Genomic DNA, 57,671 nt, shown 5'->3' with positions numbered 1-57,671 from the left:
AAGGGATTATTTCTTCGATATGATGCGTCACGTAGACGACCGTAATGTTTTGCTTGCTAAGGTCATTGACATCTGTTAGAAAACGTTCTCTCTCGTATAAATCTAGACCAGCCGCTGGTTCGTCCATAATGAGAATGGAAGGCTTCATCATGAGCGATCTGGCAAGCATGACTTTTTTACGTTCTCCTTGCGAAAGACTTCCTAAAGGCTGATGTGCCAAATGAGGAATGCGAACACGCTCCAACATGACTAGAGCACGATCTTTCACCTCTTGCGGTATTTCCTGATAAAACCGTAAATAGGCATATTCACCCGTAGCGACAACCTCGAGGACAGGGTCACTCAGGTTCAATTTTTCGAATAAAGACTGTGAAATATAGCCGATTTTTTTGCGAACTTCCCTCACATCACATTGACCATATCGATTGCCCAGCACGTCTACCGTTCCCCGACTCGGGAACTCGTATCCATTCATCATTTCAAGCAATGTTGTCTTACCTGAACCATTACGGCCTAACAATACCCAGTGTTCACCTGGCTGAATGTGTACATTCACATCCTGTAAAATATGACGTTCTTCTCTAATAAAATGAATACCGGATAAATGGATCATTTGCGGTCGATTCCTTTCTGACTACGGCTCACTCTTATAAGTCCCTTGTGCAATCTGCATGAGCAAATCGTCAGGAATTCGGTGAGGGTATAGACTCATTCCTTCGGGTTTGGCCGTGTAAAGCGTTTGATACATGGCCGTGCAAGCCGAGGGACTGGAAGTATGAATATAAATTGTTTTGGGAAATTTACGCTGTTGCGTCAACCAAATGACGACGTCCATGCCAGTCTCCATCGTAGACCAACCCAAATCATGATCTAACGACAAAATATCAACATCAAATTCCTGGAGAAGTAAAATGCATTCTTTGACATCTTTGGCTAAAGTAAATCCTTGGGGACAAGGGCGCAAGTCATCTAAGTATACATGAATCATGATCGGATTTCCTTTCCTATTCATGATGGAATGAATGATGGACTAGTAAACCAAAGATTTCACCAGTGCAATTTCCTGAGCATGTGTACCATCACTACCTGAACCTGTTTCAAGAACGATAGGAATTTGCTTCAAAAAGGAAGAGCTTAGCATCTGCTGTAAATTCTCTCGGCCAATATAACCAGCCCCAATATTTGCATGGCGGTCTCGGCGGGAACCACATGGATGGACAGAGTCATTCAAATGAACGGCCTTCAGATGCGGAAAATAGTCAAGCTGTCTCCCCTTGGTCTCAAGCTCTAACCAATTATGCCCCTGCCATAAACCACTTGCAAATGCATGACACGTATCCAAGCAAAATCCAATCTTCTCTGGAGCTTCACTCAGTTTGCGCACTTGAACCATTTCTTCCAAAGTTAGCCCCAGCTGAGCACCTTCTCCAGCTTGATTCTCAAGCAAAATCAAAGAAGAACCCTCATATCCTTGAGCAGCACTATTCAAACATTGTATTATATTTTTATAGCCTTGTAACGGGTCTTTTCCAATATATTTTCCAAAGTGCACCACTAATCCTACCGAACCGCAGGCATCCGTAATTTCCAAACCATTCCTCAAAAGCTTTATCATATTCTCGCGTTCAGCCTCATCAGCCGCAGGGTTCAGTGGATACGGAGCGTGCCCAATTGACAAAATGCCGTGTTCCAGGCAAAATTGCGCACATGCGCTTGTATCTCTTTGATTAACCAACTTGGTAGAAAGACTGCGCGGATTCATGGGAAAGTATTGAAACGCATTTGCTCCTATAGACAGTGCGGTTTTGGCCGCACCTAAATAGCCTCCACGCGTACTAACATGAGCGCCAATAAACATCATGAATCAGCCCTTTCACGCTTGACAATTAGCACAATAGAAGCATTTGCGACTCGAAACTTCTGTCTTGATTAGTTGATGTCCACAGCGCAAACAAGGCTCCCCTTCTCGATCATATACACGACACATAGCATCGAACTGCCCCGTCAAACGGTCACCAACAAACAGAGGCTCGTCTATATATCCCCCGAATTGAATAGCTTCGAGAAGAACCGAGCGCATGGCTTGAAATAAGCGATTCTGCTCTTCTTCTGTCAGTGAGGAAAGTTTACGAAGAGGGAGAATGCCCGCATAAAAACATATCTCATCAGAGTAACAGTTCCCAATCCCTGAGAGAAATGATTGATCGACAAATGCTGCTTTCAAGTTGCTATTCTTACTTTTCAACACCCGTTGGAATTGTGTAAAAGTAAAACTGGATTCCAGTGGCTCAGGCCCAAGCTTGCCTAATAGCAGATCAACCTCAGGCAGTTTATGCATGTGCAAATATCCTAACCGCAATCCGATGAAATATAAGTGCTTCGTGCCAAAATGGATCATAACTTGCGTTGTCCGATCCGGCTTCTCTTCCTCCGTGCCATAGAACATCCAACCACCAAGCATTAAATGCAATAATAAAACTTCACCTGATACCAAATGAAACAGCAAATGCTTAGCTCTGCGATCTATCCGTACAATACGGTTCCCGGTTAGCGTACGAATGAAACTATCCGGCTCCACATTCAATGATTTCGGACGAGTAACTTCCGCCCCTGTGATTGGCGAACCTTGGATCAACCGCGTCAACTGCTGGCGATAGGTTTCCATCTCTGGAAGTTCGGGCATGGCACACTCTCCTTGCCTTTTTCTTCCTTGTATATCCAAATGACTGGGAAAGTAAACGGAACTACCTAATACAACTTCTGGATGGTTCTGGAGAGTCTTATTTTAATCATAATGTTATTAAAATGACTAATAGCAGTCTTTAGGGACTTCTGTTACTATGGAATGCTAACAAAAATGGTGAAAATGCTTAAATTAGCCCTTCACTGACGTAAATCGGCTTTATTTTGCGAGTTTTGTTTTTCTCTTTCGATGTATTTTTCCCCTTCGCAACAGGAGATGTCATTTCAAACGAATGACTTTCGGTTTTCCTCAACTTTCCTTTCAATCGATGGATACGTTTCTCCAGTGCTTCCTCGACCTCGTTTTGCCTTTTATCTCCACGATGAAGCGAACGGCGGCGCCAGAGCTTCGCCCAAGCCTCCTCAGCGTAAAATATCGCCTGAGCAAAGTTCTTCTCTCGATGTTCGTAATACATCGCTAGCTCCAAATAAGGCTCCAAATGAAGCGCAATGCTCGCTTTTTTGATGGCAATCCAGCGCTTCCATAGTTCAACTGCTCGAAGATTTTCACCATTCTTCTTGTAAAAGGCAGCTAATAGAAGAATGGCAGATTCTTGATCAGCTGGATCAGCTGATCTTGGATCATTCATTAACCTATCAAATAATTCATCGAAATAATTCTCAGCTAATACAGTACGGCCCATTTTGTCTAGCCATACACCTGTTCGGAACAATTCTTCGAGTTCGAGCTCGGGATCAGTTTCAATCTCTTGCTCTCCATTCGACGGCAATCCCTTCATTTGCTCCAGTTCAAAACGGTATGAACCCGGTATTCTTCCTGTAACTTCACTACCCCCGCTCAACAGTTTGCCGAAATGTATGGCAAGTGCAGCTAAAGTAACGATATCGTGCTCATTATGAACGAACACACCTTCAAGTACGGATGGATTTTTCTCCGCCAGATATTGAAAATATAAAGCGGGTGCCATAGACCCCGGCACATCATCTACACGCTCAAAGCCAAGGCGGCTCTCTTCAACTTTGCTAAGACGGCAAGAAGGAAGCGTGTTTCGCCATAAGCTTCGCGAGGGATAAAGAAGATCAAGTTGAAGGAGCTTCCCATCGTCCAATTGGAGTCGATTAAGAACATAGCGATTCTTTAGAATCGGCCAATCGAACGTTCGGCCATTGTAGGAAATAATATGCGTGAAGCGGTCGAGCAGTTCTTGCAAATAAACAAGCATAGCATGCTCTTCCGCTGGGTTGCGAATCAACAGCTGTTCTACCGTGAACAGCTCACCGGTATAAAAGCCGATGCCGACCATGAACGGCACGTTACCTGCACCGACGCCGAGTCCGGTCGTTTCGGTGTCGAAGAAGAGCAACTCTTCGAGCCGGACGACGGCGTCACGGTCGTGAAAGCAGGACAGCTGCTGCGCAACATCGGCCAGCTCACGCAGCCGATACTTGCCGTGCACGCTGTCCGCGCCGTATACACGGCGCCGCATCACGAACGAGCCAGCTGGACTCGTTTCTACATGGGCGCCTAGCTGCGTCCACTCGCCGTCTGCCACAGGCAGCGTCGGCGCTGCCGTCTGAGCCGCTGAAGGTCCCCGCAGACGGCCCAGCCTCTCACGGAGCCCGCTCATCGGGCACCGCCTTCGAGCTGCGCAAGCAGCTCCAGCGCATGCTGCATATCATTGGCCGAACGCCCCGCCGACATCTCCTCGTCGAAGGTAAACCAATAAAAGCTCGTATGCAGCTCTTCTTCAGCTAACCGTATAGGACCGGAGCGTTTGTTCTCATTCGTTTTTTTTATGTAGTAGGGTACTGAACCTCGCATTTATAATCCCTCCATTAATAAAAGGGATTTTTTCTTTGCATCCATCCCTTCTATTTCAGTTCCAATACATGAAGGGCAGCCATCTTCACAGGGGCATTTTCGAATTAAGTTTCTGGCTGCTTCTTTTATTTCGTCGAATCGTTTATATACGTCTTCCGCTAATCCGATACCACCGGGGTAATGGTCGTATATAAAGATCGTAGGCAGCTGAGAATGTTCTGCCCTTATTTGTGAAACTACGTGAATGTCGCTACGGTCGCACATTACAAGAATAGGTACAATATGCCTTATTACATTGGATATTCCCATTAATAGCTGCTCTAGTGTTTTTATTTCTAAAGCCGGGTCAACCTCATTTATTTCTACCCAGGTCGCGCTGGTATGCAGTTCTTCTTCGGGAAGCTTAATCGGGCCGTATCCAATATTTTCGAAACTGGTCAAACGGATTTTTTTAAACATGGTTGCCATAACATTTACTGCAGCATCGCCGTAATGAATTGACGTTGTACGCCTTTTTCCCGTTCGGTCTATAGATAAGACTTTTAGCTTTACTGCCAGGTTCGCGTCGGTGTAATACTCTACATCGACTTCCCGTACGTATGCCTTCTTATGTTCCCAGTCTAATTTTTCTACTTGAAACTGTACTCCCTCATGAAGATATATTGCTTCGTCGTGCAAAAGGGTCATGGCGCTAAATCTGTCCATCTCGCCAATAATTTTTACGTTCGCTACGTCTGACTGGTCGATAATTACTACATTTTCCTGCGCTGCGGATCGAAGACTTACTTCATGGGCAGGAAATGACTGGCTTGCCCAGTAAAACGAATCCCCAGCATGAGTAAGTACCCTTTCTTCTACAAGGTATTCCAATATATCGGTTATCTCCAATGGGCCGAATTCTTCCCCAATTTTTACGGGAAGTTCATACGCTGCACAACGCAAATGATCTACCAGGATTAATAAATTCTCTGGGTTAATTCTTGCCGATTCCGGGGAACGTTCGAAAAAGTATTCTGGATTTAAGACGAGATACTGGTCTATAGGGGTATTACTGGCTACCATAACCACCAGGGCTTCTCCATGCCGTCTTCCAGCCCGACCTGCTTGCTGCCATGTGCTCGCAACGCTACCCGGATACCCCGACATAATACAGACTTGAAGCTGCCCAATGTCTACCCCAAGTTCTAAAGCATTCGTACTTACTACGCCTAAAATTTCCCCGTTCCTTAATCCTCTTTCAATTTCCCGGCGCTGATTCGGTAAGTAGCCACCCCGGTATCCCCTTATGGATTTGGCCCCTAGTTCATTTTTTACGAGTTCCTGCAGATGACTTAATATTAACTCTACTCTTACCCGACTGCGGGCAAAAACAATAGTCTGTACTTTATTTGATAAAAATTCTTTGGCTAACTGGTTTACTTCTACTGTTGCACTTTTCCGAATGTTTAACGACTTATTTACAATTGGCGGGTTATAGAAAACAAAATGCTTCCTTCCCTTTGGTGCGCCGTTATCGTCAATTAGCCGCATAGGCTTTCCTGTAAGCTGTTCAGCTAGTTCCTTCGGATTCGCTATAGTTGCAGAAGTGCAAATGAAAAGTGGATTACTGCCGTAAAATTTGCAGATTCGTTGTAATCTACGTATAACATTTGCTACATGGCTGCCGAAAACGCCCCTGTACGTATGTAGTTCATCAATGACAATGTATTTAAGATTACTAAATAAACTTACCCATTTCGTATGATGGGGAAGGATTGCGGCATGTAACATATCTGGGTTAGTAATTACAATATGCCCTACTGTTCTTACAAGCTGCCTAATGGCTGGGGCAGTATCGCCGTCATATGTAAAGCTTTTTATATCAATGCCCATTTCAGTAATGATTTCGTTTAATTCGCTTTTTTGGTCTTGCGCCAAGGCTTTCGTTGGGAATAAGTAAAGCGCACGGCTTCCGTCGTCTTCGGCTACTGCCTGTAATACAGGAAGGTTATAACAAAGTGTTTTACCCGAAGCAGTTGGAGTGACAGCAACAATATTTTCACCTTTACGTACAGTTTCATAAGCTGTGTGCTGGTGAGTGTACAACTGTTCTATTCCTCTTTGAGCTAATGCAGCCTTTATTCTTAGGTCTACACTTTCAGGCATTGAACGGGTCTTTGCTTCTTGCGGTTCAACTTCATGCCAATTAACTATATTTTCATTGCTTTTTAATCCTTGTATTAGATCCGATAGGGATTTTTTTCTTATCATATTTTCACCACTCCGCATAGAACGACTGTTCCCCTATTATAAACGTCTCACACAAAATAAAAAAGCCCCATTTATTTACTGGGACCTTTTCTTATGTAACCTACTATTCATTTTTTTGCTTCAATTTCCCGACAGCTGCGGCAGTACCCAGAAGCGAACGCCAGGTAATATAAGTATGTCTACATGAGATCGGATGAATCATCATAATCATACCGAATTCCTTCATGTTCTATAGTTGCCAGCTGAGCATTGACAGTGAGCGCCTGCTCCACATTCTCTTGCATTTTGAGCAAAACCTCATGATAATCTCTTGAACGATGCTCTTCCCTATCATGTTTCATCGCTGTTCTTAGCGCTCTTTCAATTATAATAACATCATGACTAGTAAAATTCACGGTTTCTCGCACCTCTTCTTGGTCCTTCATTTCATAACAACTAGTTTTTCCATAATCATGAAAAACCATACAGTTCAAGGGAATTTTCAGAAACTCGTAATTCACATTGAAATCAGGTAATATTAGGAAGATTACAAAATAAGGAGGAATTCATAGTGACAACTTCTTTACCTGCTGAAGTCGAATCCAATCGTCAACCTGACCACGAAATCAATCCTCAATTCCTAACACGTTGGTCGCCACGTTCCTTTACCGATCAAGAAGTGACTGAAGATGTTCTCCTTAGTCTTTTTGAAGCCGCTAGGTGGGCACCATCAGGAAGCAACCTGCAGCCATGGCGCTTCATTATTGCCCGTACACCCGAGCAAAGAGCCAAATTTCACAACTTCATTATGCCGGGTAACCGAGAATGGTGCGAAAAAGCTCCCGTCCTCACCCTCGTCATTTCACATACCAAAACGCCAAAAGGCGGCGATAACCCAAGTCACGCGTTCGATGCTGGTACTGCTTGGGGCTACCTCGCTTTAGAAGCCAATAATCAAGGTCTAGTCACTCACGCTATGGGCGGATTCGACCGGAATCAAGCCCGTGAAGCCCTTCAAATCCCTGAAGAGTACGATATACATGCCGTGATCGCTATTGGTTACCGTGGCCCGGTCAGCGCTCTCGATGAGAAGTTCCAAGAACGTGAAATCCCATCAGGCAGACGTGAGTTAAGCGAGCTTTTATATGATGGAGAATTTGGTCAGACACTTTAATTTTTTGATATAAGAACACCTCACGACATGATTGAAATCATGTCATGAGGTGTTCTCTCTTTTTATATGGGAGACCAGATGTTACAACCTGCTTCAAATCTACCAAAAGAAGCCTCACTCCTTGAAGGAGCAAGGCTTCACATTCAAACATACGGCGGATCCCAAGCCTTCTTATCCCAACCGAGCGTATCACTGACCACGTTCATGTCCCGGTCCAGCAGCACATTGACACCGAAAGGCAGCTTGCGTTTGTGCCAGAAGCGCACATCACGCCACTGCACTTCATAACCGTCGTTCTTCTCTTTCCAACACACATGAATCCGTTGCGCGAAGTGCAAGAATGCGCGAACGCCATCCGTAGCCAAAGTAGCCTTAACAATAGGATGCGATTCGTTCTGATTGTAATCCGATTTGCTGTACTCCTCTTGAATCAAAACGCGGCCATGTTGGATCTCTCCTAGATAGAAGCATTTGTCACCCTCAAGAACAAACTGCCATTGAAACCAGCTTAGACTCGGAATGAGATGACAGATGCCATCTGCGATGTTCAATTCACTTTTTACTAGCTTAACGAATCGATTGCGCTGCGAGGCTCTAATAGCAATATAGAGGAAGGTTGCCGCATATATCAAAGCGAACATCTCTCCGATATGACTGCCGCCATTTCCTTGCCAAATGAACAACCATAGTAGGACACCAAGACCATGAAGACCAAATAAAAATGGTTCATAGAGACAGAGGGTATCGAGATGGAACCATTTCTGGGAAAATGGACGGAAGCACTGGACGCCATACACATTGAATAAATCTAGAAATACGTGGAACACAACAGCTGCAAATGTCCATAGATATAAGCTAATTAGATGCTCCCATACACCAAACATGGCAGCGAGGGGCAGACTTATAAGGATGGGCCAAATGAACAAAGCCGGCAGCGAATGAGTGATCCCTCGATGAACGCGAACATAGTTCGCATATCCTCTCAGACGCGCAAAGGTATCAAAATCAGGGGCATGCGAACCAATGAGTGTTCCTGCAAGTATGGCATGAGCCAGCTCAGGCTCTTGTGCAACGGCCGGTTCCAAACATGCCAATCCCGCTAACGTGACGCCGAACAATAAGTGGCTTCCTGTGTCCATGTGCCGATCACCAATCCTTTTGGTCGTTGTGTGAGTCATCCTGCTGCTTCCGTGGTTAAATCTATACTTCCGATCACATCGTCCCTTGTAGTAACGGCTGTTGCTGATGGGCCCCTCTCCCACCGTTCATGAACATTAAACCAATAAAACCACGCCGAAGGCTGCTCACGGATAACCCGCTCCATGAACGCATTCAAAAGTAAGTTTGCCTCAGCACGTTCTGAACGTCCTGAACGCTCAAATTGTTCGTGTATGTGAATTGGAGATCCAAAAACTAACCGATGCTTAAACCCTTTAAGACGAAACCCATAGAACGGCACAACTGGCACATGATGCTCAAGCGCTAACATGGCAGCACCTTCAGGTGTACGAGTTAGTCGGCCAAATAACCTGGATAAAGGAAATGTCGGTCTCCAGAAGTCGCCGAGGATGAAAATGACCCCGCCGCTCTGCACATGCTTTTTCAATGTACGATACAGCGCAAGAGGGGGGACACTATCGTAATCTAAGCCGTTACAGCCCATAGCGCCAAACTTCATATATAGAGGTTTAAGTTCGGGACTCCCCGCTGAAGCCACCGTTAAGCAATCGAATTTCTGAGTCAAATACCAATAATAATTGAAGAAATTGCCAACATGCGGTGCATAGACAATGAATCCCTTACCCTTCGCTTGACGCTGTGCTTCTTGTAGGTGTTCCTCACCTTGCACGTCAAAATGACTTGCATGAAGCTTTTTCAACCGAACAGAAAGGAAGAGAATTTCATAAAGCGTATATACGATATTTTGAACATAATGCTTGGAGATAGCCTTTAATGAACTCTTAGGCATTGCACCTAGCAAGTCTATTAAATTGTTTTCCACTCGCTTTAGAAACCCTTTTCGGAATACCCGATAAAGCGCAAACGCCAACATAGTACAAGCAGCTGACATCATCCACATGGGAAAAACGCGGAGCACTCTCTCGATGTGCTGCAGCCTACATTCATTCAATGTCAGCTTGGCAATCCATTCATACAAGGTAAGTCCTCCTTACCTACTTAAGTAGTCAGAAAATGGCGTTTATAACGACGTGTAACCCGATCTTTTTGTAAAATAATAAAGAAATCAATGGTCTCAAATAGTTCATCATATGCCGGGTCTCCGCCAATCTCTGCCCCGAGCCATTGATAGCCTTTCATCAGAGGCGGCAGTTTACGGAATAGCTCTTTCTCATTGCTATCGACTTCTATTTGAGCAAGGCCAGGGATTCGATGCGTGGCAAGCGGTTCAATGCCGAATCGGTCCGTTATCACCTGCTTTTGGCGCAGCATCGAGTAGATCAAATTTAGTTCCTCCAAATTGCCCACATGCACACTCGCACAACCAATTAAATGCGTATAATTTCGCTCGCTAATATAACCAGCAATTCCTTCCCAAAGGAGTTGAATCGCTTTGCCACCCCGATATTCGGGAGCAATACAGCTCCGTCCAAGCTCCAGCGTTTGGCTTTTCAAATCTGAATAGGCAGTAAGATCAAATTCAGTTTCGGAATAAAATCCGATCCCTTTCAATGCTCGATCCCCAGGCAGCAACCGATAAGTACCGATCACTTGCTCGGTTTCGATATCTTTCACAATGAGATGATCACAGTAAGCATCGTAGACGTCCTTCTCAAGCCCTTGCTCATTCAGCATCTTCATGTTCTTCTCTTCCTCGACGAAAACTTGATACCTAAGTCGCATAGCCTGCTCAATCTCTTGTGCGCTGCTTGCAAGCCTAACAGACAGCTTGGCATGCTGGGGCGCCGTATTCAGAAGTGGTCCATTCATCTTCCTCACGCCTTTCAACTGGAGTCTAATAACTCAAGATTAGCAGAGGATTATTAAGTGTTCGTTTTCGTGTTATTAAGAATTTGTAATATTTCGTGAATTTCGCACTAAAAACGTCATCATCGTTGTTTAGACATTGATAACTTGAGGTATATAAACGTATACAAACCTTTCTATTTCAAAAGTGGAGGTATCCTGATGAACACAGCCCGTTTACAACGAATTCGTGAAGAAGAAAAGCAATATCATGAAGATTGCTTCGAGCAGCATCGCCTTTATACCAAGGGGTCGTGGCTGGACAAACCCATTCCGCTGATCATGGAACTCGTTAAGCAGATTGATCATGCCCACCCGCTTTCCATACTGGACTTGGGCTGCGGGGTAGGGCGTAATAGTATTCCTCTCGCGCAATGGCTCAAGTCATCTTTAGGCCATGTTCATGGTGTAGATTTGCTTGATATGGCTTTAGAGAAACTGCATACTTATAGCAAGGAGTTTAGCGTAGAGCATCTGATCAGTACTGAACAAGCAGATATTAGTACGTATGAGATCCCGCCAAATAGCTACGATTATATCGTTGCTGCCTCTAGCCTGGAGCACGTGAAATCCGACACAGCTTTCAAACAAGTACTCCGAAGGATGGCCGCGGGCACCAAGCCAGGTGGCATTAACTTTATTATGATGAATACGAATATTGAAGAATTCAACCGTCAAACTGGCAGAAAGCGTGAAACGCTCATCGAAGTTGTCATGCCGAAAGAGAATGCCCTGACAATCCTTCAATCAAATTACGAGGGCTGGGAACAGCTTCATCTCTCGGATACGCCGATGCGTCTGGATATTTCAAGACATGACGTTCCTGTTATTCTCAAGGCAGATAGTCTTACGTATGTGGTGAAATTACCTAATTAACGTAGGATGATTCCCTGCAGACTATCATTCTTCTTTCAGCATTTTCCATATTTGGGATGCAAAAAAGAACAGAGCTCTTATTACGAGCTCTGCTCTTCAACATACACGGCACTATTTTAACCACATGTAAATGGGTATAAATAAAATCGAAGTCATAATCCCACAAATCCCCATGGATAATCCAGCAAATCCACCCTGTTGTTCAGAATCCTTGAATACTCTGGCTGTTCCAATGCCATGTGCCGCTGTTCCAATTGCAATGCCGATCGAGATATCATCTCTAATTCGAAACCAACTCAAGATTCGAGTACCAAACATACTGCCCAGCAGCCCAGTTAAAGTGGTTAATACCGCTGTTAATTCAGGAATCGCGCCTAAATGTGCGGCTATTTCAATGGAGATGGCCGAGCTTACTGATTTGGGAAGCATACTTAGGATAATGGACTGACTTCCTCCCAATAACCCCACAATGGCTGCACTAGCTGCAATACCCGTAATTGAACCCGCTAAAACACTTATCAAGACACGCGCCATATTTCTACGTATCAATTCTCTATATTTGTAAAGAGGTACGCCTAACGCAACTGTTGCAGGCCCTAATAAAAGCGTTAGCACGTCAGCCCCTCGTTTAAAGTCCTCATAAGGAATACGCAAACTTACTAGTACAATGATAATGAAACCCGTACAACTAAACAGAGGATGCATAAACCGCCATCTTTGGTACAACAAATTGGCTAACGCATAGCTGATCACACTTAGAGAAAGACCAAACAATGGATGCTGAAGTATGCTATTCGCCATGTTCGGCACTCTCCTGCCCTAGCTTTGACGATACCCAACCTGTTACTACAAGAACAGCCACCGTTGCACCGACAGTCCCTCCGCAAATAGCAAGCCAATTAGCTCCAATGATCGGAATAAATGCTAGAACGCCAACCGTAAAAGGGATAAAAAAGAGCATCATATGCCTCGTCAACAGTGAAGCCGCTTCTTCCACCCAAGTTAGCTTTACGAGCTTAGTAAACAACGCCGCGGTAAAAAGAATGAGCCCGATCACGTTGCCGGGTAGCGGCAGGTGCAGGCTCAACTGAATCACATAACCTAAGAAATTAAAGCCTAGTAATATAGCAAAACCGAGCATAAATATTCTCCATTTCAGCTGCGAGCAGCACTATCCTGAGTCTCTGTAATAATTTCGTATTTCCCTAAACATAACACAAAAAATCGAGGACATAAAAATAGAAAGCAGCACTTCGGCAAGTGAAATTTCCATATGATCACCTCGGTTAACGTGGGATTATGTTTATTGTATGAAGGAAATCCGGGAAATTGACTTCTTAAACAGTGAATAATCTTATTGACCTTGTGGAATCGTATAACAGGATGTCAATCTATCGCCTCAAAGGGAGGGAAGAAATACTATGGCAAAGCCAGATAATCGCGAAGATAATCCAGCCCGTTTGCAGAACGCCATCGATCATACGATAGCCAATCTGCACGAAGCTGAGGACTACTTGGACGAACATGCTGATGAAATAACTGCCGAGGAAAAACAAAGCATCGAATCCAAGAATGAACGCCGCAAAGAAAGCATCAGCGGCTTCATCGAAGAGAAAAAAGACGAATCGAACAGATAAGAAAAGCGAGAAGCCACTTCCAAAAATCGGGGGTGGCTTTTCTTTATTACCCTTTACGCGGTACTTCAAAGCTCCAGAAATCCTTAGCTATGTAGCTATTGCCGTGAATCTTCTGAGCCTCTTGCAAAAGCTCCATTACGGCATCACCCTGATATCGCGAGCTAATATGTGTCATGATCAGCGCATTCGCTCCCGCTTCCTGAGCAGTTCTTGCCGCATCAATTGAAGTGGCATGATCAAACGAATACGCAAGCTCCTGCTTATCCATGGCGAATGTAGCCTCGTGCACAAGCACATCAGCGCCTCGTGCCAAGTGCTGAGCTCCGCTGCAGTAGCGCGTGTCACCAAGTATAACGACAATGCGTCCGGGTATCGGCGCACCTAGAAAATCAGTCCCATGAAGCGTACGACCATCCTCCAACTGGACGGATTGGCCTTGCTTCAATTTACCATAAAGCGGACCTGCCGGTATGCCGAGTTCCATTAGTTTTTCCTGCATAAGCTTGCCAGGTTGATCCTTCTCTACGATCCTGTAACCGAAGCATTCGATACGATGCTCTAATCGTGCCGTCTCGACTTGGAAGCTTTCATCTTCGAAAATCAAACCTTCTTCCTCGATTTCCACAATCTGAAGCGTATACGTTAAATGAGCCCCGCTAACGGAGAGGGCCGTCTCAACAAAACTCTTAAGACCCCGCGGACCATATAGCGTAAGAGGTGTATCCCCTCCTAAATAGGAACGACTCGTTAACAAACCAGGTAGACCGTACAAATGATCCCCATGCAGATGCGTGATGAAAAGCATCTCCGTTCGTCCCAATTTCACTGGAGAGTTCAGAATCTGCTGTTGCGTCCCTTCCCCACAGTCGAACAGCCAGTAGGTTCCGCGTTCATCCAGCAGGTTTAAAGCGATTGAGGTGACATTTCGTTGTTTGGAAGGCATACCCGCCCCCGTGCCCAAAAAATACAAGTCCACGATCTAAACTCCATTCTATCTAAAATCACAATGCCAAAATGTAAAGCGAGGACGCCGACGAACCATGTAGTTCGCACAAGCTGCCTCGCTTTATACATAAACTTTCTATCCTACGTTGAAGTAACGAGCTTCCTTATGGGCAAATACGATCGCAGAAACCGATGCTTCCGGCTCCATCATGAACGACTCCGTTAGCTCTACGCCAATATCCTCTGGCTTCAGCAAGTTGAACAACTTCGCTTGGTCCTCGAGATTCGGACATGCCGGGTAACCGAAAGAGAACCTTTGTCCGACATATTTGGCCCCAAATCTCTCCTGCATGGTCATATCTACACGATCGGCTATCCCCCATACATCGCGCATGATGTGATGAATCCGCTCGGCAAAGCCTTCAGCCATTTCCAGTGCTGTAGCCTGAAGGGCATGGGATTTCAAATAATCCCCTTTATCCCGCCATTCTTTAGCCAATTCATTAATATCATGCCCTGCCGTAACAAGTAAGAAACCAACGTAATCCATTTGCCCGCTTTCTACTGACTTCAGGTAGTCGGATAAGCAAAGATAAGGCTCTTTATCTTGACGCGGGAATGTGAAGGTTTCAAGCACTTTACTGTGATCCTGCGGGTCATACACGATGACATCGTTACCGCTGGATTGTGCTGGGAAGAAACGGTACATCCCGTGGGCTTTGATAATCCCATTATGCTGTGCAGCATATAGAATTGAATCCACTGTATCCTTCAATTGAAGGGCTTTCGTATCTTTGTCGCTAAGCAGCTGCTCTACTTTACCTTTCAAACCAAGATGATGACCAAGCAGCATCTGCATGTTGACATAAGGCATTAGATGGCTTATCGGGTAATCCCTCATAATATGGCGTTCTGTATCCTGCGGCACTTGCACAGGAAGATCCTTGGATACAGCAGACGAACTCACACGTGTGAGCTGTGGCAGTTTCTCTTCCTTCTTACCGGTATCCATCACATCAGATTCCAAGCTTTCTCTTAGCTCCTGAATGAGACGTTGGCGTTGTTCAGGGTCACTCAGTCTGTTTGCAATATCCAGCCCATCCATCGCGTCCTTTGCATAAAGAACAACACCTTCATATTCAGGCTGAATACGTGTTTTGGTAAATTTACGTGTTAGAGCAGCACCGCCAACCAGAATCGGTACATCCACACCTGCCGTACGTAAATCTTGGGCCGTGATAACCATTTGCTGAGCCGATTTCACAAGCAATCCAGATAAACCAATCGCGTCCGGAAGCTCCCTTCGATAGGCTTCAATGATTTGCTCCGGCGGTACTTTAATCCCAAGATTAATAATCTTATAACCATTGTTCGATAGGATAATTTCGACCAGATTTTTACCGATATCATGTACATCACCTTTAACGGTTGCAAGAATAATTTTCCCCTTAACCGCTGTTTCGGATTTCTCCATGAATGGTTCCAAATAATTAACTGAAGCCTTCATGACTTCCGCACTTTGTAAAACCTCAGCCACAATCAGTTCATTCCCATTAAAAAGGCGTCCAACTTCCTCCATCCCCTTCATGAGCGGCCCATTGATGACTTCAAGCGGCGAATAAGTCTGTAAAGCAATTTCCAAATCAGGGATCAGCCCTTCCTTGGTCCCTTCCACGACATAAGAGCCAAGTCTTTCTTCTAGAGTCAGATTCGAAATCTTCTCTTTCTTTTCCACTTTTTTCTCACGGAAATGAGCAACAAATTGTGCCAGTGTCTCATCACTCGTATTGTAAATAAGTTCTTCAGCTAATTGACGCTCTGTACCCGGGATGGAAGCATAACGCTCCAATTTTTCTGTATTCACAATGGCATAATCTAGGCCTGCCTTCGTACAATGGTATAGATATACGGAATTCAGCACTTCACGCCCAGCATCCGGTAAACCGAAGGAGATATTACTTAATCCTAGAATTGTTTTGGCTTTAGGAAACTTTTCTTTAATCAGCTTGATGCCCTCAATCGTCTCTACGGCGGAACCGATGTACTGCGGGTCTCCGGAGCCTACTGGGAACATATTGGGATCAAATATAATATCCTCCGGATTCATACCATACTTCTGTGTCAAAAGCTCGTAAGACCGCGTCGCCACTTCGATCTTCGCTTCTCGCGAAACAGCCTGGCCTCGTTCATCAATGAGAATACAAACAACCGCAGCCCCATAACGTTTGATTAAAGGTAAAATTCCTTCGAACTTCGTTTCGCCATCCTCCAAGTTAATGGAGTTAATGATCGCCTTACCTTGGGAGTACTTAAGTCCTAGCTCAATAATATGGTCATATGTCGAGTCAATCATTAACGGAACTTTGACTTTCTTCACAACCTGCTGCATGAACTCTTCAACGGCATAAGCTTCGTCAATGTCTGTATCCTGCAGATTAATATCAATAACGTGAGCGCCGTTCTTAACTTGATTACGCGCAATCTCAGAGCCCTCTTCAAACTTCCCTTCTTTAATCAGGCGTTTGAATTTTCGGGAACCTGAAATATTGGTCCGTTCGCCAACCATGATCGGACGATTTTCTGGCTCGATAAATAACGTTTCAATCCCGGAGACAGCAGGTAAATGCGAACCATATTGCGTTCTTGGCTTATACTGAGAAAGTGTCTCCGCCATTGCACGAATGTGATCGGGCGTTGTCCCACAGCACCCACCGGCAATATTGAGCCAGCCTTGCTCTGCAAATCCGGCCATCTTTTTAGCCAAAGATTCAGGAGACTCGTGGTAATGTCCGTTCTCATCCGGCAAACCGGCATTCGGATAACAACTAATTGCTGTTTCAGCAATATCAGACAATGTTCGGATATGATCCCTCATAAATTCAGGTCCTGTAGCACAGTTCAAACCCATTGAAATAGGCTTCAAATGTTCCAAAGAAATATAGAAGGATTCAATATTTTGACCTGCTAATGTTGTGCCCATCGGCTCAATCGTACCCGAGATCATTATTGGAAGTTCAACACCCAATGTTTCATAAGCTCTGCGAATTCCGATACTGCCTGCTTTTACATTCAGAGTATCTTGAGAAGTTTCCAATAGTAGTGCATCCACGCCCGCTTCAACCAGAGCTAATGCTTGCTCATAATAACTCTCCTCTAGCTGAGCGAATGTGACTCCACCGGTTACCGACAACGTTTTGGTTGTTGGACCCATGGCTCCGATAACATAACGAGGCCACTCCGGTGTCGAATATTTATTCGCTGCTTCGATAGCCAGTTTGGCTGCCGCAAGATTTAATTCACGATGACGATCTTGCAAATCATACTCCGCTAGTACCACGCTCGTGGTCCCGAATGTATTTGTTTCTATCATATCAGCGCCAGCGGCGAAGTAAGCTTCATGAATTTTGCGAATAACATCTGGCCGTGTAACGCAAAGAATTTCATTACAACCGTCCAGATCATCGCTCCCGAAATCTTCAGCTGTTAAGTTCTCTTGCTGAATCATTGTACCCATGGCACCATCTAGGATCATGATTTTCTTTTTAAGCTGCTCTTGTATTGGTGTTTTGGTCATTGCATGACTCCCTTTCAACTTATCCTAAAGCAATTGAGAATAAAAAAAACGACAAATTATGTTATGCTTTAGTGTAACAGAATCCGGCTTCTATGAAAAGAATTTGAATTATCACAATTACCTATAGGTTTTATCGGAAATACTTATGTTCAACCATCGACAGCTAACTGTATTTCCACTATAATTCAAAGGAGAGACTTTGATCGTAAGTCAAAGATCCCTATATTATATTTACTCAGAAAGAGGGATGCAGCTTGGCACAAATTAGAATTCGCAATACGAATGAACGTATTGAAGGCGAAGAGCAGGTCAAAGCCTTCTTGGATAGTCAAAATGTTGTATATGAACACTGGGATGCTAACAAGCTTCCGGTAGCACTACGTGAGAAATTCATTCTAAGTGATGAAGAGAAAGCTGAAATTATTAGTACTTATGAAGAAGAAATTCGTGATTTGGCTGCTAGACGCGGTTATGAAATTTGGGATGTAATCGCGCTTTCCGATTCAACGCCTAACATCGAAGAGCTTCTGAAGAAATTCGAACAAGTACACACACATACGGAAGATGAAATTCGTGCAATCGTTTCTGGACGAGGAATTTTCATTATCAAATCCGAAGGCGAAGTTGGCTATTTTGATGTTGAACTTGAACCAGGCGATGTGATCTCAGTTCCTGAGAACACGAACCATTTCTTCACACTTATGGATAATCGTGAAATCGTTGCCGTTCGTCTCTTCATCGAAAAAGATGGCTGGGTTGCTTATAACATTGATGATCCAGAATTTAGCAAAGCCTAATTCTATTATATGATGCAAAAACCCAACAGCGCTGGACTTAACGTCCTAAGCAGCCGTTGGGTTTTTCTTTATTCTTTATTGTCCGTTCGCAATAATCGGCAAAATGTCTTGAAGACGGGAAACCTCATACACAGGAACGATCTCATCTCCACTTTGAAGCCCATGGTGATTAATCCAAATATTGCGCATACCTACGCTGCTAGAACCAAGGATATCGGTTGTCAATTTATCTCCGATCATGATTCCTTCCTCAGCTTCTATCCCAAGTAGTCCCAGAGCATGGTTAAAAATCGTTGTCGCTGGCTTACCTACGCCAAATTCACCCGAGATCACAATATGATCAAAGTATGGTGCGATATTTGGGACACCTGCTAATTTTTCCTTTTGCAGATCTGGCGAGCCATTCGTTAATAACAGTAATTGATAGCTGCCTTTCAAAGCGTCCAATACTCGAAACGTTTCCTCATATACGTAAGGACGGCGTCGGCGTTCTGCTGGAAATAGTTCTCCAAGCTTATACCCGAGCTCACGTTCCTCTATCCCCAACGCCGCAAGCCCTCTTGTCCAAGACTCCGTACGATATCCTGGCGCTAGTTTCTCAAGCTTACGAAAGTTCTCATTCTCACCTTGTGTGAAATTAGCCCATAAGCCTTCAAAGGGATTAATCCCAATCATCTTCGTAAACGCAAAGGTTTCAAAAGATTCATATAAAGAACGCGCTTCCTTGCGAACAGAGGCTTCCAATTCCGCGGGATTCACCGCAACGTGCTTTGCAGCTTCAGCACATGTCGCTTCGAATGCTTCCTGCACACTGCGATCATCCCACAGAAGCGTATCATCTAAATCAAAAAGCACAGCTTTCAACGTCATCATTCATTTCCCCTTTTGAATGTTGTATCTATATGAGCAGCGATTACTCTTCGTCCGTAAACTTGATGGAATCAAGTTGAACTTTAAGATTGCCGCGGAATGCTTCAATATATTTCTTTCTGAGTTCGTTGCGTTCATCGATTTCCGCATCTGTTAAGCCAACTGTTTTCGCTTTACGAGCAAGCTCATTAATACGTTCGATATTCTGTTCCATGTTGTCACTCATAATGATCCTCCCAGTCAAAAATTCAATATGAGTACTACTTTGCCATCCCTATTAAGGAATGTCAAGAGACAACAAAAAGAGGCATAGGAACATGTGTCCAAGCCTCATCATGTTTAGAGTCTATTAAAAATAGCAGAGTGAAATTAAGGAAGCAATAAAACCTGTCCTTCTTTCAAGGAGCTGGTAGATAAATGATTGATTGTCTTTAATTTATGTATGTAGGAACGAACGTTCTCATCGCTTTTTTTATGTGTGGAAGCAATATCCCAGAGTGTGTCTCCATGTTGAATAACGACTTGATCTTGTACGACAGCTTTCGGAGTGATGTTAATAGGTGTCATGGAAACTGCGGTCTTTGCAGTTGCAGCCCCATCCCCTGCATAGGCTTGAACCATAGCACCAAATGAAAACACAGTACCAAGAATAACTGCTAATAAAATGAAGCGAACAATCGCTTTTGTATAACTAGAATGAAATGTCATCCCTTTGGATGTGCTAGCAGATCTATGAGGTGAGTTTGTTGTGTTAGTGTTTGTATAAGCCATATACATGAATAATCATCTCCCAAACATTTGTTCTGGTATTAGAATAACACGAACACATGTTTGAGTCAACCCTTTTCTCGAACTTATGTTTGTACGAACTCGGGTTCTATGTTATACTTTGGGTAATGATTCCCAGTATTGGAGTGATAACTATTGAGTAAGATTTCGCAGCGTCAACAAGCTATATTGGAATTCATTAAGAATGAAGTGAAAGATAAGGGGTACCCACCTTCCGTTAGAGAAATCGGCGAGGCAGTTGGACTAGCTTCTAGTTCTACAGTTCATGGACATTTGGAGCGTCTTGAGAAGAAAGGTATGATTCGTCGAGATCCTACAAAGCCACGTGCTATTGAAATTCTAGGACTTGACGGTGCGGAAACGCATTTTGCAGTTTCTGTAGCTCGTGTACCTCTCGTTGGTAAAGTTACAGCCGGTGTGCCTATTACAGCAACAGAGAACATCGAAGACTACTTCCCTCTTCCTGTCAGCATGGTAGGAGATAATAATGTGTTCATGCTTAGCGTCATGGGTGACAGTATGATCGAAGCCGGTATTCATAATGGCGATTATGTCATCGTAAAGCAACAGCAAACCGCTAATAACGGGGACATTGTTGTAGCAATGACGGAAGATGATGAAGCAACGGTGAAACGCTTTTACAAGGAGAAGGATCATATTCGTCTTCAACCGGAGAACTCGGCTTTGCAGCCAATCCTTTTGAAACATGTTACGATTCTTGGCCGTGTCATTGGTTTGTTCCGGGATATGTAATAGCACTACAGCCCTTATTCTACATACAATACCAATGATAAAGAACCGAGAGGACAATAGTCCCTCGGTTCTTTTGGATGTAAACAGCCTTAAATTACATGGAGCAATGGGGCAAATTGAGGAACTTAAAAGATAGTGAGGCAATCGATCCAAATATAGATATTTCAAAGTTAATGAAATGGGCTTTAATCCCGTCATAGCCAAAAAGGCTGAACTGTGGATTCAGATAAGAGCCTCTAGAGACTGCTATTACGTCATTAAGATCAAATTTTGAGGAAATAGAAGCTTCTAGAGACTTCTATTCGGTAATATTTGGCCCTATTTGATTCAACTTTAAGGAATAGGAATCTTTAAAGACTTCTATTCTTAATATTTCCTCACTTTTGGACAAATTAGCGGTCTCTAGAGACTTCTATTTTCTATTTTCTATTTTCTATTTTCTAGCTTCTAGCTTCTAGCTTCTAGCTTCCTTTTTCCTTCTGCGGTCTTCATCAGCTATCTGCTATCTGCTATCTAACCCCTTGATAAACCCAGAAGTACTCACACCTTTGGAATTAAGCTAACAAACCAAATAAATACAACTAAAATGCAATCGCCCAATTTCCACGACGGAAAATAGGTTCAACCGTACCATCACCAAGGACGCCATCGATCTCAAGATCAGCCGTCCCGATCATGAAATCCACATGAATCAAACTGGTGTTCCCACCGCGAGCTTTCAGCTCTTCACTTGATAAAGATACGCCATCTTGCAAATTTATCGGGTAGCAGCTGCCTAAGGCCAGATGGCAGGATGCATTCTCATCGATGCCTGTATTGTAGAAAATGCGGTCAAGATTAGAGATAGGCGAATCAAAAGGTACGAGCGCAACTTCTCCCAAGTAGCGTGCGCCCTCGTCCATATCCAGCAACCTTGTTAGATGCTCATAGCCGACTTCTGCCTGATAATCCACTACTTTCCCGTCCTCGAACTTGAACGAAAACCGATCCACAAGCGCCCCATTCACATTTAATGGCTTGGTGCTCGACACCGTCCCATGAACACCTGTTCGCTTAGGCATCGTGAAAACTTCCTCGGTTGGCATATTCGCTACGAATCGTATTCCACTTGCGTTCTCCGTATCACCGCCAAGCCAAATGTGACCCTCCGGCAATTCGACTCGCAAATCTGTGCCTGCCGCTCGATATTGAAGCGCCTCGTACTGCTTCTCATTCAAAACGCTGCGAACGCGCTTCAATTGATCCATATGAACTCGCCAAGCAGCAACCGGATCCTCTTCATAAACGCGATTTATCCGGAAGATTGCCTCCCACATTGCATCGATCCGCTGTTCTTCAGGCAAATCAGCGTACACTTTGGATGCCCACGCCACTGTAGGCGCTTTGATTAAGCACCAACTGAACTTACTTGTTCTCACATAGTGCTGATACTTTGCTCTAGCCGTAGCCATGGATTTGGATGCTCTTGAAATCATGCTTGCATCAATACCCGCGTACAAATCAGGATCCGGCACTTTGATATTCAGTAAAGCTCCACCATTTTCTACAAAGCGTTCTAACATACTCGTATACCACTCTGGATAATAATCAAAAGCTTCATCATTGGCATATTCAAATCTGCTGCGAGTTATCACATCATCCTGCCAGTGCACTTGGACAAAATTTGCCCCTGCCTCATAGGCTTTTTTCACGATAAGTCTAGTTAAATCTAAGGATTCTATCGGCGACTCTATCATCAGATCCTGGCCTTTATGGAGGTTAACCCCAACCTTAACAACAAGCTCAGCGTACTTCTCCAAATTAATTTGAAAGTTGTCCAACATACTTATGATCTCCTTCGCGTGAAAAAGCCCATCAGTTCAGAATCGTTCCTGAAGGCTGACGGGCTTTTCATATCTAATTGTTGCAAAATATCAACTTGCTAGGCGATTAATAAAGGGACAGATATTGATCTCTTTCCCATTGGTGAACCTGTGTTCTATACATATCCCACTCGATTTCTTTAAGTTCATAGAAATGAGCCAGAGCATGTTCGCCAAGTGTATCGCAAATCACATCATTGCGAAGCAGCTCGTCCAACGCTTGTTTCAAGTTCAATGGTAAAGTAGGAATACCATCGCTCTCTCTTTCCTCTTCAGTCATCACATAGATGTTACGATCAGTAGGAGGAGGAAGCTGCATTTTATTCTTAATGCCATCCAGTCCGGCAGCAAGCATAACAGCAAGAGCCAAGTAAGGATTAGCAGCCGGATCCGGGTTACGTACTTCAACGCGAGTGCTTAACCCGCGGGATGCTGGAATACGGATCATTGGACTACGGTTACTTGCGGACCATGCTACATATACAGGCGCTTCATAACCAGGTACAAGACGTTTGTAAGAGTTAACAGTAGGGTTCGTAATCGCAGCAAAAGAACGTGCATGACGAAGAACACCCGCCATATAATGTCTAGCTACATTACTTAAACCTAATTTATCGTTCTCTTCATAAAAGGCATTTACATCACCTTTGAATAAGGATTGGTGACAGTGCATACCAGATCCGTTCATACCGAACAAAGGTTTAGGCATAAAGGTCGCATGCAAACCATGTTGTCTAGCAACGGTTTTGACGACGAGCTTGAAGGTTTGAATTTGGTCAGCCGCTTTAATCGCATCTGCGTATTTAAAGTCGATTTCATGTTGACCTGGCGCCACTTCGTGGTGGGATGCTTCAATTTCAAAGCCCATCTCTTCAAGCGTCAACACGATATCGCGGCGGCAGTTTTCGCCCAAATCCATCGGAGCCAAATCGAAATAACCGCCTTGGTCATTTAGTTCCGTTGTTGGATTGCCTTTTTCATCCGTTTTGAACAAGAAGAATTCTGGTTCAGGACCTACGTTCATGGCCGTAAAGCCCATTTCTTCAGCTTGTTTCAATGCATTTTTCAAGATAGCACGCGGATCTCCTGCGAAAGGTCTGCCGTCTGGCATATAAATATCGCAGATTAAACGTGCTACTTTGCTTTCGGTAACCCATGGGAAAATAACCCATGTATCCAAATCAGGATACAAATACATATCAGACTCTTCAATACGCACATAACCCTCAATGGAAGAACCATCGAACATCATCTTGTTGTCGAGTGCTTTTTCGAGTTGGCTGTAAGGAATTTCTACGTTCTTGATGCTTCCCATCAAGTCCGTAAATTGCAAACGAATGAACCGAACATTTTCTTCTTTGGCAATGCGTAAGATATCTTCTTTGGAAAAATTGTTGTTGTAGCTCACGTGTGCAGTCTCCTCTCAATTTACGAGCGATTAAGAAATGCTATTTATAAAATCGGGAAAGCTGACCTTGAATCAGGGAAACCTGATCAGGGCGTTTACCTCCGCCAATCAACTGCTGCTTAAGCATTTTGTGCAGTTGGGAGTCGGTTAATTCTTTACGCTTAACTTCTGTGTGCTCATTCAGTATTGTGGCATCTTCTGAATCTTTATCGACAGGGATAAGAACCTGCTTGATCCCAGCGATGTTTACACCTTTTTCAATTAAATCTTTAATTTCAAGAAGTCGTTCTACATCATTAAACGAATACAGTCGTTGATTACCAGCCGTTCTAGCTGGAATAATAAGTTCATGCTGCTCATAATAACGAATTTGTCTTGCGGTTAAATCAGTCAGCTTCATGACGATCCCGATTGGGAATAACGCCATATTTCTACGTATTTCATCACTCATGCTAATCACTCCTGGTCAGTAAATACCTCTATCTTATTGTACCTTTGTAACAAGAATGTGTCAAGGAGTGTCAGGTTTGTTCACAGTCTTATTTTTCACAACAATCCCTTGTCTTCCATATGTTGGATTGCTGTAAGTACCCCTAACTTACAGTGTGAGTAGGTAAGCCCGCCCTGCAAATAGGCGATATAGGGCTCACGAATCGGCGCATCTGCGGACAGCTCCAGACTGCCGCCTTGAATGAACGTCCCGGCCGCCATAATGACGGGATGCTCATAGCCGGGCATATCCCACGGCTCCGGCACAACGTGCGAATCCACGGCAGCCGCCTTCTGGATGCCCTGCACGAACGTGATCAAGTGATCCGCCGACGTGAAGCGGATCGCTTGGATCAAGTCCGTGCGCGGCGTCTGCCAGCGCGGATGGCTCTCGAAGCCCAGCTCTTCGAACACCGCGGCGGCGAAGACCGAGCCCTTGACAGCTTGCCCCACCAAGTGAGGGGCAAGGAAAAGCCCTTGAAACATCGCTCGCGTGGCGCCGAGCATGGCACCGACCTCGCCCCCAATACCGGGGGCGGTCAGTCTGTAGGCGGCGAGCTCCACAAGGTCGCGCCGCCCGGCAATGTAGCCCCCGGATGGGGCGATACCGCCGCCGGGGTTCTTGATGAGCGAGCCGGCCATGAGATCGACGCCAACCTGCGTCGGCTCCTGCAGCTCGGTGAACTCGCCGTAGCAATTATCGACGAAGACGATCAGGGCCGGGTTCACTTCTTTGACGAATCGGACCATTTCTCCGATTTGCTCCACCGTGAACGAAGGCCGCCACGAGTAGCCTCGCGAGCGCTGTATGCCGATCACCTTCGTATTCGGCTGTATGGCAGCCGCTATGGCCGACCAGTCCGGCGCGCCTTCCCCAGTCAGCGCAACCTCGCTGTACGCGATGCCAAAGTCCTGCAGCGACCCCATACCGTCGCCAGGCTTGCCAATGACCTTATGCAACGTATCATAAGGCTTACCCGTTATGTAAAGTAGATGTTCCCCTGGCCGCAGAACACCGAACAAAGCTGTACCTATCGTATGTGTACCTGAGACAAAGTGCGGGCGTACGAGTGCTGCTTCTGCTCCCATCGCATCCGCATAGACAAGATCGAGCACCTCTCTGCCGCGATCATTGTAGCCATAGCCTGTCGAAGAAGCAAAGTGGTAATCGCTTACCTTATGTTTTTGGAAAGCGCTAATCACTTTCCACTGATTAAGATCAATCGTTTTCTCAATCTGGCGAAAAGCGCTCTCTACCTGGCGTTCTGCGCTCTCCATTAATGAAATAACTTTATCCCCGAATTGCATAATTAGTAAATCTCTCCCTCACTATCTTGAGCCTCTTGCTGTGCATGTTGATCATAAGCGACCAATTGATAAGCCAATTTGACGTAATCATCCTTATTCACGCGGACCTTGAACAGCATATCTTCTCCGTCCACATCCGTCTCCAGGACGTCGCCAATTCGGTACATCAGGGAAATGATGTCTCCCTTGTCAGCCGGAATGCGAAACTCTTTACTCTCACCCATCAGCTTCTCTTGAATAGCGATCCGCAGACGTTCAAGATCATCAGGGGTGTAAGCACTAATTTTCAGAAATTCACCTTCGGTCGAAAGCATCTCCCTATCTTCTTGCGAACAAAGATCAATTTTATTGAAAATGGTTAGCTGTTCTTTTTGATGTGCGCCTAGTTCTTCTAAGACCTCAGCGACAACCCGCATTTGCTCATTTCTCATATCTGTTGAACTATCTACAACATGAAGGATCAAATCAGCCTCATTAGCCTCTTCCAGCGTTGCACGGAACGATGCAACAAGATCATGCGGCAGGTTCTGAATGAAGCCAACAGTATCGGTTAAAACGATCTCTTTGCCGCTTGGCAATTCCATTGTCCGCGAAGTCGGATCTAGTGTTGCAAACAATTGATTCTCAATATAGACGTCCGCTTGAGTCAATTGTTTCAGTAAAGTTGATTTTCCTGCATTCGTGTAACCAACAAGGGCAACTTGAAACACCCCAGTCTTCTTACGGCGTTCACGATGCAACGTCCGATGACGAACAACCTCTTCTAACTGTGCCTTCAGCTCGTCAATACGGCCGCGAATGTGCCGGCGATCGGTCTCCAGCTTCGATTCCCCGGGACCTCTCGTCCCGATACCGCCACCCAGACGTGATAAGTTCTTACCTTGTCCCGATAGCCTTGGCAGCAGATAACTAAGCTGCGCCAACTCAACCTGAATAATACCTTCACGTGTTTTGGCACGCTGCGCAAAAATATCCAGAATCAGCTGCGTCCGGTCGATGATTTTCACATCTAAGGCAGCCTCTAAGTTACGGACTTGTGCACCCGACAACTCTTGATCAAAGATGGCTGTATTCCCGCCAAGCTCCTCTAAACGTAACTTTAGCTCTTCAACTTTCCCTTTACCAATAAACCATTTGGTATCCTTTGTTTCTTTGTTCTGTGTCATTGTCTCCAAAACAAGCACACCTGCTGTTTCCGCTAACTTAACCAGCTCTTGCAATGAGTATTCCGCTAATAATTCATTTTTCTTCTGTTTCTGAGTGACTAGACTAACGAGCACCGCGCGGTCATCGATTTCTTTCTCAACCATATGTGAAGTTGTTTTCATAAGTGTCTCCTTTACGCTGCATTCAGGCAATCGAAATAGCCCCCATGTGGGCTTATTCCTTCATCATTGTGTAGGAAATGCTTGGGAAAGTCAATTTACAGGAGCGGATAATTCGATTATAACGGTGTTCCCATCATCAGACACAAAAATACCGAAAGACCAAAGGCCTCTCGGTAGCTTTCCACCTATTTTAAGTAAATAAACTTTGTCCCAAAAACGAACCTTTAGAAGGAACACCTGGCAGCACAGCGAAATAACCGCCGCCTGTTGTGTCCGTATAGGAAAGCATTTTGTCAGGAAGCTTCGGATTCGTCAATCTTTTCTGAATGGATTCAAACTGCGTTTGGATGTTCCGATTGAAACAAACGAATAACAGACCAGCATTGATTCGTCCAACGTTATCGAGGTTATCCATGAAATTATACCCGCGGCGCAAAATACGCTCACGTTCTGAACTCTCTCCCGTACGCGGATTTGAAAGACGGATATGAGAATCAAGGGCAGTAACCTCCCCCTTCACATCCCCGGCGAAATTCGGCTTATCGAATTCACTCTGTCCATCCATTGGAGCTCCTGAAACCTTCTGGCGCCCGATAATCTCTTCTTGATCCGAAAATGGTTGTTGATCCCAGGTCTCAATTCGCATATGAATACGGCGAACAACCATGTAAGTGCCTCCAGCAAACCAAGATGCGCTGTCTCCCGCCTCGACCCAAACATTATTTTTCATAAATTGTTCATCTTGCAAGTCTGGATTAGCCGTACCGTCCTTGAAGCCGAACAAGTTTCTCTTTGTCCCTTGAGACTTCACGCCTAACTGTCCGGTTTGCTGCCAACGCAAATGGGCAACGCCGCGTGCCGCTTTAGCTAAGTTACGAATCGCATGGAAACAGATGATCGGATCATCCGCGCAAGCCTGAATAATGATGTCTCCATGAGTCAATTGTTCCTGCAGCGAGTCTTTATGAAAAATAGGCATTTCTGTTAGGCCAGATGGTTTACGAGAACGAAGTCCGAAGCGGTCGACACCATCTTTTTCGAACAAAGACGCACCAACAGCGAAGGTAATCGTTAATTTGCCCGTCTCGAGGCCGATTTGCTCCCCTGTATCCAATGGCGGAAATTTCCCTTCCTTAGGCTCAGCCGCAAGAGGCTTGCCTTCCATGAGAGACGCTGCCATTTCGGTCCATTGCTGCAGAAGCTCCTTTAGCTCCTTCACATCCTGCGTGGTTACATCAAATGCCGCCACATTCGCAAAGTTCTGGGCCGGAGTCACAACACCGGTCTGATGAGCACCATAAAATGAGATGGTTTCATTCGCTGCGCTTGCTGTTGCAGTACCTAGTTGCTTGTTGGAAGCAGTAGGTATCACTTTCTGTGCTTTCCCAAGCAGATCCCCTACGATAACGCCTGCAGCACCTGCCGCTGTCATTCCTAAGAAAGCACGGCGATTCATTTTATCACCCATACCGTTGTTCTCCTTTCCATTCCCTTATTTACTTAGCGTTCCTGGCATTTTCACTAATGGCTCTGCAAGTGCTTCCAGTTTATTTTTCAAATCGATTTGTTTGGCCTGTTCTATTTTGCTGAAATCGTTCCAAGTAACACCAACAGGTGAAAGTGAGTTCATCGTTTCGATTACTGTAGTTAAGCTTTTGCTGATTTTCTCATCTAGCGCTGCGTCTTTCTTCTTCAGCTCACCTTTGACAAGATCATAGATGGCTTGCGCACCTTCCACATTAGCTCGGATAACAGGTATAGTAGCTCCACTCCAGCGTTCTTCCTCACCTGTTATTTTGGTGGCTTGTGCTTCTTCCATCAATTCGCCGACACCCGCGATAAAATCAGAAGGTTCTATGGTAGTTGCCGCGATTGCTTGCTGCATCTTCTTGCCGTCTTCTAGTAAACGTGAGGAGAAAGCTTCAGCTTCCTTCACATTCTTTTTAACAAACAACAAATACTCTATACGATGATACCCTGTAAACTCAGGATCCTTTTCATTATTAAAATCATCCACACGAGCATCCATTACACCATCAAGCTCGCTAAAAGTCTCAATAATAGGCTCAATTCTCTCATAGGGCATCCGCGATTGTCCATAGGAATCTTGTGCCTTTTTCAGATCGCCGCTCTTCACAGCAGCATCCAGCTGTTCGAGTCCAGCGACTAATTGTTTCCCTTGTTCCTGAACGTATTTATTATAAGCTTTAGCAGCCTCTTGCAGCTCTTTGGATGCGGTGATGACATCTTTATTAACCGCACCTTTATTATCAGCGAGTGAGGTGCTGAGCTCCGTAATTGCTGCTTTCAAATTATTATTGAGTGCAGTTAATGTTGCATAATCCAGCTTGTCTTGTTTCAATCCTGCTTCTAATGGCGTCAGAAATTTCTCTACTTTAAAATACAACTCTGGAAATTTCGGTTTTACTTCATCTTCAAAGCTGGCCCACTGATTCTCAAGTAGGGTGGATTGCTTCTTCGGATCTTTAACCTTACTTGAGTCCAGTTGACCCTTCAACTGATCAAGACTTGTAAGAAGCGCTGCTGAGCCTTCTTTGACTGGTACTTTGGTCACTTCTGTTGTTTCTGTTGTTTCTGTTTTACCGCACCCTGCGAGAATAAGTGTTGTAGCAGCTGCTAGAATTATAAGGTTTTGACGTTTCTTCATGGGATGGTTCCCTCCGCTTTTCTCTAATAATATTATTTGGATAATGCCATATTTCGCATTTGGATCGTTTTACGACGGTCCCAAATGACCGCGAACAACGCGGATAACAGGAGAACAAATTGCGGTATAGCACTTTCTAACGTTGGATACAGCGCGATAAAGTCCCAACTTGGCAGCCAGGAAGCTGTCGTCGCAGGCAAATAACCTGCCAATTGAAGCCCGTGCACACCCATCCCCGCAAATTTAAAGCAAAGATAAAATACAAAGAAGCTTGAAACTAGAAAGAATGGACGCATTGGAATACGCAGGCCAATTTTTAGAATTAAGAAGGCTACAATAAGTAGGATGACAACACCAATCCCAATGCCTCCTACAAGAGAGCTTAAGGAAATCGAAGACGCCATACCGATCATGAAGAGGACGGTTTCTGTGCCTTCACGGAAAACAGCTAGAAAAGCTAGCAAACTGAGAGAAACTAGACTTCCGGTTGCCAATGCTTTTACACTCTGATCCCGTATGTACTTTTGCCAATTAGAGACACTCGATTTGCTGTGCAGCCAGTAGCTCATATATAGCAGCATGACAGCGGCGAAAATCCCCGTACATCCAGCAATTAAGAAATTGTTGTTCCCAAATGCACTTGTAGAAAACAACTGTTGAACGACAACACCAAGCGCCATACTGACGAGCAAGCCTCCGAGTACGCCATACCAAATCCATTGTTTCTTATCACCATGACCCGATTTATTAAGGAAACCTAGTAAAGCAATAACCACTAACAAAGCTTCCAACCCTTCTCTGAGCAAAATAGTTGTTGCATCCAGCATGGAGTAGCTTGTTTTGGCCGCTAAAGGCTGCAGTTCAGCGTGCATTCGCGCAATTGTAGCGGAAGCCTCACTTGACTGAGCAGGAACAGCGGTCAGCTGTGCGTAAGCAGTAACCATGTCTCGTTCCATCGATGTATAGACGGATGAGGATTGTGTAAGCACAATACCTTCGATTTGCAACCAGGAATTTCGAAGCTTTTGGATACTTGCGGAAGCACCTTGGATATCATTCTGCTTCATTTGATCCGCCGCTTTCTCCAGCAACTCAACTAATGAACTCACAGTAATATCACCACTGCCCTGAACCACTTTACCGAAAGCATCCATGTTGCCATCTATAAAACTCTTGTTCAAATTGTGAAGATTATTCAATCCTGCAACCAATTTCTGCGAATCAATTGGCTGCTTGAGCGTTTGGAAGGATACTTCACCCATCGCTTGCTCAATCTTCTGATAGGCTGCCAATGAACGCTCTTTAATACCACTTTCATAGGACAACCAATTTAGTTGAAATGTTTCGAACATCTTGGAGGCATCCTCCAACTTTCCGCTTTCTGCAGCTTGAATGGCGTGAACGATACCTTCATCAGCTTTGGCCAGATCATCTTCTGCCTTAGCAGCTACTGTTAAAGGAAGAGATAGCAGCATTAGCAGCACTATCCAACTCACTATGATGACTTTGCGCATGAATCACGACTCCCTATAGAAAAATAAAACCCAAATTCAACCAAGTTAATATTGATAATCATTATCAATCATTTAATCACTCTGTCTATTTTACTACGTTCAAGCAATCTGTCAATTGTTTTATTCAAGAAAAAAAAGCCATTTAACTGTTTGTAGTTAAATGGCTTTATAAATTTCATTTAAATTTCATATCTTCAGGCCTTATTGACATCAATTCTAATTTGGAAGGTGCGTTTACATATTGACTAAGTAACCTTACGGCTTGATGCCGCATCGCTTTCTCCAGAATGTTTCGAACATACCTCGCATTACTAAATGCACGCCATGTAGCGGCTTTCTCATCGGTTAGATGCTGCTTCAGCTTCACAATCGTTTGCGGAAGAAGAACATATTCTCTGTCCTTAGCCATGAGTTCGGTAATTTGAATCAATTGTTCAATCGGATAGTCCTCGAAATCGATTTGGATAGGAAATCGAGAAGGGAGTCCCGGATTCGTAGCCAGAAATTGCTCCATTTCGTCACTGTACCCTGCTAGAATAAGGATGAATTCATTCTTCTTATCCTCCATACCTTTGACCAGCGCATCAATGGATTCTTTGCCAAAATCCTTATCTCCTCCACGTGCCAGACTGTAGGCTTCATCAATAAAAAGGATGCCACCCATCGCCTTTTTCATCAACTCACGAGTCTTAAGAGCAGTATGTCCAATATATTCTCCTACCAGATCTGCACGTTCCACCTCAATAAAATGACCCTTGCTCAGAACACCCATGGCATGAAACATACGACCCATCAGTCTAGCCACTGTCGTTTTACCAGTTCCAGGACTTCCTTTGAAAATCATATGGTACACGTGCGCATTGCTGAGCAGGCCGGCTTCTGCGCGAAATTGCGAAATTTGTAAGAGCGCATAGATTTCATGCACCAACTCTTTGACATTATCAAGGCCAATCAGTTGATTCAGCTCTTTGAAAACATCCGAAAGCGGACCCTCGAGAGGCGTCTTCTTTCCTGTGAGCTGCGGCTCGGCATCAGCTAGCGGCGAAGCGTGAGTCTGGTTGCCTACTCCATCAACGGCTCGCCTTTGCATGCCAGGCTCTGGCTGCCGTAAGACGATGTTGATCTGTCTGGATGGCAAGCTTCGACCACTCATGAGGATCACCTCGTTTACAGGATGGTTTGATGGTTCGTATCAATCCATCCTACGCTCGTTTGATGCATTTTAGACCGCAACAGCCATTAATGATACTTTTGTGACAGCGTATAATGTTCGACCACTGGGAATGGGTCATAGAAATGGTGCAGCAGCTTCCGCCATTCCTGGTATTCTTCAGAGCCGCGGAAGCCTATAGTGTGATCCTCCAGTGTTTCCCAGTGAACGAGCAGCAAATATTTATTGCTATCCTCGATACACGTTTGCAGCTCATGAGAAATATAACCTTTCATCGATGAAATAATGGATGATGCTTGGCGGAATGCTGCTTCGAACTCCGCATTTTTCCCTGCAATTACAGGAAGGATGGCTACTTCTAAGATCATGAATAATTCCTCCTATTGATATCGTATTTTAGAAACCGAATGCTTCCTCTTGAAAATGGGACGTATCACCGTGAAGCCGGATATGAGGCTCGTTATCAATCATTTCGACAAGACTTAAGCATGTAGGGTGAAAATACGGCGGGTTCCACAAGTCTGCTAAAGCTCTTCGCTCGAAGAAAGCCATGATGATTTTCAATGTGACTGTGTGTGAAATTAAGCCTATTGTTTTCCCTGCATGTTCCTCTAACAGCTGCACAATTGCAGGTAAAACGCGTGCCTGTAAATCTGCATAGGACTCACCTTGCGTTGGTCTATACAGATCAGGCGCATGCCAGAAGGCATGGAAGTTGTCAGGATCCAAATCCGCAATTTCTGAAGATATCCGTCCTTCCCAAGCACCTAGATTCATTTCTTTCCACTCATCCGAGGTATGTATCGCCAAGTCACGCGAGCCTTTCACGATATTCGCCGTTTGCAAAGTACGACCGCTGCTGCTCGCATATAGAACATCCATGTGAACATCTTTCAAAGCATCTGACAACCAGGAGGCTTGCTGCTCCCCTAAAGTTGAAAGTGGTGAATCCAAGTGACCTTGCATTCGGCGCTCCACATTCCACATCGTTTCCCCATGTCGGATTAAATAAAGCTTTGTCATCGCCAGCCCCCCTCCTTGCACTAATTTAACATCATTAAAGCTACAAAAGACTCCAAATCCAGCGCACCAAAGTAACGCTGCAATTCCATACCTGATAGCCGTTCTCGTACTGCAGATTCCTCATACCGCGAACCACGCAGCGTTTCCTCCAGTTCTGCTACATCGCTAGCTCCAAAGAAGTCACCATATATTATTAAATCATGAATATGGCCTTCTTCAATATCTAAACGCACATCAATTGTACCAACGCCTTCAAAGCGTTTAGAGTTTTGCACGGTACTTTTGGGGGATTTTCCGTAGTTCCAGTCCCAGTTCTGATAGCGCTCCTTAGATAGCTCGTGAATACGAACCCAGTCTTCCTCAGAAAGCTTGTACATGGGAACTTCGGATTCCTCGGCACCGAAAATAGAAGCAAGCAGCTTATTTCGGAATTCCTCCATCGTAATAGGCTCGTTCAGGAACTCTATGATGTTAGCAACCCGGCTGCGAATCGATTTAATGCCCTTGGACTGAATTTTATCAAGATTAACTTTAAGGGCAGATACAACGTTTTCGATTTCTGAATCGAAGAGTAGTGTTCCGTGACTGAACATCCTGCCTTTAGTTGCAAACTGTGCATTGCCCGAAATTTTGCGCACACCGACTTGGATATCATTGCGGCCCGTTAAAGCCGCTTCAACACCAAGCTTACGAAGTGCTTCAACAACGGGTTCAGTAAACTTTTGAAAATTGTGAAAAGAGTTCCCGTCATCCCGTGTAATGAAGCTGAAATTCAGATTGCCCAAATCATGATACACGGCTCCGCCACCCGATAATCTGCGAACCACATGCAGGTTATTCTCTTTGACATACTCGGGATTGATTTCTTCGATTGTATTTTGATTTTTGCCAATAATAATGGACGGTTCGTTGATGTAAAAAAGCAAGTAACTCTCATCGTTAGGGAGTTGTCTTAGGGCATATTCCTCAATGGCTAAATTAATCCGGGGATCTGTGATTCCTTCGTTATCGATAAATAGCATAATCATGCTCCTTCATTACTGATCATATATGTGTCGTCATGGTGCGATTTAAGGTAAGCATCCCTAAGGATTTATAAAAGGCAATGGCACGCTCATTAAATTCCCACACGTTTAATTCTAGTGAAGCAGCAGAACGCTCCCTAGCCCAGGCTATAGAAGCTTCATATAGCTTTGTACCAATGCCCTGACGCAAAAAGTCCGCTGAGACGGCTAGTTCATTTAAATACGCATAAGTACGAGGAACTAACGCTTCATAGGTAGGAGATTTCTTCATCTCCAGCATAGCTACTCCAACGACCAAGCCCTCTTTCTCCGCGATTAAAATCACTTTGTTCTGTTGGTCTGAAAAGCTTCGGTACCAACCCATAGCCACAACGTGATCCAACCTGGCAAAACGCTCCGGCAATGCATCCGCATGTTCTTCCTGCCCTACTCGAATAATGGCATTTACGGCCTCGTAATCTTCTAATTGTGCGGTACGAATGATAAGTTCCAAGAAAAAAATCCTCCTCCTGTTGTTTCATAGCTTACATCAAAGGATGAAATTTTTCCACTTTGGCGGAGCGCGTTGGCGGGCGGGCGAGGGTGATTGGGTTTCGTGAATAAAGTTGAGGAAATCGATGTTGCTGAGTTGCGGTATCGAGCGACTTTAAAGATGTTTTACATCGTTACAGTCGGAATATATGAGCTGCCTGGCGAGTTAGCGATGTTTTTCATCGTTAAAGCAGCTGATTGCGGGGGGGCGAGTGAGCATCGAACATCCTAAAGGATGTTTAACAGCGTAAAAGGCAAATGATTATTTTATATACATAACTCTATAAATTTATTTATAATATTGGAAACTTACTTGAAGAGGAGATCGCTAGAAATGAACGAAAAAATAGATTTTTATATCGCCATCGATAAGGTGGCATCAAACACGTGGCCTGCCGAGTCATCCACTTCCATTGACAATTGGCTCCTACGGACCTCCCGTGGAGTTACTAAACGTGCAAACAGTGTGCTTGCCATTGGCGAATATCCAAATGATCCTAATTGGCTTGCAAGGATTGAGCAATTCTATCAAGAATTAGGTCTACCCGCAATTTTTCATATTAGCGATGCTTCTCCTGAAGGTTTAGATGGATTTCTTCAAACAAAAGGCTATGCGATTGATACGCCATGTCTGTTGATGACTGCAACCAGTCGGCAAGTTTCCGATAACGCGAACAATAAGATGATGCATAAGAAGTCGTCTATTCAAATTGAATGGGCAGATGCAGCGGATGCAGAGTGGCTTGACGCTTTCCTTATGCTTGAACAGTTTCCCGAAGAGCGCAGAGGTTTCTATAGCGGTCTTTTTGAGCGAATGCCAGTTCAGAAAGGGTTTCTCCAGCTGAAACTAAATGACCAAATCATCGCGTTAGGTACAGCTATTGTAGAGGGCGAATGGGCAGGCTTTGTAAACGTCGTTATCCATGAAGGCCATCGAGGCAAAGGACTTGGGTACGTCCTCATGCACGCACTGACGGAATGGAGTCTGGAGCACGGTGCAACCAAACAATATTTGCAGGTTATTACTTCTAATATTCCCGCGGTAACATTATATGAAAAGCTTGGTTACCAAGCCAGATATGGCTATCATTACCGAATTAAGTATGATTTGCAGCCCCTTGTATCATCCTAACAAAGAATTTGTCTAGGATGAAAGGAGCAATACACATGGCAACAGCAACAGAAAAGAAACCAGCATTCCCGCCCCAGCATCAGAACCAGCAGCCAGGCATTGAGTCACAGATGAATCCTCCTCCTGTCTTTGAGCATTCGGGGTATAAAGCAGCCGGCAAGCTTAAGGATAAAGTCGCCCTGATTACAGGTGGCGATAGCGGAATTGGCCGCGCGGTCGCGATTGCCTATGCCAAAGAGGGTGCTGATGTTATATTGGTATATTTGAACGAACATACCGATGCGGAGGAGACGCAGCGTCATGTAGAAAAGGCAGGGCGTAAGTGTCTGCATGTCTCGGGAGACATTGGCGACGAGAATTTCTGCAAGCAAATCATTGAGCAAGCTGTCGGGAAGTTTGGCAAACTCGATATTTTAGTTAACAATGCAGCAGAACAGCATCCTCAGCCTAGCATCGAGAATATCACTTCGGAGCAGTTGGAGCGGACGTTTCGAACCAATATCTTCTCTTTCTTTTATTTAACCAAGGCTGCACTACCCCACCTAAAATCCGGGAGCGCAATTATCAACACGGCTTCTATTACGGCTTATCACGGCCATGAGCAGCTGCTCGATTATTCCGCTACGAAAGGGGCCATTGTCACCTTCACACGCTCCCTATCTCTTCAACTGAACGCTAAAGGCATAAGAGTGAATGGCGTAGCTCCAGGTCCAATCTGGACGCCTCTCATTCCTTCTACGTTCACCGCAGAGGAAGTTGCCACGTTCGGCTCGACTACACCAATGAAACGTGCCGGTCAGCCAAGTGAACTCGCTGCCAGCTATGTTTTCCTCGCAAGTGAGGATTCATCCTATATGGCTGGTCAAATCTTACATGTGAACGGTGGAGCCATTGTAAACGGATAACCAAGGAACAATCAAAAAAAGCATGGCCAGCAAGCGGGAAAATCCCGCTTACAGGTCATGCTTCTTTGTTATCTCATATGCCTGCCATCAACAACAGCTTTGTCCAATACCACTTGGTATAAGCTAACGTTTCTCTCGCTTCATGGTAAGGCATGAAAAGAACCTCTGACTTCGTTGATGAAATGAGAGGCTGCTTCAAGCCGATCGTTTCCGCAATATCGAGTGAACGAGAACCATGAAATTGATGGGTCATAATAATCGAACTTACAAGACCTTGCTCGTCCATAATTTGCTTGCTGTATAGCAAATTCTCATAGGTACTTGTCGCCCGCGGCTCTAACAAAATGCTTTTGGCAGGAAGCCCTTTTTTAACCAAATAATTACGCATTCCCTCTGCCTCCGTTAGCTTGGAGCCGTTATGATCCAGACCTCCGGAGACGATCAGTTGTTTGAACCGACCCTCTTTATAAAGATCAACAGCCAAATCTAGACGTTCCTGGAGACCAGGGCTCGGGATATCTTGGCGTAAAGAAGCACCAAGAACGATACCCACGTCTACTTGCTTAGGCAGTGTTTGATCAGGAGCGATTTGAACCTTCCACTGGATATAGACGATCCAAGCGACAAGCAAGAGGAACACGGTAACCACGATTCGGAACACTCTCACAAGCATTCGGTTAAATGTAGATTTTTGCCCAGTTCGTCGGCGTTTTTTCGGTGTTGGAGTAAAGGCTCGTTGTTTCTTATTCATGTTTGGCTGTACAGTCATCCTTGCTACTCCTTATCCAAAAATGCACTAACTTGACGAAACAACGTGCCTGCATCCTCACTCAGACATATCAAATGATTAGATCTGGAATGCCAATGGAGCTCGCGCTGTCCTTTTAGCTTACTATAGATGTATCGCGCACTTTGCGGATGAATAACTTGATCTTTTTCAGACTGTGCGATGAGTGTTGGTATGCTTACCTGACTTAGTTCTGGTTTCAAATGGCGTACAAGTCGCGTAAACTGCCAGGTAGCTCGCAGCGGCGTGGTTTTCGCTTTAATAAAGCTGATTTTCCTTTGATATTTCCACTCATCTCGAATGACATCCAGCATCCTTCTAGGGCTGACATAAATGACTGCCGTGTTCAAAAGAATCAGTCTACGAACCGGATATCGTACGGATAAATAAGCGGCCAGCAGACCTCCCATCGAGAAGCCTACCATATCAAATGATCCATACTGGATCGTCATTCTCTCTGCATGCTTTTCAGCTTCGCGTACCCAATCTTCCCAATGTCCTTCTTTTAATTGATGACTGGATTCTCCGTTCCATGGAAGTCGCGGAACCTCACATAGCTGCCCGCGTTCACGTAAATGCCGTGCTAACGGCTCAACCTCATAAGGTCCACCGGTGAATCCATGGAACAATAAACATGGTTGTTTCACGCGGTTTTCTCTCCTATCCATCCTTCACTTTTTAGAATATGATATTCTATTTTTCTTTAATGACGATTGCGTTAATCGTGACTTTTTCTTTTGGCTTGCTTGGCGAGGACTCGCCACCCATCTCAACAGGTGTTTCAGCGATTTTAGATATTGTTGCCATGCCTTCGGCCGTTACTTTGCCGAAAATCGAATAGTCAGGCTTTTTATTGAGATTTGCACAGTCTTCTCCTGAACAAATAAAAAACTGACTGCCATTCGTATTGGGACCGGAATTCGCCATTGCGACAATGCCGGGTTCATATGTATGCGATGTTTTCAGCTCATCCGCGAACTTGTAGCCTGGACCGCCTCTGCCTGTTCCAAGCGGATCTCCTGTTTGAATCATGAACGTTTTGATAATGCGATGAAACGTCACATTGTTATAAAAGCCTTCTTTGGACAAGAATACAAAATTGTTAACGGTCTTCGGAGCTTCCTTAGCGAAAAGATCTATGGTAAACGTTCCTTTGGACGTTGTTACTTCAGCTTGATAGGTTTTGTTAGGATCAATCGTCATATCCGGCGCTTTGCTCCATTGCTTAGGAGCTGCAGTTGGCGATGCCGCCGGAGATGCTGCTGAAGTAGGAGCAGGTGCTGTTGCGCCGCTCTTAGGCGTTGCTGTGCCGCCGGCAGATTCGGTAGGTTTGTTGCCGCAAGCCGACGCGATTAAAGTTAACGCGATCAACGTTACCGGTAATAGCTTAGTTGATTTAAGCATGTTGAAATGCAAGTTCATTGAAAATTCCTCCGTCAATAGTATGTAGGTTTAGTGTGGGACCCGCGAAATGCGGGTCTGCTGTTCCCTCATAAAGCTGCTTTTCATCGTTAAAATAGGATTTTAGGCTAGTCCTATGGACTTTAAGAATGAAATTCATCCCTAACTAGCATGTTCATCTCTACTTAAGATCAAACCGTGTTCGTATCATTTCGGTCCAAAAGACCTCCGGTCAAGCAACAAGTCACTATATCTTCGGCACAATAATCTGTCCCCCGTCTTGCTTGCCATCCTTCGGCTTTCCCTCGGAACCATCAACCGGCTTATCAGCCGGTGATGGGGTAGGGCTTGGGTTGATGCTTGGCGTTGGACTTGTGCCAGGCTTATTGGTGCTTCCGGGCGATGGCGTAGGCTTCGTACCCGGTGACAGCGTTGGCTCTAGCGGATTCTTGCCTGGTGATGTAGATGGCGAGACCGATGGTGAAGGTGACGGCTTGGTACCGTCAGGAAGTGTGCCATCCTTCGGTATTTCGACAGAAGCTACATTGGATTTGGCGCCCTCTGTATTTGAGTCCAAATTAATCGGTACAACGTAATATTGATACGTCTCTTCACTGCTAATTGTAGTATCATTCACCCCAGGTACAACTGATTGAGTCAGCATCTTTGGCTCTGCTTCACTAGCACCTTTGCGATACAATTGATAAGCGATCTTCTCACCCAGTGATGACCAAGTTAATTTAACCAACTTCGTTTCTGGTACATACACCGCAGCTAAATCCGTAATCCCTTTTGGCGGTTCCGTAAGATTAGGCACGCTATCAGGCTTCACGAAGTTCGTCACAGGTCGGCCTTCCAGCGACTTCGACATCACTTCTTTAAAGATAGCTGATGGACTTCCGCTGCCGATTGTGACATAGTGCTTCGCATCCACTTTATCGAAGCCTTCCCAGACAGCAGCTGTCCACTCCGGCGTATAGCCGACAAACCAAACATCACGATCATATTGTTCAATGCCCTTGATGTCCAGTCCAGTTGTACCCGTTTTGCCGGCTACAGGACGATTGAACTTCGCTTTGGTCCCCGTACCGCCTGTTTCTACAACACCCTGAAGCAGCAGCGTCATGTAATAAGCAGTTTTAGGTTGAATTACCTGCTTCTTCTCTGGTTTATAAACGGCTATTTCTTTATCGTGCGCATCTGTAATGCGTAGAATCGCATGTGTTTTATTTTGCATCCCTTGGTTAGCAAAAGCTGTGTAAGCCGTCGCCATTTGTAAAGGAGAAACGCCATCTGTAAGTCCGCCAAGCGCAATGGATAAGTTTTGATCCTTTTCTTTATTGAGCGGAGTCCCGATCTTATTCGCAAATTCAATCGCTTTAGGCACTTTAATTTGATCTAATAACCAAACAGGAGCCAAATTGTAAGATTTTTTAACTGCCTCAAACATCGTGACTTGCCCATGCGTCACACGGTCATAGTTACGCGGGGAGTAAGTCCCGTTACCGAAACTCGTCTGCGTATCATCGAGAATGGAATACGGCGTATAATTCCCGCTCTCAAGTGCAGGACCGTATGCCGCTATCGGCTTGAACGAAGAGCCTGGTTGTCTTTTGGAATACACGCGACTGAAGCCTTTTTGTTTGTAATCCCGGCCGCCTATCAACGCCATCAACCCGCCTGTTTTGTTATCCACGATAACCATGGAACTTTGAATCTTTTGACCATCAGAAGCGTCCTTCTGGAAAAAGCTTGCATTCGCATAAGTCTGCTCCATCACTTTTTGCGCTTTTGGGTACATTGTCGTATAGATGCGGTAGCCTTTGGTGAGCAACTCATCTTCTTCGATGCCATACATACTTTCCGCTTCATCTACAACATAATCCAAGAAACTCGCGTAATCTTTGGCGCCTTGACTAGCCGCTGCAGGCGGTACATAATCCACTGTTTCTGCTTTCGCACGCTCGGCCTCTGTAATATAGCCTTGGTCGGTCATCAGCTTAAGAACGACAGCACGACGTTCCTTCGATAAGTCCGGATGAGTTAGTGGCGAATATCTCGACGGAGCTTTTGGCAGAGCAGCTAGCGTCGCAATTTCCCATACCTCTAATTCATTCAGGTTGGATTTACCGAAATACACCTTCGCTGCCGCTTTAATGCCATAAGCATTACTGCCAAAGTAAATACGATTTAAATATTTTTCGAGTATTTCATCTTTACTAAACCGTTCATCCAAAGCAAAAGCGATAGACATTTCCGTCCCTTTACGAAAAGCTGTTTTCTCGGAACTTAGAAACACATTTTTAGCGAGCTGCTGGGTAATTGTACTTCCACCCTCTACAGCGCTCATATGAATTATATCTTTGACAAGCGCTCTGCCAATGGATCTTAAATCAACACCCGAATGCTCGTTAAACCGACGATCTTCCGTGGCAATGAATGCATTCCTTAATCGATCGGGAACATCTTTGATGTTCACACTCTCTCGATTTTCACCTTTATATATTTTTCCAATTTCCTTGTCTTTTCCTTCTTCTTGCGCATAAATGAGTGTAGATTCACTCGCTGTATCAATCTTATCAATGTTGTTATCGAGAATCTTAAAGCCGTTCATAATAACGACGATATAAATACCCATTGCACAAATAATAGCCAAAATGGCAGCAATAATCGAACCCATAATAAATTGTCGAACATTAAACCCCTTTTTCTTAGAGCCTTTGTTGCTTCCTTGTGGTTTCGTCTTTGCATTCGCAGTTGTTTTCTTGCTCGTAGGTTTCTCCAAATCCATCGACTCCCTCGCTGTTCATTTCTCTAGTAGTAACCAACAAAAGAACAACCTTAAACAAGGTTGCTCCCACAAGTTTCTATTCGGTTAGACGATTCAGTCCATAGAAAAGTTGCAAAACTAAACGTACGAGTACGGATTATTCCGAAGCTTCAGCGGCAGCCATTAAAGAAACAGCTCGTTGCGGCGTGAAGGTGGAGATGGCATGTTTGTAAACCATTTGTTGACGTCCTTCACTGTCAATGATGATCGTGAAGTTGTCAAATGCGCGAATTAGTCCTCTGATTTGAAACCCATTGGTTAAATATACGGTAACGGGAATGCTTTCTTTACGCAGTTGATTAAGAAAATTGTCCTGGATATTAATGGATCTGTTCATCAGTGGTCCCCCTTAATGGAATGAAACTATCGCCAGAAGGCGCTATTTTCTATTGGTGTATTTGTTAATTATATTCAATTTTATGTACAAACTTTCCTGCTAGTATATCATTAATAATTTGGAAATGGGCAGAAAAATTTGCTGATTCCGTCACATCCACCCAATGAATGTCTTTCATATGCCGAAACCATGACAATTGGCGCTTCGCAAATCGGCGCGTATCACGCTTGAGCAGCGTTACCGCTTCCTCTAAACTCAACTCACCCTCCAGGTAGCTGACGATTTCTTTGTATCCGAGAGCCTGCATGGAAATCGCTTGCTTGGGACAGCCTGCGGCAAGGATCGATTGAACTTCCTCGATAAGCCCCTCCTGCATCATCGCGTCGATACGTTCCTCAATACGCTTGTACAGCAGTGCACGATCCATCGTCAGTCCAATGATACATAGTTCGTAAGGAGACTCTTTTTTCTGGGACGCCAAATGGGTTGTCATCGTTTCACCTGAGATATAGTAAATCTCAAGAGCTCGTATTACACGTCTACGATCATTGGCATGAAGTCGATTAGCGCTCTCAGGGTCAATATCACGCAGTTTCTGATGCAGCGCCTCATCCCCATGCTCAGTGGCATACGCTTCCTGTTCTTGGCGGAACGCTTCATCCATACTGACTTCGGTGAATTGATAATCGTAACATACAGACTCGATATAAAGGCCTGTACCTCCTACAATAAATGGAAGCTTTCCACGCGAATGAATGTCCAGAATCAAAGCCTTAACACGTTCTTGAAACTCAGCCGCCGAAAAGGGATAGGAAGGATCATGAATATCAATCAAATGATGCGGGACAAGCTTCTGCTCAGCTTCACTCGCTTTGGCAGTTCCAATATCCATACCTCGATACACCTGCATGGAATCTCCGGAAATAATTTCGCAGCCAAACTTCTGAGCGATTTCTAAGCTTAGCTTGGTCTTACCAACTGCCGTGGGACCTAGTAGCACGAGTAATTTCGGCTTGGCTGATGGGGCTAACACAGTCGAATCACTCCATACGTTGTTTTGGTCGTCGATCGCAATACATGCTCGAATCCGAGCCGGGCAAATTCTTTACTGTCTCTGTTTTCTTTGAGCACAATGCTCTTGCGTGCAACTCTTTTAGCTTCTTCGATAGATGCCATACTGATAGCTTCATCGTTCGCATTGCGTCTAAGATGAGAAATCGCTTGAGATTCCTCAATCGGACTGCGAAACATCGGATCAAAATAGACAACATCTACGCTTTGCGGTGCCAATTGCTGCAAATACGCGAGGTGATGTGTCTTTCTAACCGTGATGCGCCTCATAGCCTCGTTTAGCTCGGGAATTTCCGATTCATAAACGGCTAAACCTTCTTGTATCAGCATAGCTGGAATCTTTTCGCTTTCGAGTGCTGTGACGCTTCCTTGGGGGCCAACAGCAAAGGAGAACACGATAGAATCCGACGCTAAACCTGCTGTACAATCCAAGATATCATCGCCAAAAGCTGCACCAGAAGCCTCAATTAATAAATCGACTTCGCCTCGCTGCATACGTTTGACTCGAACGAGGGCCATACTGGGATGAAAAAAGTATGCAGGTTGGTCTTCTCCATAGTACCTGATCTCATCTCTGGTCACAAGCAGAAGGGAATCATCCTTATAATTATTCCTAAGATGTTCCAAAGAATACTTCCTTCGGGATACGACTCGGCCATCATACGCAGCAGCCAATCGCACGGCTTTGTCCAATAAATCACTGGACGGATTATACGAAGTTGTCACTAGCACAGGTTTACATCACTCTCTTAAACATTTTTTCCAGTTCATAAGTCGTAAAGCTGACGACAATCGGTCGTCCATGCGGGCAAGTGTAAGGATTACGGCAGCCTGCTAGCCGATCGATCAGCGTTTCCATCTCAAGAACACTTAGTCCTTGATTGGCTTTGATCGATGCTTTGCAAGAACACATAATAGCCGCCTTTTCTCTGAGTTTGGCGATGTCTACAGCTTTTTTCTCGCTGAGAACCCACTCACACATTTCCTCGACGATCCCCTTCTCTTCTCCTGATGGAAACCAGTGAGGATGCGCACGGACCAGAAACGTATTCCCTCCGAAAGCCTCCATATACACCCCTGCTTGCTCAAAAAGCGACAGCTTCTCGGCAATAATACCTGCTTCAGACGGTGTAAACTCTAAAGTAATAGGAACGAGTAATTCTTGGCTTGCCTCAGCAGGATTGCCAAAACGCTCGTAATAATATTCATAATTAATTCGTTCATGCGCAGCATGCTGATCAATCAGGAACAAGCCTTCTTCGTTTTGGGCGACCAAATAAGTGCCGTGCATTTGACCGATCGGGTCCAATCTTGGAAAAGCGGGAAGCGCTGGAGCCTCGCCTTCCTGTTTGGAAGGCAGTAGGTCCATGAACGCTTCGTTCGTCCGGCGCTGCTGCTGAATGGACGTACTTCTGGGATTACTCCCAGCAGCAGACGAGTAGCTGTTGTTTGATGGTGATGTCGGACGGCTCGAATATGAAGCTCCGGAAGTTACAGAAGCTGTGGAAGCTGTGGAGCTTCTCAGTGGCTCTACGATTGGTGGCCGGGAAGTTGACACCGATTCTGGTCGGTACGCTGTACCGGCCTCCTTCACTTGCGGCAAAACCATGCTGTCCGAATCCACGGATACACGTTGTATCGTAGAATCAAGAAGCGGTGTAGGTATCTCAGAAGAAGCTGCCGGCGTGGAAGAGCTTGATCCAGTTGTCGGCTCAACCGTCCTAGTAAGATCCAGCTGTTCCTGTACGTATGCGCCCTTAGGTGCGGCTGGCTTCATCCCTTGCGGAATCAGCACCTGCCTTCCAAATAGCCGTTTCACTTCGGCTTCGATTAAAGCGGTTAGTTCCGCTTCTTTACTAAAGCGGACCTCGAGCTTAGATGGATGTACATTCACATCCACTAAGGCAGGATCCATCCCGATGTGAAGCACAGCCACCGGATAACGGTTGATCGGCAGCAGGGTATGATATCCCTGCAGCAGCGCTTGATTCAGCGCGAAGTTGCGCACGTAACGACCATTCACAATGGTCGAGATGCCGCCACGATTCGCGCGGGTCATTTCGGGCTTCGCCACGAAGCCCGTGATGGTATAATCCAAGCTTTCCACTTGGAGAGGAAGCATTTGCTTGCCGATTGCTGTGCCGTAGATGCCTGCGATGACCTGAAGCAAGTCTCCATTGCCCAACGTTTGCAGCAGGAGATTGCTGTTATGTTTCAACGAAAAGGCGATACCAGGGTGAGCCAGCGCTAATCTATACAAATAATCTGAGATATGGCCAAGCTCGGTTTGGATCGTTTTCATATATTTCAACCGTGCCGGTGTGTTGTAAAATAATTCCCTCACCGACACTTCAGTCCCGCGTGAAGCAGCCGTTTCTTCGACACTGCGAATCGTGCCGCCCTCAATGGATATTTTCCGCCCCAGTCCATCATTCGTAGAACTAGTCACACACTCTAGCCTAGACACGGACGCTATACTCGGCAAAGCCTCTCCGCGGAAGCCTAATGTTCGTATCGAGAATAAGTCTTTGCTTGTCGCGATTTTACTCGTCGCATGACGCTGAAAGGCTAATTCACAATCTTCCAAAGCCATACCGGAGCCGTTATCGGACACCCGAATCAGCTGAAGACCGCCCTCTTCAATCGTCACATCAATCCGAGTACTGCCGGCGTCCACCGAGTTCTCGACGAGTTCTTTCACCACAGAAGAAGGTCGTTCAACTACTTCCCCTGCGGCGATTTGGTTCGCAATATGTTCGCTTAAGAGTTGGATTTTACCCATAATTCTTAGTTCCCCTTTACAGCGCGGAAGGAAACATTCTCCCCTTGATCCTTCACTTGCAGCTGCGGAAAATAATCATCGAATAGATCAACATTGACGTAGCTAGTCCCGTTTTCAATGATTAGCTTGTCTGCCTGGGCAGGAATGGCATGCGTTCCTTTATTATCGGAAATATCGACTGTACGCGTCGTCTCGTTCCATGTAATTGTAGCTCCAATAAGTGCCGCCAGGCCGCGTGTTGATGCGTATAATTTGCCATTTTCACGGAAATTACCGAATCCGCTTCCTATTTCCACGCCGTTATAAGTCACACTGTGCTTGGAAATCTCAACGTTAATATCTGTAATCCCCACTGTCTGTAAAGCTGTAATTAATTGAGCAGAAGCTCCGTCCACTTTGATGTCCGGAGTGATTCCGACTTTGTTCACTTTACGCTTATTCGGCGTTAAGTACTCTTCAACGGTCACTTTCAGCGCACTATTGTTATCCAATTGATAAAGCTGTTGTACACTACCTTTGCCATACGTTTGCATGCCGATCACTTTAGCAACATTGTAGTCCTGCAGAGCGCCTGACAGCACTTCCGAAGCGCTTGCGCTATACTCATTGGCTAAAATGTAAACAGGAATGGACAATTCCGTTCCGCCGTTGATCAACACCGGATCATCCACGCCATTGCGGTCTCTAGTATGAATCAGAACGCCTTCTTTAACAAAATGCTTGGCAATGTTCTGAGCCGTATCCACAAGACCTCCTGGATTATTACGAACATCTAGAATCAAAGATTTCAAACCTTTTGCCTGCAGATCCGTAAGCTGTTTACCAAAATCCTCGTCCGCATCGCTTGAAAAATCCGTAATTTGAATGTAACCAACACCATTCGTGAAGCTCTTGCTATACACTTCAGGTACATTAATCCCTTTACGAGTAATCTCAACGGTTAATTCCTTGTCAGCGCGTTGTACGGTAACTTTAACTTTCGTCCCTGCTACACCAACGATTTTGTTTCTGACTTCATCGATAGACGTTGTAGAAGCTGGGACGCCATCCACCGCGCGGACATAGTCATCACGCTGCAAGCCGGCTGATTCAGCTGATGAACCTGCAAAAACCTCGGATAAATACACACCTTTGTCATCAATCCCGATTCGAGCACCCATGCCGACGTAATTATTTTCTAAGGAGCTGGAGAACTGACCATATTCTTCTTGGCTGAAAAATACCGTATATGGATCTTTCAGACCTTCTACCATTTGCTTGATGCTTTGATTAGCTAGCGCTTCTTCTGTTACACCACTTACATGGAGCTTCCCAATGATTTCTCTGACTTGCTGTGTTTGTAAATCTTCTTGTGCCAACGCATTTAAGGGCAGAACCGTCATAAGAGCCGACGCCAGTGCTAGTGTAACCTTCATTGTTTTCATTCTTGGTTGTTTCATGCGCGTCTCTCCTCGAATATATGATTAGGCTGAAATGTTGTAAAAATGAACTGCGAAACCATAATAACTTACATCAACAAGCTTATTGCAGCTTTTGTTTCCATTCGTATACTAAATTGAGCGCCTGCAGCGGCGTCATATTGATTAAATCGATCCCTTTCAGCTGGTCGAGCACCAGCTGAGATTTGCTGTCCGGCTGCTTCTTCTTGACAGCCGTGTTTGCCGTACTGTCTACCTCGAAGAGGGACAGCTGCTGTATGGGAGCAGCCGCCTGCGGGACGACAGCCGTCGTTGCGGCGATCTGCGCAGCGCCCGCCGCCCGCTCTTCAAACCCATTCAGCAGCTCATAGGAGCGCTGAATGATGTCTTCGGGCAGCCCCGCGATTTCGGCACAGTAGATGCCGTAACTCGTACTCGCTGCCCCGGGAATGAGCTTGCGCAGGAAGGTCACCTGCCTGCCGCTCTCTTTCACAGCCATGCAGTGATTACGCAGATGCCCAAGGCTTTCTTCCAGATGCGCAAGCTCGTGGAAATGCGTCGAAACGAGCGTCTTGCAGCCGATCCGGTCATGCAGGAACTCGATGACCGCTTGCGCGATCGCCATCCCTTCCCCGGTCGAGGTGCCTCGGCCAAGCTCATCGATGATGACGAGGCTCTTGCTCGTCGCCTTCTCGGTCATCACTTGGATGTCCATCATCTCGACCATGAACGTACTCTGACCGCCGATCAGATCATCGGCAGCGCCGATCCGCGTGAAGATTCGGTCGGTGACCGGAATGCGCGCAGATCTGGCAGGTACGAAACAGCCGATCTGCGCCATCAGGCAGATCACGGCGACCTGCCGCATATAGGTACTCTTACCGGCCATGTTTGGTCCGGTAATAAGCAGAATGCGGCCCTCATCCAGCAGCAGGCTCGTTTCGTTCGCGATGAACGAGCCGTCTTGAATGACCGCCTCCACCACAGGATGGCGGCCTTCTTCAATCTCGAGATCGAAGCCTTCGCCGATCTCCGGCTTGCGGTAGTGATGCGCCGCGCTGACCGTGGCCAGCGACTGATACACGTCGGCGGTAGCGATCACTTCCGCCAACTTCTGTAATCTGGAGATATGCTCAGAGATCCGGTCGCGAAGCTCCGTGAACAGCTCGTACTCCAGATCAACCATTTTATCCTGCGCTTCCAGAATGAGCGCTTCTTTCTCTTTGAGCTCCGGCGTTACGTAGCGCTCGGCATTCGCAAGCGTCTGCTTGCGTTCGTAACGGCCTTCCTGCAGTGCGGACATGTTCGCTTTGGTGACTTCAATAAAGTAACCGAACACTTTGTTGTAGCCGATTTTGAGCGACTTGATGCCCGTTGCCTCCCGCTCCTGACGCTCGAGCTCCGCGATCCACTGTTTCCCGTTCTTACTTGCTTCCCGTAGTTGATCTAAGTATGGCTGGTAGCCTTCTCGGATCATTCCGCCATCCCGAATGGAAACAGGAGGCTCGTCCTCAATGGCGCTAGCAATCCACGACATTACATCTTCACAGGCATCCATATTTTCGACGAGTTTGCGAAGCGTTTCCGAACCGGAAGCTGCACATACTTCTTGAAGCAGCGGAACCTGCTGCAAAGAGTGCTTGAGAGCGATCATATCGCGAGCATTCGCATTCCCGTAGGAAATACGAGCAACTAAACGCTCCAAATCGTAGACTTCCTTCAACGCTTGCTTCACATCTTCTCTGATAATGAGCTGATTGTAGAGCAGATTGACAGCTTCCAGCCGCTCTTCGATGCGTGATACACTCATGAGCGGCTTTTCGATCCAACGGCGCAGCATCCGAGCGCCCATCGCTGTTACTGTTTTGTCGAGCAGCCAAAGCAAAGAACCTTTTTTCGCGCGTTCACGTACCGTTTCAACGAGTTCAAGATTTCTACGCGTAAAAGGATCCATCGTCATGAATTGATCGGGCTCATATACCCGGATATGCTTCACATGGGTCAATGCTCGTTTTTGCGTTTCTTTTAAATAAGCAAGCAGCAAAGCAACGCCTTGACGGTTCAAAGCGGATAAAGTAGGCAGTGCGGCATCCTCAGCAAAATGCTCATCCAGCAGCTTTTCATCCACTTGCGTCCATTCCGTTAGCACCGTACTGCGCCCCCATGTGAGGCCTGTTTCCCGAATTGTCGTTAATAAACCATTATCCGTAATAATCTCCGAAGGGTTGTACACATTGAGTTCATCAACGACGAGTTCCCATGAGTTAGAAAGCCGTGTTGTATATAACTCCCCCGTTGAAATATCGCATGCCGTAAAGGCATATCCGTGTTCCTGACTCACTAGGGAAACGATGTAATTGTTGCTCGATTCGCCTAGAAGCTTGCTATCCATAACGGTCCCCGGCGTAACGATTCGAACAATCTCACGCCGCACGACACCTTTGGCTTCAGCTGGGTCTTCAACTTGCTCGCATATGGCGACTTTATACCCTTTCTCGATTAACCGAGACATATAATTGTCCGCAGCGTGATGAGGGACACCGCACATCGGGATTTTCTCGTCGCCGCCGCCTTCTCTACCTGTTAACGTAATTTCCAACTCTCGTGAAGCATTGATCGCATCATCAAAAAACATTTCATAGAAATCACCCAGACGAAAAAACAAAAAAGCATCCGGGACTTGCGCCTTCACGGCCAAGTATTGCTGAATCATCGGCGTATATTGGGCCACCTTGCGTTCCTCCAACCAATCACTATATTCATTGTCAAAATCTATGAAACTACCAATCTTTATTTTCATATGTGTGCAAAAAAGAATGTCAGAGGACGAGCATCTACAGACTGTTATTCAATAACTTTTCCCAATGAACTCCTGGAATAAGAGCCCCTAAAGACTGCTATCCATCCACTTTTATCGCTTTTAACAAAAATAGAAGCTTCTAAAGGCTGTTATCTAACTCAGATACGCTTCATTTTCCAATGATTTCTCGAAATAAGAGCCTCTAAAGACCGCTATCCATCAACCAGCAACGCTTTTATGTAAAATAGCGGCTTATGAAGGCTCTTATCCAACTGTAAATGCACCATCCAAATATGAATCCCAATGCACAGATTAAAACCATTTCAAATCTCTTATAGATACACTATTATAACATGATTTGTTCTTCAAAAGCTTCTTTACGATGGTAGGGTGCAATTTTCCAAGCTTTGCGAAAATCAGCTCTTTCGTTCCATGGCTCCATTGACATGATTCTTGCTCGGAGACGTTCCAGAACGGCAGCGAATACGTCATAGCCCTTCAGCTGCTCAAGATCCTGCCAAAGCTTCGCAACGGTGGCTTGAAGCCGCTGCTTATCCCCACGATAGTAGGCCGCTTGAATCTCCGGATCCTGCAAGGGCTGCCGAGGCAGCAGCCAGTAGTTATCAGCAATAAGCGAGGCTAGCGCGAACACACCGCGCGTGATATCGGGCGAATGCAGCCAGCTTGGCAGAGTACGGTACTCGAAGCCCCCATGCGACTTCTTGCGAAAGTCGCCAAGGAAGCCGTACCGAGGGCGGCGCTCTCGCGTCGTGTCGCCCTCCATCAAGATCAAAGGCAGCGCGAGGTAGTTATCGAGCGCGCGCAATAAATGCCCATTCAACCAGCAGCGGCTGAAATGGATATGTCCGCCGAGGGGGTAGCCCCCCACCGGCATGCCGCCCGAGAGCCACGAGAGGCTCTCGTCGTCGATCTTCCGCGCGGCGAGCTGCATCGTAGATCGCAGGTTCCTCGCCAGCTCGCGCGGGTCTATGCTTGGCTGCGGCCGCAGCTCCGCCAGCGGCAAGATCAGGCGATGTCCGCTGAGCACGACGGCATCGCAGCCGACTTCGCCGTCCCGCGTCAGGAAGCGGTCGGCGAAGACGACCTTGCCCTGCGGGCTGAGCAGCAGGAACTCGGGGTCGCTGCCGAGCATCGCCCGCTCCTTGCGCCGCAGCTCCTTCGCGATAGCGATCTCATAGCGATCAATCGCCTGCGCGAACAACTGGGCCAGCTTCCCGTTCAGCTTAGGAACGGGATCCACATCCAATACCAAGGTGTGCCCGCTAGGCAATACACCTATGGTGACAAGGCCATAGTCTAGGCCGAGCGCATAGACAGCTTTTACAGACTCACGGCTAGCCCTTCGGACATGAAAATTGGCACGATCTGGTGTAACTTCTATGTAAGCCGAACTGGCATTTAATTGTCTTTGATCATAGAGAGCTTTCTCCGACAACAGAAGCGTCTCCTTCTTCTCATAAACAGCCAATGTCTGTAAATGAAATACAGCTACCTTATATTTATGTGTGAATGCTAATCGCTCATCCTTGGCACTTCGGCCATTCTGCCAAGCTACCGTCTTGATGCCGTGCAAATGAAGCAGTTCTTCTCGCTTCGAACGCATCTGAGCCCTAAGAATCGACTTGATCGGCTGCAGTGCTGGCTTCAGCGGCCATTCATCATGAGCAATTCCCCAATGGATGATGACCTGACCTCGCCAATCGGCTGGCAGCCTTGAACCACTGGGTATGCGGATGAGATCCGCTAGCTCCAGCGCTTCTTTTTCCTGTGCGTGCAGTAAGAATGTTTCCATCCATTTTGCCCCTTCTCCGTTCTCATTCCATCCTCACAGTCCGTACATCTGATTGAAATGCCCATTTATTGAAATAAAACAAAAAAGAGGGCAAATGCCCTCTGCCGAACCTCTTTCACCCGCATACACTGGTGTATAAGATTCCTTAATCCAAATCATCCTCAAGCAGATCGGCGTCCAGATCCTCGAAATCTCCATCGCCGTTGTCATCGAAATCTACATGCTTGTCGTCGAAGTCACTGGGGCCGTAGGGGCTAACAATGACGAAGACTTTCGTTTCAGCGACCAACTCAACTTGGAACTCCCGTTCCACCCGAATGACTACGCTGTCGCCGCTAGAAGAGATACTTGCTTCCACACAGTTCGGCTCTTGCGTTGCGACAGCAGATACTTCAGCAGTTGTTGGCCTATGTTTTTTGTCCAGATAACTTAGCCCAACAATTTCTACATAAGAAACGGTTTCTTTTGCTACATCTGTTTTGGTGTTACGATCGTAAGAATACCAGATGTTGATATCATAAGTACCAACTACCTCTACGCCCTCTCCAGATTGGATCGACTCGAATTGGTTATTAATAATCCAAGCGCCCAATATACTGGTCGGAGAAAAGGGCGGAGTCACGGTATGACTTACATGCGAAAATTTGCGACCTTTACCGCAGACAGCTTTTGTAATGATCTCTCTGCTTTGCAAATCTTTATCTAATGACATCCTTTCAACCTCCTCCATACAATCATTCATTACAAGTGTATGCAGGACAGCAGTCTAGAGTGACAATTATTTTATATTATTTTTACGATATAAAAATACTCATATCTTTAAGAGTCAACCCGCCTCTGGGCGCTGTTTTTTTTGCTTTTTGGCTATAGATAAATATTGCATAAGCTCCCTGTTAAGCTGTAAAATGGCAGATCGCACCTCGAATTCTTCCCGGCTTTCCGGCAAAGGCAGCTGTTTATAACGAGCATCCAGAACTTGCAATTCTTTCTCCGCTTCACCAGTATAGTAGTCTTCCTTAACGGTTTGACTAATATCTTCAAGAATCGCTGCCACCCACTCCCCCTGCGGCAAAGTTTGATACACTTGGGCAACCAGATCGATCATTCGGTGGATCGACTCCAACTGCTCCTCCCTCATAAAGAAATATACCTGCAAGTAGGGGTCTCCTCCGAAAATGAGTGTATTCTCCATCGTACGTTTAGCTAGCCCTGCCCCTTGATCAATCTCTTCACTAACTTCCAAAAGCTCCTTGCCATCCCACACAACTGTATTATCTCTCAAATGCTTAGCCATGTTTACGAAAATATCCGAAAATAGCGCCTCGATTCTTTGCTTATGTCCCTCGATCGCTTTATCCGTCTTAGGCATATAGGCGATATTGATGAGTGTCGCTGTACCCAATCCTATGAGCAGAAGATACATTTCATTCAGAACCGCCATCCATCCAGCAGTTTCATAGGCGAAAAGATGCAGCATAACAACTGCCCCGGTCACCGCCCCCTCCGTAATCCGCAGCCTATGCAGGACGGGAAACACGACGAGGATGAATATACTGACAACCCACACATGGAACCCCAATACCATAAAAAGAAGAGAGCCTGCGAGAAGCGCGAGCATGGAAGCTAATATCCGATGAAATGCGCTTTGAATCCCTTTTTTCTTCGTCACTTCTATACCTAGAATAGCAAGAAGTCCCGCTGCCGCAGGCGTTTTTATCCCGAATACGTGCGCTAGATACATCGCTATTACGACCGCTAGCGCTGTTTTGAGCACACGAAAGCCCATAGCTTTTTCACCTCGTTATTGGTTTTAACTATGGGCTCATTATTTCATTTTGGGCAAACTGTGGCAAGACTTATCTATGTTTTGTCATTCTTTTTTCCAAATTGGACACAATTTGATACATAACTGTAGCCACAATCGCAATGACGAACAATGTAGAGATAACCAGTGTAAAATTAAACACTTGAAAACCGTATATAATCAAATAACCAAGACCCATTTGCGATACGAGAAATTCGCCTACGATCACACCGATCCATGCCAGACCTACATTTACTTTCAAAGTCGAGACGATGGCTGGGAATGAAGCGGGTAGAATAGCTTTTAAGAACACTTTTCGCTGATTACCCCCAAATAAAGTGACGACCTTCACATAGTTGTTATCCACCTCTTTGAAGCTCCCATAGACGACTAGGGTTGTGATAATAACAGTTATCGAAAGTGTAGTCGCAATAATCGAGAGCAAGCCTGGTCCCAAACCAACGATAAATAACGGTCCAAGGGCTACTTTAGGCATACTATTCAGCACGACAATATAGGGATCAAGCACACGGGAGAGAAACGGCGACCACCAAATCACAACCGCTAACGCCGTACCGAACAAAGTGCCTAACACAAAGCCGATAATGGTTTCGACGACCGTTACGCCCACATGCGGAAGGAGGCTGCCATCAAGGAGTTTATCCCAGAGCAGCTTAAAAACTTTCGTTGGATAACTAAAAAGCAGCACATCGATCCACTTCAGACGGGCCGCCATTTCCCAGAAGATAAAAAATAAGAGCAGGATGGCTAGTTGAACAAGTCTTACATACTTCGTTTTCTTTTTCCTTTCAGCCAAAAATTGCTGATGAACTTGCTGTGTAAGCGTATCGTCCGCATTTTCGTTGAGACGCGCCTGCTGCTGACCATCACTCATGATGCACGCCCCCAAACTCCTGCCATATCAATCGAAAAAGCACATGGAAATCGGGCAATTCCCGCGCTGCGAAAGGCACGGAGGACCGAATTTCCTGCGGAATTATAAATTCTTTGCGAATTCGTCCCGGATTAGGATCCAGCACAATAATACGATCACTCATCGCTATTGCCTCAGAGATATCATGTGTCACAAGGAGTGCTGTCTTCTTCTTCGCACGAAGAGTCTCTACAACCAAATCCTCCAACTGAAGCTTGGTCTGATAATCGAGCGCGGAGAACGGTTCATCCAGCAGAAGCAGTTCAGGCTCTGTGGCTAATGTTCGTACTAACGCGACTCTCTGACGCATACCCCCGGATAGCTGAGCGGGATAATAATCTTTGAAGCCGAGCAGCCCCATCTCATCCAATAAATGAAGCACTTCCTGTTTCTTCTCTTTGGTTAACGTTCCTGTAATTTCTAAACCCATACAAGCATTGTCTTCAATCGACCGCCATGGGAATAAATAATCCTGCTGAAGCATATACCCCACCCTTGTCGATGGACCGTCTACGATCCCTCCCGCAACAGTCACCGTACCCACTGTCGGACGAATAAGCCCGGCAATGATCGACAAGAGAGTTGTCTTCCCACAGCCACTTGGACCGATCAGACTAACGAATTCACCACGCTGGATTTCAAAATCAATCTGCTCAACAGCAAGTGTAGCTCGCTTCTCAGTCACATAAACTTGTGTCACGTCTTTTACAGTCACAGCTGTATCCATGTTCGTCCCCCCTCTTGTTCGATTCATCGACATGCCTAATGCTGATTACTACGGTTTTACGTTCGATTTCGCTTTCTCTGCAAAGCTATTGTTCACTAGCTTTTTCCAAGCTACCTTTTCTTTCAACTCACCTGCGGAAGTCATCACATCTAGCAAATTGTTCCATTCTTGTTCATCAACAATGCCGTCCGTCGCGAATGATCCTTGATCCTTATAGCGTTTAACAACACTTTTTACAATTTCTACATCGATATCTTTAAAATAAGGCAGAACCGCATTCGTGATTTCATCCACACTTTTCGCGGCAACCCAAAGCTGAGCGCGTTGTACCGCATTGGTGAACTTCTGAACCGTTCCTGCATTTGATTTCAAGAAGCTTTGTTTGGTCATAAATACCGTGTAAGGCAGGTGTCCGCTCTCCACACCGAAGGAAGCCATAACGTAGCCCTTGCCTTCTTTTTCAATAATGGAAGCTTGCGGTTCGAAGAGCTGTACATATTCCCCTGTTCCCGATGCATACGCGGACGCGATATTAGCAAATTCAATATTTTGAATGAGCTGGAGATCCTTTTGAGGATTAATGTTGTGCTTCTTCAATGTGAATTCGCCAGCCATCTGAGGCATGCCGCCTTTACGTTGACCGAGGAAAACAGAGCCTTTGAGCGAGTTCCAGTCGAACTTATCCACTTTCTTCCTAGCAACCAGGAAGGTCCCGTCTGTTTGGGTTAGCTGCGCAAAATTAATAACCGGATCATCCGAGCCTTGTTGTGATACGTAGATCGAAGTTTCCGATCCAACTAAAGCTACATCAATAGCGTTTGACAGTAAGGCTGTCATCGTTTTGTCGCCGCCTGGTGTGGTGGTCAATTCAACATCAAGCCCTTCATCCTTGAAAAACCCTTGCGATAAAGCCACATACTGCGGTGCATAAAAGATGGATCGCGTGACTTCACCAATACGCACCTTTGTTGTTTCTTCGCTTTTCGTTCCGCACGCCGAAACGATTAAACTGAGCAGTAGGACGGCGGATAATGTGAATCCCCATCTTTTCCGATTGTTCATGGACGTCCCTCCGATAAAAGTAGTAATGTATCCTATGCAGGAGCCCAGAAGTCGGTTAATATTGTTTTCTGAAAATATGGAGGGTAGAAGATCAAGTGCCGTATCCTGCCATATTTGATCACTCAAGCAATGTTGTATAATGGAGTCAATTTCATAATAAAAGTCCGATTTTTCTAAGTATGGTTTCGGAAGAAATGCAGTTGGATAAGAGCCTTTAGAGACTGCTATTACTTCATTTCCAGCGTATTTTGTAAAAATAGGAGTCCCTAGAGACTCTTAACCTTCAAGTGAAGTGTAGATTCGGTAGAAAAGCAATCGGATAAGAGCCTTTAGAGACTGCTATTTCTTCATTTTCACCGTATTTTGTAAAAATAGGAGTCCCTAGAG

The 57,671-nt window shown here is 45.5% G+C and carries 55 protein-coding genes (1 of these 55 only partly in view); 8 read left to right on the top strand and 47 right to left on the bottom strand.

Features of this window, described 5'->3' with window-relative positions:
* From ASD40_RS05725 to ASD40_RS05690, 8 genes are all read right to left on the bottom strand, one after another.
* Window positions 1-613, bottom strand: partial view of an ABC transporter ATP-binding protein gene (locus ASD40_RS05725; RefSeq protein ID WP_057302372.1) — the 5' portion only. 161 nt of this gene lie to the left of the window's left edge; only the first 613 of its 774 coding nucleotides appear in the window; it begins with the start codon at window positions 611-613; its stop codon lies beyond the left edge, outside the window.
* 21 nt (window positions 614-634) lie between these two features.
* A complete protein-coding gene (locus ASD40_RS05720) occupies window positions 635-988 on the bottom strand; it encodes a cyclic-phosphate processing receiver domain-containing protein (protein WP_063860249.1) in 354 nt (117 codons plus the stop codon).
* Between the two features lie 42 nt (window positions 989-1,030).
* The gene (locus ASD40_RS05715; RefSeq protein ID WP_057302441.1) at window positions 1,031-1,858 is read right to left on the bottom strand and encodes a deoxyribonuclease IV; all 828 of its coding nucleotides are present in this window, start codon (window positions 1,856-1,858) and stop codon (window positions 1,031-1,033) included.
* 15 nt (window positions 1,859-1,873) lie between these two features.
* Window positions 1,874-2,683, bottom strand: coding sequence for an Fpg/Nei family DNA glycosylase (locus tag ASD40_RS05710; protein ID WP_057302371.1), 810 nt, complete (start codon window positions 2,681-2,683; stop codon window positions 1,874-1,876).
* 187 nt (window positions 2,684-2,870) lie between these two features.
* Complete coding sequence (locus tag ASD40_RS05705; protein WP_057302370.1) at window positions 2,871-4,331, bottom strand: ribonuclease H-like domain-containing protein; 1,461 nt, start codon at window positions 4,329-4,331, stop codon at window positions 2,871-2,873.
* The gene (locus ASD40_RS05700) at window positions 4,328-4,525 is read right to left on the bottom strand and encodes a hypothetical protein (RefSeq protein ID WP_057302369.1); all 198 of its coding nucleotides are present in this window, start codon (window positions 4,523-4,525) and stop codon (window positions 4,328-4,330) included. Before ASD40_RS05700 ends, ASD40_RS05705 begins: the two co-directional genes overlap by 4 nt.
* Window positions 4,526-6,772 (bottom strand): DEAD/DEAH box helicase, encoded by a 2,247-nt coding sequence (locus ASD40_RS05695; protein ID WP_057302440.1) that lies wholly within the window; start codon window positions 6,770-6,772, stop codon window positions 4,526-4,528. It abuts the gene before it with no gap.
* Window positions 6,773-6,954: 182 nt separating this feature from the next.
* Window positions 6,955-7,170, bottom strand: coding sequence for a hypothetical protein (locus ASD40_RS05690; protein WP_063860253.1), 216 nt, complete (start codon window positions 7,168-7,170; stop codon window positions 6,955-6,957).
* Window positions 7,171-7,325: 155 nt separating this feature from the next.
* Here ASD40_RS05690 and ASD40_RS05685 point away from each other — a divergent pair, with 155 nt between their 5' ends.
* Entirely contained in the window at window positions 7,326-7,928 is a 603-nt protein-coding gene (locus ASD40_RS05685; protein ID WP_057302367.1) for a nitroreductase family protein, read from the top strand.
* A gap of 143 nt (window positions 7,929-8,071) precedes the next feature.
* Here ASD40_RS05685 and ASD40_RS05680 read toward each other — a convergent pair whose 3' ends face one another.
* Genes ASD40_RS05680 through ASD40_RS05670 form a run of 3 tightly spaced genes read right to left on the bottom strand, consistent with a single transcriptional unit; the run spans window position 8,072 to window position 10,877 of the window.
* Window positions 8,072-9,106 carry a metal-dependent hydrolase gene (locus tag ASD40_RS05680; protein WP_327205275.1) on the bottom strand — a complete coding sequence of 345 codons (1,035 nt, stop codon included), beginning with the start codon at window positions 9,104-9,106 and terminating at the stop codon, window positions 8,072-8,074.
* Window positions 9,103-10,086, bottom strand: a complete 984-nt coding sequence (locus tag ASD40_RS05675; protein ID WP_057302366.1) for a lysophospholipid acyltransferase family protein — start codon at window positions 10,084-10,086, stop codon at window positions 9,103-9,105. The genes ASD40_RS05680 and ASD40_RS05675 overlap by 4 nt, the downstream gene beginning before the upstream one ends.
* A 20-nt stretch (window positions 10,087-10,106) precedes the next feature.
* A complete protein-coding gene (locus tag ASD40_RS05670) occupies window positions 10,107-10,877 on the bottom strand; it encodes a GNAT family N-acetyltransferase (RefSeq protein WP_057302365.1) in 771 nt (256 codons plus the stop codon).
* Window positions 10,878-11,075: 198 nt separating this feature from the next.
* On the opposite strand from ASD40_RS05670, the gene ASD40_RS05665 reads away from it, so the two are divergent.
* Window positions 11,076-11,789 (top strand): class I SAM-dependent methyltransferase, encoded by a 714-nt coding sequence (locus ASD40_RS05665; protein ID WP_057302364.1) that lies wholly within the window; start codon window positions 11,076-11,078, stop codon window positions 11,787-11,789.
* A 111-nt stretch (window positions 11,790-11,900) separates the two neighbouring features.
* Here the strand turns inward: ASD40_RS05665 and ASD40_RS05660 are convergent, their stop codons facing one another.
* Together ASD40_RS05660 and ASD40_RS05655 are read right to left on the bottom strand one after the other, a co-directional pair.
* Window positions 11,901-12,590: an LrgB family protein gene (locus ASD40_RS05660; RefSeq protein ID WP_057302363.1), complete on the bottom strand. Its 690-nt coding sequence runs from the start codon at window positions 12,588-12,590 to the stop codon at window positions 11,901-11,903.
* Window positions 12,580-12,930, bottom strand: coding sequence for a CidA/LrgA family protein (locus tag ASD40_RS05655; RefSeq protein WP_057302362.1), 351 nt, complete (start codon window positions 12,928-12,930; stop codon window positions 12,580-12,582). The genes ASD40_RS05660 and ASD40_RS05655 overlap by 11 nt, the downstream gene beginning before the upstream one ends.
* Window positions 12,931-13,210: 280 nt before the next feature.
* Here ASD40_RS05655 and tlp point away from each other — a divergent pair, with 280 nt between their 5' ends.
* A complete protein-coding gene (gene tlp / locus ASD40_RS05650; RefSeq protein WP_057302361.1) occupies window positions 13,211-13,426 on the top strand; it encodes a small acid-soluble spore protein Tlp in 216 nt (71 codons plus the stop codon).
* 46 nt (window positions 13,427-13,472) lie between these two features.
* On the opposite strand, the gene rnz is transcribed toward tlp, so the two are convergent.
* Both rnz and metH read right to left on the bottom strand, forming a co-directional pair.
* Window positions 13,473-14,402, bottom strand: coding sequence for a ribonuclease Z (gene rnz, locus ASD40_RS05645; RefSeq protein ID WP_057302360.1), 930 nt, complete (start codon window positions 14,400-14,402; stop codon window positions 13,473-13,475).
* Between the two features lie 105 nt (window positions 14,403-14,507).
* Complete coding sequence (gene metH, locus ASD40_RS05640) at window positions 14,508-17,945, bottom strand: methionine synthase (protein WP_057302359.1); 3,438 nt, start codon at window positions 17,943-17,945, stop codon at window positions 14,508-14,510.
* A gap of 254 nt (window positions 17,946-18,199) precedes the next feature.
* Here metH and ASD40_RS05635 point away from each other — a divergent pair, with 254 nt between their 5' ends.
* Window positions 18,200-18,742 (top strand): 1,2-dihydroxy-3-keto-5-methylthiopentene dioxygenase, encoded by a 543-nt coding sequence (locus ASD40_RS05635; RefSeq protein ID WP_057302358.1) that lies wholly within the window; start codon window positions 18,200-18,202, stop codon window positions 18,740-18,742.
* Between the two features lie 75 nt (window positions 18,743-18,817).
* Here the strand turns inward: ASD40_RS05635 and ASD40_RS05630 are convergent, their stop codons facing one another.
* The 3 genes from ASD40_RS05630 to ASD40_RS05620 all read right to left on the bottom strand — a co-directional run bounded on the left by ASD40_RS05630 (window position 18,818) and on the right by ASD40_RS05620 (window position 20,389).
* Window positions 18,818-19,612, bottom strand: coding sequence for an HAD family hydrolase (locus tag ASD40_RS05630; RefSeq protein ID WP_057302357.1), 795 nt, complete (start codon window positions 19,610-19,612; stop codon window positions 18,818-18,820).
* Between the two features lie 43 nt (window positions 19,613-19,655).
* Window positions 19,656-19,838: a DUF896 domain-containing protein gene (locus ASD40_RS05625; protein WP_047677001.1), complete on the bottom strand. Its 183-nt coding sequence runs from the start codon at window positions 19,836-19,838 to the stop codon at window positions 19,656-19,658.
* A gap of 143 nt (window positions 19,839-19,981) precedes the next feature.
* Window positions 19,982-20,389, bottom strand: coding sequence for a LysM peptidoglycan-binding domain-containing protein (locus ASD40_RS05620; RefSeq protein WP_057302356.1), 408 nt, complete (start codon window positions 20,387-20,389; stop codon window positions 19,982-19,984).
* A gap of 147 nt (window positions 20,390-20,536) precedes the next feature.
* On the opposite strand from ASD40_RS05620, the gene lexA reads away from it, so the two are divergent.
* Entirely contained in the window at window positions 20,537-21,154 is a 618-nt protein-coding gene (gene lexA / locus ASD40_RS05615) for a transcriptional repressor LexA (protein ID WP_047676998.1), read from the top strand.
* Between the two features lie 581 nt (window positions 21,155-21,735).
* Here lexA and ASD40_RS05610 read toward each other — a convergent pair.
* From ASD40_RS05610 to ASD40_RS05550, 13 genes are all read right to left on the bottom strand, one after another.
* The gene (locus ASD40_RS05610) at window positions 21,736-22,974 is read right to left on the bottom strand and encodes an aminopeptidase (RefSeq protein WP_057302438.1); all 1,239 of its coding nucleotides are present in this window, start codon (window positions 22,972-22,974) and stop codon (window positions 21,736-21,738) included.
* 109 nt (window positions 22,975-23,083) lie between these two features.
* The gene (gene glnA / locus ASD40_RS05605; RefSeq protein ID WP_057302355.1) at window positions 23,084-24,424 is read right to left on the bottom strand and encodes a type I glutamate--ammonia ligase; all 1,341 of its coding nucleotides are present in this window, start codon (window positions 24,422-24,424) and stop codon (window positions 23,084-23,086) included.
* A 40-nt stretch (window positions 24,425-24,464) separates the two neighbouring features.
* Entirely contained in the window at window positions 24,465-24,875 is a 411-nt protein-coding gene (locus ASD40_RS05600) for a MerR family transcriptional regulator (protein WP_047676992.1), read from the bottom strand.
* 95 nt (window positions 24,876-24,970) lie between these two features.
* Window positions 24,971-26,221, bottom strand: coding sequence for a methionine gamma-lyase family protein (locus tag ASD40_RS05595; protein WP_057302354.1), 1,251 nt, complete (start codon window positions 26,219-26,221; stop codon window positions 24,971-24,973).
* A 2-nt stretch (window positions 26,222-26,223) separates the two neighbouring features.
* On the bottom strand, window positions 26,224-27,549 hold the full coding sequence (hflX, locus tag ASD40_RS05590; protein ID WP_057302353.1) for a GTPase HflX: 1,326 nt from the start codon (window positions 27,547-27,549) through the stop codon (window positions 26,224-26,226).
* Between the two features lie 190 nt (window positions 27,550-27,739).
* Window positions 27,740-29,017 carry an iron uptake transporter deferrochelatase/peroxidase subunit gene (gene efeB / locus ASD40_RS05585; protein ID WP_057302352.1) on the bottom strand — a complete coding sequence of 426 codons (1,278 nt, stop codon included), beginning with the start codon at window positions 29,015-29,017 and terminating at the stop codon, window positions 27,740-27,742.
* Window positions 29,018-29,041: 24 nt separating this feature from the next.
* On the bottom strand, window positions 29,042-30,217 hold the full coding sequence (locus tag ASD40_RS05580; protein WP_057302351.1) for an EfeM/EfeO family lipoprotein: 1,176 nt from the start codon (window positions 30,215-30,217) through the stop codon (window positions 29,042-29,044).
* Window positions 30,218-30,249: 32 nt separating this feature from the next.
* On the bottom strand, window positions 30,250-31,731 hold the full coding sequence (locus ASD40_RS05575) for an FTR1 family iron permease (RefSeq protein WP_057302350.1): 1,482 nt from the start codon (window positions 31,729-31,731) through the stop codon (window positions 30,250-30,252).
* Between the two features lie 175 nt (window positions 31,732-31,906).
* Entirely contained in the window at window positions 31,907-32,884 is a 978-nt protein-coding gene (locus ASD40_RS05570; RefSeq protein ID WP_057302349.1) for an AAA family ATPase, read from the bottom strand.
* Window positions 32,885-32,970: 86 nt separating this feature from the next.
* Window positions 32,971-33,270, bottom strand: a complete 300-nt coding sequence (locus ASD40_RS05565; protein ID WP_057302348.1) for an antibiotic biosynthesis monooxygenase family protein — start codon at window positions 33,268-33,270, stop codon at window positions 32,971-32,973.
* Between the two features lie 28 nt (window positions 33,271-33,298).
* Complete coding sequence (locus tag ASD40_RS05560; RefSeq protein WP_235549177.1) at window positions 33,299-33,925, bottom strand: histidine phosphatase family protein; 627 nt, start codon at window positions 33,923-33,925, stop codon at window positions 33,299-33,301.
* Between the two features lie 20 nt (window positions 33,926-33,945).
* Entirely contained in the window at window positions 33,946-34,947 is a 1,002-nt protein-coding gene (locus ASD40_RS05555) for a lipoate--protein ligase (protein ID WP_057302347.1), read from the bottom strand.
* 22 nt (window positions 34,948-34,969) lie between these two features.
* The gene (locus ASD40_RS05550) at window positions 34,970-35,443 is read right to left on the bottom strand and encodes a GNAT family N-acetyltransferase (RefSeq protein WP_057302346.1); all 474 of its coding nucleotides are present in this window, start codon (window positions 35,441-35,443) and stop codon (window positions 34,970-34,972) included.
* A gap of 102 nt (window positions 35,444-35,545) precedes the next feature.
* Here ASD40_RS05550 and ASD40_RS37065 point away from each other — a divergent pair, with 102 nt between their 5' ends.
* From ASD40_RS37065 to ASD40_RS05540, 3 genes are all read left to right on the top strand, one after another.
* Window positions 35,546-35,713: a hypothetical protein gene (locus ASD40_RS37065; protein WP_156389905.1), complete on the top strand. Its 168-nt coding sequence runs from the start codon at window positions 35,546-35,548 to the stop codon at window positions 35,711-35,713.
* Between the two features lie 102 nt (window positions 35,714-35,815).
* The gene (locus tag ASD40_RS05545; protein ID WP_057302345.1) at window positions 35,816-36,613 is read left to right on the top strand and encodes a GNAT family N-acetyltransferase; all 798 of its coding nucleotides are present in this window, start codon (window positions 35,816-35,818) and stop codon (window positions 36,611-36,613) included.
* Between the two features lie 35 nt (window positions 36,614-36,648).
* Window positions 36,649-37,518, top strand: a complete 870-nt coding sequence (locus ASD40_RS05540) for an SDR family oxidoreductase (RefSeq protein ID WP_057302344.1) — start codon at window positions 36,649-36,651, stop codon at window positions 37,516-37,518.
* Between the two features lie 73 nt (window positions 37,519-37,591).
* Here the strand turns inward: ASD40_RS05540 and ASD40_RS05535 are convergent, their stop codons facing one another.
* The 16 genes from ASD40_RS05535 to ASD40_RS05460 all read right to left on the bottom strand — a co-directional run bounded on the left by ASD40_RS05535 (window position 37,592) and on the right by ASD40_RS05460 (window position 57,284).
* The gene (locus tag ASD40_RS05535; RefSeq protein WP_235549176.1) at window positions 37,592-38,287 is read right to left on the bottom strand and encodes a YdcF family protein; all 696 of its coding nucleotides are present in this window, start codon (window positions 38,285-38,287) and stop codon (window positions 37,592-37,594) included.
* 5 nt (window positions 38,288-38,292) lie between these two features.
* Complete coding sequence (locus tag ASD40_RS05530; RefSeq protein WP_235549175.1) at window positions 38,293-38,952, bottom strand: alpha/beta hydrolase; 660 nt, start codon at window positions 38,950-38,952, stop codon at window positions 38,293-38,295.
* Window positions 38,953-38,998: 46 nt separating this feature from the next.
* Entirely contained in the window at window positions 38,999-39,727 is a 729-nt protein-coding gene (locus tag ASD40_RS05525; RefSeq protein WP_235549174.1) for a peptidylprolyl isomerase, read from the bottom strand.
* A gap of 226 nt (window positions 39,728-39,953) precedes the next feature.
* Complete coding sequence (locus ASD40_RS05520) at window positions 39,954-42,491, bottom strand: transglycosylase domain-containing protein (protein WP_162251201.1); 2,538 nt, start codon at window positions 42,489-42,491, stop codon at window positions 39,954-39,956.
* Between the two features lie 142 nt (window positions 42,492-42,633).
* Window positions 42,634-42,873 (bottom strand): RNA chaperone Hfq, encoded by a 240-nt coding sequence (hfq, locus tag ASD40_RS05515; RefSeq protein ID WP_029193229.1) that lies wholly within the window; start codon window positions 42,871-42,873, stop codon window positions 42,634-42,636.
* Window positions 42,874-42,937: 64 nt separating this feature from the next.
* Complete coding sequence (gene miaA, locus ASD40_RS05510) at window positions 42,938-43,906, bottom strand: tRNA (adenosine(37)-N6)-dimethylallyltransferase MiaA (protein ID WP_057302341.1); 969 nt, start codon at window positions 43,904-43,906, stop codon at window positions 42,938-42,940.
* Window positions 43,900-44,676, bottom strand: a complete 777-nt coding sequence (locus ASD40_RS05505) for a class I SAM-dependent methyltransferase (RefSeq protein ID WP_057302340.1) — start codon at window positions 44,674-44,676, stop codon at window positions 43,900-43,902. Before ASD40_RS05505 ends, miaA begins: the two co-directional genes overlap by 7 nt.
* 4 nt (window positions 44,677-44,680) lie before the next feature.
* Complete coding sequence (mutL, locus tag ASD40_RS05500; RefSeq protein ID WP_057302339.1) at window positions 44,681-46,726, bottom strand: DNA mismatch repair endonuclease MutL; 2,046 nt, start codon at window positions 46,724-46,726, stop codon at window positions 44,681-44,683.
* A gap of 5 nt (window positions 46,727-46,731) precedes the next feature.
* Entirely contained in the window at window positions 46,732-48,165 is a 1,434-nt protein-coding gene (locus ASD40_RS05495; protein WP_057302338.1) for a S41 family peptidase, read from the bottom strand.
* Window positions 48,166-48,247: 82 nt separating this feature from the next.
* A complete protein-coding gene (gene mutS / locus ASD40_RS05490; RefSeq protein WP_057302337.1) occupies window positions 48,248-50,875 on the bottom strand; it encodes a DNA mismatch repair protein MutS in 2,628 nt (875 codons plus the stop codon).
* A gap of 415 nt (window positions 50,876-51,290) precedes the next feature.
* A complete protein-coding gene (locus ASD40_RS05485) occupies window positions 51,291-52,757 on the bottom strand; it encodes a putative amidoligase domain-containing protein (protein ID WP_057302336.1) in 1,467 nt (488 codons plus the stop codon).
* 145 nt (window positions 52,758-52,902) lie between these two features.
* Window positions 52,903-53,469 (bottom strand): outer spore coat protein CotE, encoded by a 567-nt coding sequence (gene cotE, locus ASD40_RS05480; protein WP_057302335.1) that lies wholly within the window; start codon window positions 53,467-53,469, stop codon window positions 52,903-52,905.
* A gap of 114 nt (window positions 53,470-53,583) precedes the next feature.
* A complete protein-coding gene (locus ASD40_RS05475; RefSeq protein ID WP_057302334.1) occupies window positions 53,584-54,543 on the bottom strand; it encodes an aromatic acid exporter family protein in 960 nt (319 codons plus the stop codon).
* Between the two features lie 70 nt (window positions 54,544-54,613).
* Window positions 54,614-55,456: an ABC transporter permease gene (locus ASD40_RS05470; protein ID WP_057302333.1), complete on the bottom strand. Its 843-nt coding sequence runs from the start codon at window positions 55,454-55,456 to the stop codon at window positions 54,614-54,616.
* Window positions 55,449-56,222 carry an ABC transporter ATP-binding protein gene (locus tag ASD40_RS05465; protein ID WP_057302332.1) on the bottom strand — a complete coding sequence of 258 codons (774 nt, stop codon included), beginning with the start codon at window positions 56,220-56,222 and terminating at the stop codon, window positions 55,449-55,451. Before ASD40_RS05465 ends, ASD40_RS05470 begins: the two co-directional genes overlap by 8 nt.
* A 48-nt stretch (window positions 56,223-56,270) precedes the next feature.
* Window positions 56,271-57,284, bottom strand: coding sequence for an ABC transporter substrate-binding protein (locus tag ASD40_RS05460; RefSeq protein ID WP_057302331.1), 1,014 nt, complete (start codon window positions 57,282-57,284; stop codon window positions 56,271-56,273).
* Between the last annotated feature and the right edge of the window lie 387 nt (window positions 57,285-57,671).

The sequence above is a fragment of the Paenibacillus sp. Root444D2 genome, assembly GCF_001426375.1.
Classification (GTDB): Bacteria; Bacillota; Bacilli; order Paenibacillales; family NBRC-103111; genus Paenibacillus_E.
Note: the sequence above shows the minus strand (reverse complement) of the source record. Positions and strands in the feature narration are given on the sequence as shown.

Coding starts and splice junctions, on each gene's coding strand:
- ASD40_RS05470 (WP_057302333.1), bottom strand. CDS start 55,456: ATGAGTGATGGTCAGCAGCAGGCGCGTCTCAACGAAAATGCGGACGAT.
- ASD40_RS05485 (WP_057302336.1), bottom strand. CDS start 52,757: ATGGAAACATTCTTACTGCACGCACAGGAAAAAGAAGCGCTGGAGCTA.
- efeB (WP_057302352.1), bottom strand. CDS start 29,017: ATGGGTGATAAAATGAATCGCCGTGCTTTCTTAGGAATGACAGCGGCA.
- ASD40_RS05710 (WP_057302371.1), bottom strand. CDS start 2,683: ATGCCCGAACTTCCAGAGATGGAAACCTATCGCCAGCAGTTGACGCGG.
- ASD40_RS05555 (WP_057302347.1), bottom strand. CDS start 34,947: ATGCTATTTATCGATAACGAAGGAATCACAGATCCCCGGATTAATTTA.
- ASD40_RS05620 (WP_057302356.1), bottom strand. CDS start 20,389: ATGTATATGGCTTATACAAACACTAACACAACAAACTCACCTCATAGA.
- hflX (WP_057302353.1), bottom strand. CDS start 27,549: ATGAAAACAACTTCACATATGGTTGAGAAAGAAATCGATGACCGCGCG.
- ASD40_RS05595 (WP_057302354.1), bottom strand. CDS start 26,221: ATGCAATTCGGGGATAAAGTTATTTCATTAATGGAGAGCGCAGAACGC.
- metH (WP_057302359.1), bottom strand. CDS start 17,945: ATGACCAAAACACCAATACAAGAGCAGCTTAAAAAGAAAATCATGATC.
- ASD40_RS05570 (WP_057302349.1), bottom strand. CDS start 32,884: ATGAGTGGTCGAAGCTTGCCATCCAGACAGATCAACATCGTCTTACGG.
- ASD40_RS05630 (WP_057302357.1), bottom strand. CDS start 19,612: ATGACGTTGAAAGCTGTGCTTTTTGATTTAGATGATACGCTTCTGTGG.
- ASD40_RS05720 (WP_063860249.1), bottom strand. CDS start 988: ATGATTCATGTATACTTAGATGACTTGCGCCCTTGTCCCCAAGGATTT.
- ASD40_RS05525 (WP_235549174.1), bottom strand. CDS start 39,727: ATGAACTTGCATTTCAACATGCTTAAATCAACTAAGCTATTACCGGTA.
- ASD40_RS05680 (WP_327205275.1), bottom strand. CDS start 9,106: ATGACTCACACAACGACCAAAAGGATTGGTGATCGGCACATGGACACA.
- ASD40_RS05665 (WP_057302364.1), top strand. CDS start 11,076: ATGAACACAGCCCGTTTACAACGAATTCGTGAAGAAGAAAAGCAATAT.
- ASD40_RS05465 (WP_057302332.1), bottom strand. CDS start 56,222: ATGGATACAGCTGTGACTGTAAAAGACGTGACACAAGTTTATGTGACT.
- ASD40_RS05625 (WP_047677001.1), bottom strand. CDS start 19,838: ATGAGTGACAACATGGAACAGAATATCGAACGTATTAATGAGCTTGCT.
- ASD40_RS05600 (WP_047676992.1), bottom strand. CDS start 24,875: ATGAGTGATGAAATACGTAGAAATATGGCGTTATTCCCAATCGGGATC.
- ASD40_RS05575 (WP_057302350.1), bottom strand. CDS start 31,731: ATGCGCAAAGTCATCATAGTGAGTTGGATAGTGCTGCTAATGCTGCTA.
- ASD40_RS05560 (WP_235549177.1), bottom strand. CDS start 33,925: ATGACAAAGCTTTATTTAATCCGACATGGGGAAACGATGTGGAATGTG.
- ASD40_RS05700 (WP_057302369.1), bottom strand. CDS start 4,525: ATGCGAGGTTCAGTACCCTACTACATAAAAAAAACGAATGAGAACAAA.
- hfq (WP_029193229.1), bottom strand. CDS start 42,873: ATGAACAGATCCATTAATATCCAGGACAATTTTCTTAATCAACTGCGT.
- ASD40_RS05580 (WP_057302351.1), bottom strand. CDS start 30,217: ATGAAGAAACGTCAAAACCTTATAATTCTAGCAGCTGCTACAACACTT.
- ASD40_RS05660 (WP_057302363.1), bottom strand. CDS start 12,590: ATGGCGAATAGCATACTTCAGCATCCATTGTTTGGTCTTTCTCTAAGT.
- ASD40_RS05705 (WP_057302370.1), bottom strand. CDS start 4,331: ATGAGCGGGCTCCGTGAGAGGCTGGGCCGTCTGCGGGGACCTTCAGCG.
- ASD40_RS05535 (WP_235549176.1), bottom strand. CDS start 38,287: ATGACTGTACAGCCAAACATGAATAAGAAACAACGAGCCTTTACTCCA.
- cotE (WP_057302335.1), bottom strand. CDS start 53,469: ATGTCATTAGATAAAGATTTGCAAAGCAGAGAGATCATTACAAAAGCT.
- ASD40_RS05565 (WP_057302348.1), bottom strand. CDS start 33,270: ATGATCTTAGAAGTAGCCATCCTTCCTGTAATTGCAGGGAAAAATGCG.
- ASD40_RS05715 (WP_057302441.1), bottom strand. CDS start 1,858: ATGTTTATTGGCGCTCATGTTAGTACGCGTGGAGGCTATTTAGGTGCG.
- ASD40_RS05540 (WP_057302344.1), top strand. CDS start 36,649: ATGGCAACAGCAACAGAAAAGAAACCAGCATTCCCGCCCCAGCATCAG.
- ASD40_RS05545 (WP_057302345.1), top strand. CDS start 35,816: ATGAACGAAAAAATAGATTTTTATATCGCCATCGATAAGGTGGCATCA.
- ASD40_RS05460 (WP_057302331.1), bottom strand. CDS start 57,284: ATGAACAATCGGAAAAGATGGGGATTCACATTATCCGCCGTCCTACTG.
- mutL (WP_057302339.1), bottom strand. CDS start 46,726: ATGGGTAAAATCCAACTCTTAAGCGAACATATTGCGAACCAAATCGCC.
- ASD40_RS05655 (WP_057302362.1), bottom strand. CDS start 12,930: ATGCTCGGTTTTGCTATATTACTAGGCTTTAATTTCTTAGGTTATGTG.
- ASD40_RS05475 (WP_057302334.1), bottom strand. CDS start 54,543: ATGGGCTTTCGTGTGCTCAAAACAGCGCTAGCGGTCGTAATAGCGATG.
- tlp (WP_057302361.1), top strand. CDS start 13,211: ATGGCAAAGCCAGATAATCGCGAAGATAATCCAGCCCGTTTGCAGAAC.
- ASD40_RS05670 (WP_057302365.1), bottom strand. CDS start 10,877: ATGAATGGACCACTTCTGAATACGGCGCCCCAGCATGCCAAGCTGTCT.
- ASD40_RS05495 (WP_057302338.1), bottom strand. CDS start 48,165: ATGAAACAACCAAGAATGAAAACAATGAAGGTTACACTAGCACTGGCG.